Source organism: Anaerovibrio sp. RM50 (assembly GCF_000622005.1).
Classification (GTDB): Bacteria; Bacillota; Negativicutes; order Selenomonadales; family Selenomonadaceae; genus Anaerovibrio.
This window is the reverse complement of record NZ_JHWV01000013.1, coordinates 1-57,671: the sequence shown is the minus strand read 5'-3', so window position 1 is coordinate 57,671 and position 57,671 is coordinate 1. Positions and strand designations below refer to the sequence as shown.

Below are 57,671 nucleotides of genomic sequence, written 5' to 3'. Positions count from 1 at the left end.
TTTTTCTGGAACTTCTCCACCTGCTCGATTACCTTCAGGGCACTTTCCCTATCAAAACCCTTTAGCGGGTAGCGGTCCTGGCGAAACTTTGTCAGTCCCACGGGCACAATGGCCATGGACAGGGCATGGGGCTTTCTTGCCAGAATATCCCTTATGGAGCGGTCCAGCTCCTCACCGTCATTAAGATCACGGCAAAGAACAATCTGGGTATGGTATTCCACATCGGCTTCCTCCAGCTTGTCCAGCTGGCTCATAAGATTGCCGGCGGTTTTACAGCGCAAAATCTGGCATCTGAGCTCCGGATTGGTACACTGGACAGAAACAAACAACGGGGACAGATGATACTGCTTTATGCGCTTAAAATCATTGTCCACCATATTGGTCATTGTCACAAAATTACCATATAAAAAGGACAGCCGATAGTCGTCATCTTTTATATTTAAAGTCTCACGCATGCCGGGAGCCACCTGGTCCACAAAGCAGAAGTAGCAGTTGTTGGCACACTTGCGTATGCCGTCAAATACTGCGGATTCAAACTCAACCCCCAGCTCCTCGTCGTAATCCTTGTCGAATTCAAACATCTCCTGGTCGCCATTTTCATGCTCAACCAGCATATCTATTTCTTCATCGGCGAAGGCAAAGCTAAGGTCTATAATGTCCCGGAGCTTCATACCATTCACTTCGATTATTTTGTCTCCCGGAACCAGCTCCAGCTCTTCAGCCAGACTGCCCGGCTCCACGGACAGTATTTTACCGTAGCCCATACATTCTCCTGTATTTTTTATATATTATCTGTAATTTTATATTATCTGATTAAAGTGTAAATAGGGAGTGATGAAATCATCACTCCCCAATAAAATTCATTATACAGTTAAAGCCCAAGGCAATAATTCTGATAATTACTCAGCCTCGTTGGACTCGCCAGCCTGCTTGATGCTGAGAGAAATACGCTTTCTGTCAACATCGATGTTCAGGATCTTAACAGTAACCTTGTCGCCAACAGCAACTACTTCATCAGCACTCTTGATGCGTCTGTCAGCAAGCTCACCCATAGGAATGAGGCCATCCAGACCCTGCTCAATGCGCATGAAAGCACCGAAAGCCTTCAGACCAACAATCTCGCCAGAGATAACATCACCAGCATTGTACTTCTCAGCCTTTACTACCCATGGATCTGGCATGGTGTCCTTAACGCTCAGGGAAATACGAACCTTGCCATCCTCAGTCTCGGCAATGCTCTTAATCTTAACGTCAAGCTCCTGGCCCTCTTCCAGAACATCTGCTGGATCCTTAACGCGGTTCCAGGAGAGATCGGAAATGTGAACCAAACCATCGATACCACCGATATCAATGAATGCACCGTAGTTAACAAGTCTCTTAACAGTACCCTTAACTACATCGCCTTCCTTAACGTTCTCCAGCCAGGACTTGAGCTCAGTCTCAAGGAGCTGACGACGGGAGAGAACCAGACGCTGCTTGGCTGGATCCAGATCAATTGGAACAACCTTTACAGTCTGGCCAACATACTTGGAGAGATCCTTAACGAAGTTAAGCTCAATCTGGGAAGCAGGAATGAATGCACGAACGCCAAGAGCGCGGGCAACCAAACCACCCTTAACAACCTGAGTAATCTCAGCCTCGATTGGCTCAGCCTTCTCAACGATACCGTCAAGTTCCTTCCAGGATGCAAGGCGATCAGCCTTTACCTTGGAAACAGTGAGACCATTCTCGCCGCCCTTTGCAACAACGAGAACCTCAATTACATCGTCAACCTTAACGATGTCCTTGGCGGACTCAGGAGCAGGCTCAGCAAGCTCAAACTTGGAAATTGGCACATCATTCTTGTTGCCCTGGATGTTAACGATTGCTTCGCTATCATTTACTGCAACAACTGTAGCCTTGACTAAATCGCGCTCATGTATCTCCTTCATAGAATCTTCTGCTGCTAACCAAGCTTCCATTGAATTCATTTCTTCTGACACTTTTTATAAACCTCCTTGATAATCCAGTCCGGAGTAGAAGCCCCGGCTGTGATACCAATTTTTTTAATTTTATCAAACCAATCGTCACGAAGCTCATCTGCTGTTTCGATGTGGTAAGTTTTGCATTTATCACTGCAAAGCTGTGCAAGCCTTGTAGTGTTGGCGCTGTTCTTGCCGCCAATAACAATCATCAGGTCAACCTCAGCCGCCAGCTTCATGGCTGCTGACTGACGCTGGTCCGTAGCTGTACAGATAGTTCTCAGGATTTTCATGTCGTTTGACTTATCCAAAAGTCTATCAACAATATGTTTGAATTTCGGGGCAGAGAAGGTGGTCTGGGCTACAATCCCCAGCTTGCCGAACCTTGGCAAAGCTTCGGCTTCTTCCTCTGTCTCAACAGCAACGGCTCCTTCACCAGCCCATTCGATAATGCTCTTAACCTCCGGGTGGTGCTTTTCACCGATAATTACTACCTGATATCCTTCTTCAGCCAACACGCGGGCTGCCTTCTGCGCTTTACGAACATGGGGGCAGGTGGCATCCACCATATTAAGTCCCATGCCCTCAACACGGTCATACACATCAGGCCCAACACCATGGGATCTGATTATAATGGTTCCTCCCTTAACTTCATCCAGGGAATCCACCGTGCCTACGCCATTTTCCGCAAGCTTTGCAACCATCTGGGGATTATGGATAATTGGACCAAGGGTATTGGTCAACTGTCCGGGAGCCGCTGAGTCCTCTGCCAGCTGTATGGCTCTCTTGACACCGTAGCAAAAGCCCAGATTGTCTGCAAGGATTACTTCCATAACATATCACCTTGTATGCTGATTATTATTATTTGTCCAACATACCCGTCTAGTATATCATTATTTTTCATGCTTGGCTATTCATTTTTATTAAATTATCGATTTTCTCCATAATTTTTTTAGAAAAATCAGCCAGAGCTTCCTTATCATTGTGTTTTCCTTCAAAATACATTGGCTCTCCAAAAATAATTTGAAGCTGTGGCAGGAAGCCTCCATTCTGCATGATTTTATTTGTGCCAATAATTGCGGTTGGCACCACTGGAACCTTTCCCATGGCCGCCAAAAGGGCAACGCCGGATTCCGCCTTGTGGGTCTTGCCGTCCTTGCTGCGGGTTCCCTCCGGGAACACTCCCAGACACAGACCCTGCTTCAGGATTCCCAGGGCAGTTTTTATGGCCCCCCTGTCTGCAGTACCCCGCTTTACGGGGAAAGCGTACAAGCTGCTGATAATGGCCCCGGCAATGGCCGGCTTGAAAAGCTCCTCCTTTGCCATATAAGCAACAGGCCTTGGCATGTAGGTGCCCACAACGGGAGGATCCCAGTTGCTGAGGTGGTTGGCTGCCATAATCATGCCACCCTCCATGGGAACATTTTCCTTCCCCTGAACCTTTGGCCGGAACAAAATACCAAATAATATCTGAAGTATAACCTTTAATATGCTGTAAAACATCTTATCACCTGCATCTGTCAAGAATGGCCTGAACTACTTCCTCAATGCTCATATCGCTGGTATCAAGGAGCTCAGCATCCTCGGCCTGCACCAGTGGGGAAATTTCACGCTCGCTGTCGGCCTTGTCACGGGCAGCGATTTCCTCCTGCAGCTTTTTCAGATCCACATCATAGCCCTTTTCCTTCATTTCCTTGTAGCGGCGGTCAGCACGCTCCTCAATGGAGGCGGTGAGGAAAATTTTGATGTCGGCATTTGGCAGAACGTTGGTGGCAATATCACGGCCATCCATAATTACAGAGCCCTCTGTAGCCATCTTGCGCTGCAAATCAGTAAGTCTTTCACGTACTGGTCCAAGGGCTGCCACCTGGGATACAATGCCAGTAACCTCCGGGGTGCGTATTGCAGATGTAACCTCGGTGCCATCCACAAAAACCTTGGTTTTGCCCTCTTTATAATCGAGAACAATCTCTATGTCCTTTACTACCTCATTAATGAGATCATCTGTTACTTCCTTTCCCTGCTGCAGGGACTTCCATGCCACAGCCCTGTACATGGCACCTGTGTCAATATAGGTGAAACCAAGCTCCTTTGCTGCCATCTGGGCTACTGTGCTTTTGCCTGCTCCTGCAGGGCCATCAATTGCAACTACTAATTTCTTCATTTACAATTACCTCTTTTTTATAGATTTTATTTCTTTAATTCTTTATCACTTTAACATATTGTTATGTAAATCTATCCAAGTAATATATTAATTTGCTGATCTGGACAAGTAATACTTTAATTGCTGATCTGGCCAAATAAAATATTACTTTGTTAATCTATCCAGCTCTTCGTAAAAATTTGGATAGGAAATATCCACGCAATCAGGATTTTGTATTTCCACCCCTGCCCCGGCAATGCCCAGCACTGCCAGACACATGGCCATGCGATGGTCATCATAGCTGAAGCACTCTGCCATCTTAGGGGTACTGCCGCCGTGAATAATCAGGCCGTCTTCCTTGCCCTCAATATTTCCCCCCAGCTTTGTGAACTGGTCACAGATTGCCTCCAGCCTGTCTGTTTCCTTGACCCGAAGCTCTCCTGCCCCGGTAATAATTGTATCACCCTCGGCAAACATGGCCGCCACTGCAATAATTGGAATCTCATCCACCAGACGGGGAATTATGTCAGCCCCGAAGCTGGTGCCATGAAGCTTGGCATGCTTTACCAAAATATCCGCCACCAGCTCGCCACCGCTTCTGCGTTCATTTTGGATAGTGAGATCAGCACCCATGGCCTTCAGTACATCAATAATCCCAGTTCTGGTTTCATTTATGCCCACGTTTTTCAACAAAAGCTCACTGTCCGGAATAATGGAGGCAGCCACCAGCCAAAAGGCTGCGGAGCTGATATCCCCTGGAACAACAAGTTCCTTCGGGGCCACCAGCTTTTCAGGGGCTTTTATGGTAATGCTGGTGCCTTCATATTTTAGTTTAACACCAAAGGCCTCCAGCATAAGCTCAGTATGATTTCTGGAAGGGTATGGCTCCACCACTGTGGTTTCCCCTTCAGCAAAGAGCCCCGCCAGAAGCATGGCGGATTTCACCTGGGCACTGGCCACAGGCATATTGTATTTATAGCCCTTCAGCTTCCCCTCCACGGGAACAATGGCAATAGGCAGCTTGGTATTTTCCGCCCGACCCACTATATGGCCCCCCATCTGGCTGAGGGGTTTTATAACACGCCCCATGGGACGCTTATGAAGAGACGCATCTCCAGTAAATGCGGAGAAAAATTTCTGGGGAGCCAGCATACCCATCATAAGGCGAAGGGTTGTGCCGGAATTTCCCGCATCCAATATAGTATCCGGCTCCTTCAGCCCATGAAGGCCGTTGCCTTCTACTATAAGCTCTGTGTCACTTAAAATATCCACCTTGGCTCCCAAAGCCCTCATTACCCTTACGGTGGACAGGCAATCCGCCGAAGGAAGGAAATTGGTAATATGAACAGGAGTATCCCCCAAAGCGGAAAACATTACGCTTCTATGGGAAACTGACTTGTCCCCCGGAATTATAACTTCGCCTCGTAAAGCCTTTAAGGTCTTATTTATAACTCTATTTCCCACTTTCTTACTCCTCCTCGTCATTCCACACGGACCAGTTCCCTGCCGCCGCCCCCATGGAGAAGGCCGCCTGCAGATTATAGCCCCCGGTGTAGGCATCCACATCCACTACCTCACCGGCAAAATACAGATTCTTTATAAGCTTGGATTCCATAGTTTTGGGATTTATCTCCTTAACGTCAACCCCTCCGGCGGTAACAATGGCCTCCGCAATAGGTCTCGTTTGGGTTACAGTTACCAGCAGGCCCTTTAAAACGTTCACCAGACGGTGGCGCTCCTCCTTGGTAATGGAATTCACCATACGATCCAGCTCAATATATGCCCCGTCAAGAACTGGGGGAATAAGTCTCCCCGGCAGCAGATCCTTAAGGGCATTTTTCATTTCCTTACGCTGGTATTTTTCAAAGTCCCTTAAAACTCTGGCATCCAGCTGATCAAAGGAAAGGGCCGGCTTCAGATCTATCATCAGCTCCACAAAGCTGCCCTCCTCCAAAAGCTGGGCTGTTTTGCGGCTGAGGGACAAAATAATCGGACCGCTTACACCGAAGTGAGTGAAAAGCATTTCACCAAACATATCCATTATCTTCTTTTCATCGGCAAAGAGGGTAACCCGCACATTTTTCAGTGAAAGGCCCTGGAGCTCCTTCACCCATTCCTCCTCCAGTTCCAGGGGAACCAGGGCTGGAAGGGGAGTTACCACCCTATGACCAATTTTGCTGGCCATTTTATAGCCATCCCCCGTAGAACCGGTACCAGGATAGGAAGAGCCACCGGTGGCCAAAATTACCGCCTCTGCCTCAAAGACCTGTCCCTCCGCCGTTTTTACTCCCACGGCCTTGTTATTTTCTATTATTATTTCCGATACCCTTACATCGGTGTACAGCTTAACTCCCAGCTCATGGAGCTGCAGCACCATGGCATCCACCACATCGGCGGCCTTGTCGCTGACCGGGAACACCCGGCCTCCCCGCTCCACCTTGGTGGGCACCTCAATAGCATTGAAAAAATACTGCACATCATCGTTGTTAAAGGCACGGATACAGCTATTTAAAAATTTTCCGTTCCCCGGAATGTTTTTTATCAGCTCCGGGATTTCCGCCGCATTTGTTATATTGCAACGGCCCTTGCCAGTAATAAGCATCTTTTTGCCGGGGCGCTTCATCTTTTCCAGCAACACCACACTGGCGCCGTTTTCCGCCGCCTTTATGGCCGCCATCATGCCGGCGGGGCCTGCCCCCACCACAACAATTTTATCCATTATTTGCACCTTGCTTTCCCGCAATATGCTTTAGCATTGATAATTCGTCAGGAGTCAACTCACGATATTTGCCCCGGCTGACCCCATCCAAAGTAAGCCCCGCAAAGGCAATGCGCTTCAGTGCTGTCACCTCGTGGCCAATAGCACTGAACATGCGTCTCACCTGGCGATTCCGCCCCTCGTGAATTACCACCTTCACCTTGGACCAGCCGCCCCTTTCATTGTATTCCACCAGCTTGGCCTCTGCAGGGGCCGTCATGCCGTCCTCCAGCTTTATGCCGCTGCGGAATTTCTGGAGCTTTTCCGGGGTAACCATGCCCTTCACCCTGGCAAGATAGGTCTTCTTAACCTCATAGCGGGGATGCAGAAGGCCGTTCATCAGCTCCCCGTCATTTGTCAGCAGCAGAAGCCCCTCTGTGTCATAGTCCAGCCGTCCAATTGGATAAATGTACTCCTCCACCTCCGAGAGAAGCTCCACCACTGTTTTTCTGCCCCTGTCGTCCTTGACAGTGCTGAGATACCCCTTGGGTTTATTCAATAAAAAATACAGCTTGGCCTTTTCCTTGCCGATGGCCACGCCGTCTATAGCTATTTCATCATTCTCTTCGGCCTGGATGCCCAGTTCTGTTACCACCTGGCCATTGAGACTTACCCTGCCTTCTTTAATCAGCCGCTCTGCCTCACGGCGTGATACCGCCCCAGCCCGGCTGATAAGTTTTTGTATCCGTTCCATCTGTAGACACTCCTTCGTAATGATTAAAACATAAGCATCTATGTGTGTCTAGTTTTTTCTGCAAAGGACATAAGAAAAGGGACCGTTAACGCAGTCCCTTTATCTCACATATATTTGGAAATAGAATTAGAAGCTATAGTTCATGCCCACATTCCATACCCAGTTCCCCTGGGCAGCCTTGCTGCCGATGCCCAGGCGGCCGGCTTCAATATACCATTCCACTAGTCCGGACTGACGCTTGAAGCCAAGGGCCAGGTCCAGCCAAGTATCCTTAAAATCATTTTTTATGGAATTAGACAATCCCTTGGTCATGGTAGCCCGCACTCCTCCCGCAAAGTCGTGCATAAGGTCGGCCCTGGCGTAGAAGGTATTGCCCTTACTAAACTCCTGACCTACATTTATACCAATATTTCCAATGAAGGAATTGCTGGCATCTACGGAAACATTGGAACCGTCACTGAGGCTGTAGTTGTAGCCGTTTAAATGGGCCCATTGAAGTCCCACATGAGGCTCTATGTACCAGTTATCCTGCTTTTCCATACGCTGGCCGTAGGTGAAGCTAAGGGCCTGGCCGTATGTACTGTTATCCCCCTTGGATGCCTCATACTGTACAGGATCCTGTAAATCAAGATTGGAAGCGAGACGTCCGGCCCTGAGGGTAATTTCCGAGTATCTTCCCCCATTTCCCTGCCACAGGCCATAGGCGGTGATAATATCATCATGTGAATCCCCGCTGCCACAGGAATACCCCTCACTGCCGTATTTCAGGCCATAGGAAGCCCCCAGGGTCCAGTTGGCGTTCACCCTTCTGTCATAGCCAATATCCATACGGCTGTAGGTGGCAGATACATCATGGCCCAGATTGTCCAGTGAATTCTTCCCTCTGGTATAGTTAACCCAGAAATCATTCCCCACACTTGGGTCCCTTCGGAGCAGAGCCATGTGATTTATTATGGGAGCCCCAGCCTGCCGCCAGTATGCTGCCTTGGAGGAGGCATTGCCCAGCACACCGTACATTTGTTCACTTATACTATATATGGATACTCCGGTGATATTCCATGTAAGACCATTGTCCGGGCTTTCCAGGGTTGGGATAAAGGAATATCCCCCAATGGTGTTTGGAGCACCTACAAAGGTGGCAGTATTTGCCCTTCCCAAAGTGACAAAGGTTGCATTGGTGTTTTTCACCAAAGTACCAGTGGCCAGAGTAGGGTCATAGTTAATTAATATTCTGTTTGCTCTGGTGGCATTAGTGGCTGTGCCAATTGTAATGTGATCCGCCACATTATTGGCCAAATCCGTGTTTATATAGAAGCTGGCATAACCATCCATATTGTTGATAACAAGAGACTTGCCAGGAGCAGAGTAACCGTTTGAATCCCCAAGACCAAGTCGCACCGTATCTCCACGGGCATAAGCATTAGTTAGTGTAAAGGTCGTGCCAGACGGGGTAGTGAAATCTCCCAGCCATGCTTCAGCCAGGCCCGTAGCCAAAAGCTCCAGCTTGCCGCCGTTGGCAGATTTAAGCTGGGCTATGCCATAATCATCCACAGTGACGGTGCCACCATTGGTTAAAATAGTATTTTTACTACGGCCACCTGAGCCTACATGCTGAATACCACCATTATTAAAGGTAGTGTTGTCAGCCGTGCCACCCGAGTTTATGTTCTGAACGCCACCATTATTAAAGGTAGTGTTGTCAGCCGTGCCACCCGAGTTTATGTTCTGAACGCCACCATTATTAATGGTAGTGTTGTCAGTCGTTCCACCCGAGTTTATGTTCTGAACGCCCCCATTATTAATTGTAGTATTTTTAGCTGTGCCGCCTATACCGATGTTCTGGATACCGCCGGAATACACTTCGGTGTCATTGGCGATGCCCCCCGATACAACCAAGCCGTCTGCTGTGACATAGCCGTTATTCTGGACGCCGCCGGACTGTACAATGGTGCCGTTGGCCACGCCTCCCACTGAAATATACGTCTCGCTTTTGCCGGTATCCGGGTTTGTAATGATAACAACGTAGCCGAAGTTCTGAGTGCCGCCGGCACTGACAATGGTATTTTTGGCTGTGCCGCCCAGTACCACGATTTGGGTGCCACCGACACTGACGATGGTATTGCTGGTGATGCCCCCGTCAGCGACGGTCTGCTTGCCCAGTTCCTTGACAATGGTGTTCTGGGCTACGCCCCCCTCATCGAGAAACTGCTCTCCCCCGGACATGACAAGGGTGTCTATGGCCAGGGCGTTATTCCCAGAAACCAGCTGGGTAACATGCTCCCCAATAACGGTGACGCCCATAGCCGTGCCCCCATCGATGATGTTCTGTGCTCCATCCCGCGGTGTCATCGCTTCCTTTTCCACATCATATACCCAAACCCGTTTCAGGGTGCCCCCTGATACAGTGCCGTAAATTGAATTCTCCCCCCCGATGATGCCTCCCGCTTCGATAGTCTGGGTTGCCCCGGCTTCCACGGTGGTATCCAAGGCTGTGCCGCCTGAATGGACGGTCTGGGTAGTCCCAGAACCAACCTGCAAAGCCCTTGTCAAGCCGCCGTCGGCCACGGTCATGGTTCCATTGAGGCCGCTGACAATCATAAGGGTACCGCCGCTGGCGATGCCACCGCTCTCCACTATATGGCTGCCCCCCAGCACATTTTTACTACCATAATCAGCGTTCAAAGTACCGCCGGATTTGACGGTGGTATTCAGGACTGTGCCACCGCCGACGACCGATTGCTCTCCACCAGCACTGACGGTCATGTCCTTCGCCGTACCTTTGACGTTCTGATAGGCCTCCTTGCCCAAGATAGTGCCCCCCGAGGCTATGCCCGAATCATAGACAACCTGCGTTCCCCCCGCCAGGATGGTGGTATTTATCGCAGTACCTGATATGTACTGCGTGCCGCCAGAAGATATATGGGTTTCTATTGCTGTGCCGCTTGAATGGACGGTCTGGGAGCCATCTACGGTTTCATTGCTGACGGTTTGACCAGCTGTTACTGGATCAGTGTACGTCTGGGCGGCCTGGGCGGTGCCGTAAAACAAAGCATTTTGCCCTTCACCGATGGCTGTAATTTGCCCTCCGGTAGCGGGGATTTGCCCGGCCCAATTTACATAGGGCAGGGCCACTGGTGCCCCTGCATTTATGACGTTTACCACTGACATAGCTACCGCTAATTTTTGTTGAAATGAATTTTTCTTGCCCATAATAACCTTTTCCTCCTCAAAAAAAGTTCTGGGAAGCTTTTAATATCGGATAAAATTTTAAAGCTACTTATGTATTGTAAAAATATCATAAATATTCAAAAAATTCTATAATAAATCAAAAAAGTGTAAGGATTTTTCAAAAAGTGTGGTTTTTTTGGGGGTGGAATTTTTCCTTGTAATCCGAAAAACTTTATTATTTACCCAAAAATTGTTATACTTAGAGTTAGTGTGCAAAATTTCTATAATTAATAGAAACATTTCAATATAAAGGAGCAACATAAGATGATTTTAAACCGTAAATCAGTGGAATTACTGGCCCCTGCAGGCAACTGGGATGCCCTGGTTGCAGCTGTTGAAGCCGGTGCCGACGCTGTTTATCTCGGTGGCAAGCATTTCAACATGCGCATGCACCGCAATAAGGAGACAAATTTTGACGACGAAATGCTGAAAAAGGCCATTGAGTATACCCATGCCCATGATGTATGTCTTTACATCACCCTTAACAACCTTATCAGCGACGACGAAATTGAGCCTTTGAAGCAGTATCTTGCTTATCTTAACGAAATCCGTCCCGATGCAATTCTGGTTCAGGACTTTGCCGTTCTGGAAATTGCCAAGGAAATGGGCATCACCATTCCTTTCCATACCTCTGTTATGATGAACACCCATAACGAGCATGCCATCAAGAAGCTGAAGGAATATGGCATCACCCGTATCGTTGTGGGCCGTGAAATGACCCTTTCCGAAATGTCCCTTTTTAAGGAGAGAACCGGTCTTGAAATCGAGTATTTCATGCACGGTGATATGTGCATTGCCGAAAGCGGCCAGTGCATTCATTCCGGCGTTCTCTTTGGCCAGAGCGGTAACCGTGGCCGTTGTCTGAAGCCTTGCCGTTGGGCCTACAAGCTCATTGACGAGGAAACCGGGGAAATTCTTGATAAGGATGGTCAGCACGACTACAAGCTGGCCCTTAAGGATATGTGCATGTACAGAAACATCCCAGAGCTCATTCAGGCTGGTGTTTTCTCCTTCAAAATTGAGGGACGCATGCGCCCTGCTGATTTCGTACGCCGCATTGTGGCAACCTACAGAAAAGCTATTGATGCCTATATTGAGGATCCATATGGATACCAGATTGATGAAGAAGGCTGGCAGGATCTTTATAAGAACCGTGCCCGTGATTTCACCACCACTTTTGCTCTTGGACAGCCCGATGCCAGCGATATTGGCTTTGATGGCTCCCGTGAGCCTCGCTTCTTCAGTGATGCTGTAGAAGAGGCCGGCTTCCAGGATGAAATTTTAAAGGCTGAGCCTTCCATTAATAAGGAAAATAATGGTAAGCGTCAGCTGGCAGTTCAAGTTGCCGACATTGCTTCCGTAGAAGCTGCCTGCTCCAATGGTGCGGACATCGTTTACCTTTCCGGTGAAGCATACAAGCCAAAGAAGCCTTGGTCCCTTAAGAATGTGGCAAAGGCCATTGAAATTGGCAAGAAATACAATACAAAAATCGTTATTGGTACTCCACGCACCACCATGCGCCGTGAATGCGGAGAGCTTGAGCAATACCTAAAGGCTGTAAATGATTTGAAGCCGGCAGGAGTACTTGTAAGCAACCTTGGTTCCCTTAAGCTGGCCCAGGAATGTACCGACCTTCCCGTACAGGCGGATTTCTCCTTTAATCTCTTTAACCATAAGGCCGCCAGCTTTATGAAGAAGAACGGCATTTCCATGGGTACTGCTTCCCTTGAGCTTTCCTTCGCCCAGGTGAAGAATCTTGTGGAACAGTCTGAGCTTCCTATTGAAGTTATCGCTCACGGCTCCTATGAGTCCATGATCTGCGACCACAATTTTGCAGCCATGATTCTGCCATACAAGCACTTAGTTAACCCTGAGTTTGTAAATCGTCATTACGCACTTAAGGATACTGCAGGCGGTGTTCATCCACTTCGTATGGACCAGTTTGGCCGTAACCACATTCTCTTTACCAAGGATCTGTGCTACTACCCATATCTGGAAAAATTCAACGGTGTGGCTGCCTTCCGCATTGAAGCAAAGGACTATGAGCCTGAGCTGGTGGCAGAGCTTACCAAGGCATACCGCACTGCTCTTGATAATCTGGATGCCGGCAAGCCAGCCTTTGATGAAGAAACCTTCAAGAAGCTGCAGGAGTCCGGTCCTAGAAAGCTGGGTATTGGTGTATATCGTTTCCGCCAGTCCCAGGATTCACTCTAATCGACCTCATGCGAGCGCTACGCGCCCACCTTCCCTATAGGGGAAGGCTTTCAATTCCTAAATATTTTTTAATTTATAGGAGGTATTGATAATGTCCATGGAAAAGCCTATTGGTCCTGAGGCCATTTTGGAAAAAAAGAAGAAATACATCATGCCTTGTCTGGCCCACTTCTACAAGGAGCCACGCCAGTTTGTAAAGGGAGATATGCAGTTCCTTTATGACAGCGAAGGCCGCAAATACCTTGATATGTTTGCAGGTGTTTCCGTTATGAACTGCGGTCACTGCAATCCTGAAATCGCTGAAAATGTGGTTAAGCAGGTTCAGTCTCTGCAGCATGTCTGCAATATCTACCTTACTGAAAATTTTGTTAATCTGGCAGAAAAGCTGGCTGAGGTTACTCCAGGTGATTTGCAGAAAACCTTCTTCTGCTCCACAGGCACTGAGGCCAATGAGGGTGCCATGCTGCTGGCTTCCATTTACACCGGCAATGACGAGTTTATCAGCTTGAGAAACGGTCTACACGGCCGTACCAAGCTCACCATGAGTGTAACTGGTATTCAGATGTGGCGTACTGACCCACATCCATGCGGCGGTATCCACTTTGCTCCAAATGCCTATTGCTATCGCTGTCCGCTGGGCAAGAAGTATCCTGAATGTGATTTGGCCTGTGCCAACGCCGTTGAGGATCTTATTAAATATTCCACCAGTGGTCATCCTGCAGCCCTTATTGCCGAGCCTATTCAGGGCAATGCGGGTATTGTAACCCCTCCAAAGGGCTACTTTAAACGGGTGAAGGAGATTCTCGAAAAGTACAATGCTCTTCTCATCATTGACGAGGTTCAGACGGGCTTCGGCCGCACCGGCAAAATGTTTGCCATCGAAAACTTCGATGTGGTTCCGGATATTATGACCATGGCCAAGGCTCTGGGCAATGGTGCTCCGATTTCCGCCTTTACAGCCTCTGCCAAAATTGCTGACACCTACACCAAGCCAGGTGCCTCCACCCTTGGCGGCAACCCTGTATCCTCCATTGCGGGGCTTAGCGTAATTAACTACATTCAGAAGCATGACCTTATGAAGAATGCCCGTGAGCGTGGTCAGCAGCTTTATGACGGCCTTGTGGAGCTGCAGAAAAAGCACCCTATTATTGGTGACATCCGCGGTCTTGGCCTCATGCGTGGTGCCGAATTTGTTCATGCAGACAAGAGCCCTGCTCCTGATGAGCTGGATATGGTTCTTGAGGAAATGAAGAACCGCGGCTTTATCATTGGCAAGAACGGTATTGAGCGTAATGTAATGGCCTTCCAGCCACCATTGGTTGTTACAGAGGAGGACATCAACAACGTTCTCAATACCCTGGACGATGTTTTAACTGAGCTTATTAAGTAAACCCATATTCCCGAAAACCCGGCCCATAAAATGAAGAAGCCCTGTCAGAAAGGATTATTTCCTCCCCGGCAGGGCTCTTAATATGCCTATGTTTATTTAATTAAATAACGGTAACACAATTCTTGCCGCCCAAATTCTTTGATTTATACATGGCCGTATCAACTCTCTGGAAAAGGGTAAGCAGGGTATCATCCTTGGTGGCAGCCGTAATGCCGATGCTGACAGTTACATTGTCCACATTAAAGGATTCGGCCAGCCCCATAATCTTGCTTCTTATGCGCTCCGCCACATGCTCGGCCACCTTCACGTCCGAATTATTGAACACGATAATAAATTCATCGCCGCCCCAGCGTCCCGCCTTATCAGTAGCCCTTATGTTCTGTCTAATAAGATCAGCCACGCTCTTTAACACCTCATCGCCGGTATCATGGCCCAGGGTATCATTTATATGCTTAAAATTATCCAGATCCAGCATCATAACCGTCAATCGCTTATCACTGAGCTGACTGTCATAAAGGGAGTTGGCCATTTCTGATTCCAGCTCACCACGATTGAGAAGATTGGTGAGGAAATCGATTTTCGCAATATCCTGAAGACGCCTGTTGCTCTCCTCCAATTCATCGGAAACTGCCTGCACGAAATGCATCATGTGGCTGAGAACACTGTTCTGATGCTCCAGACGTATCGGCTGCAATATTTCATCCTGAGGAACCTCTGCCTCATGGCCCCCTTCCCTGACACCTATTATGGAAAGGCACATATTATTGAGGTAAATGTCCCCGCCTTTGGTTCTGATGTACTCCCCCAAAGCGTAAATGCCGGTGGAAGGAGCTGTTTTGCGGCAAGCCTCCAGTTCCTGATTAACATCCTTATGGAGCAAAACCTTTCTGGCCCAGCAGCTGACGACAAAAATTCCCTCCGGATTGAAATGAATCATATCCATTTGCAGATTGCGGGCCTCCTGAATAATAATGGTGGGATCACCATAACAAAGGCGGACCCTGTCCCCCACTGCAAAATCTGCGCCATAACTGGCACTGCCGTCCTTTTCCAGACGCCTTGGAAGCCTTGAAAGGGAGGTGCCGTTCCTTATTATGGAAAACGGGAATACAACGGATTCATTTAGAAAATCCTCATTCCAGCTGTTAATTCCAATATATTTTTCATAAATAGTCCTTACGGGCACATCGTCAATCTCACAGATAGTATGTGGATTGCTCAGTCGGGTAACGGTCATAATCTTACCCAAAGGCCGCCAACCGCTGCCATAGCCCACATTAACGTACAATGATTTGCCCTTGAATATCACCATCACATGACCGCGATAAATAACGTCTTCACCGGCAAACACAAAGCCCTGTCCCGCCGGGGTAGTACCATCATCCACTACCCCGCCAAAGAAAACAACCTCTGGCGGAAGGAGGGAAAGCTCCCTGAAAAATGGCATAGTATTGATGGCATAGCCGGAGGTAAGCATCTCCACAGCCGCCAAATTATCAGCCTCATTAAGCCTTTCCAGAGTCTCCGCACCGATTTCATGGCTCCTTGCATCATCCCACTCCAAAGGAAAAACTTCCACCTGGGCTTCCTCAAAAACGGAAAATGTAAGGGAAATACCACACAAATTTATAACCCCTGCTGTAATATTGGCAGAGGCCGTACCACCAGCTATTCTGGCTTCAGGCAAAGTCTCACGAACCTTTCGTATCAGCTCGGGAGCCTTTTCCTTCAGATGAATATCCAAAAAAATCGTAACCAACACACAGGAATACCTTCCCATATCAGCCAGCTCACGGGAAAACTCATCCACTCTATTGAAAAAATCCTTTTCATCTTCACATAAATATGGTATGTGCTTCATAGAGTTCACCTCAACCATTAGACCATAGCTCTATTGACAAAATTATACCATAATTCATTATACTGTCGCGAGAAATTATTTTTGATATTAGCATTACTTATTTTTACATTCTACCCAAAAAATTTTAAAAAATAATCAGCACTTTTGTTTGTAGAACACTTGCAATAGAACATATATATGATATACTATAGGTACAGAATTGTTAATGTAAGGAGTGTGACTAATGGGACGCAAACGCTGTGCTGATGAGCGCATGGACCAGATTTACAAGTATATCAAGGAATTTCTTTTGGCAAAGGGCTATCCACCTTCTGTTCGTGAAATAGGCAAGGCTGTTGGGCTGAAATCCAGCTCCACAGTACACGGCTATCTCAATCAGCTGGAGGACGCAGGCCTTATCCGCCGCGACCCAACCAAGCCACGAGCCATTGATCTTTTGGAGGACAAGCCTTGGGAGCGCACTGTGAACGTACCGCTGGTAGGTGCAGTAACTGCCGGCACCCCAATTTTGGCCCAGGAAAATATTGAGGAGGTTTTTGCTTTCCCTCAGAATCTTCTTGGCACCACCTCCGAAACCTTCATGCTAAAGGTGGACGGTGAGAGCATGATCAATGCCGGCATCTATGACGGCGACTATATCATGGTTAAGCAGCAAAGCACTGCCAACAACAGCGACATTGTAGTAGCTCTGGTGAACGGCGAGGCTGCCACCGTAAAACGCTTCTTCAAGGAGAAGGATTGCATTCGTCTCCAGCCGGAAAATGACTCCATGGAACCATTCTTCGAGAAGAATGTCACCATCCTTGGAAAAGTGATCGGCATCTACCGCCAGATGTAATTTATATAATTATCACATAACCCATATAAACGATAACATTTATAAACGAAGAGAGCAGCCTCCGGGCTGCTCTCTGTTTTTGTGTCAAAAAATAAATTTGCAATTTTTATTTATTTCTTTAAATCTTCTACAGCCTGGGCTGCCCCCATAATTCCAATAACTGCGTGCTCGAAGGTTACTCCCCCCTGAATGTATACATTATATGGGGCACGCATAGGGCCGTCAGCACTAAGCTCAATGGAAGCACCCTGAACAAAGGTGCCTGCCGCCATAATAATCTGGTCCTCATAGCCTGGCATATCCCATGGCTCAGGGGCTGCAAAGGAATCCACCGGGGAATACTTCTGAATGCCACCACAGAAGGCAATGAGATTTTCCGGAGTATCAAGCTGCACCGCCTGAATAATATCGCCGCGCACATCAGTAGGAAGTGGCAGGGTTTTATACCCCAATTTACTGAACATTCCCGCCGCAAATACTGCACCCTTTATAGCCTGGGCCACCACATGGGGAGCCATAAAGAAGCCTTGGAATATCATGCGGTTGTTGGCCAGAGATGCTCCCAGCTCATCACCCATGCCAGGGGAAGTCATTCTGTAGGAGGCCAGCTCCACCAGCTCGTCCCTGCCACAGATGTAACCCCCTGTAAGGGCAATACCGCCACCAGGATTCTTGATAAGTGAACCCGCCATAATATCAGCTCCCACCTGCACTGGCTCCCTGGTATCCACAAATTCGCCGTAGCAGTTGTCCACAAAGCACACGCAGTCAGGCTTAATGCGATGCACCTCAGCGCAGATAGTCTCAATATCATCAATGCTCAATGGGTCACGCATGGAATAACCACGGGAGCGCTGAATAAGCACCATCTTGGTGTCGGGAGTCATCTTCCCCTCAATGCCGGCCATATCCACCTTGCCCTCCACCATATCCAGTTCATCGTATTTAATGCCAAATTCCTTCAAGGAACCCTTGCTTTCAGAGGCGTAGCCGATAACTGTCTGCATGGTATCGTAGGGAGCACCGGTGATGGACAGCAGCTTATCTCCCGGACGGAGAATACCAAAGAGAACCGTGGCCAAAGTGTGGGTTCCGGATACGAACTGGGTACGCACCAAAGCCCTTTCTGCCCCAAATACCTTGGCAAAGAGTTCATCAGCCTTCATGCGGCCCACATCACTGTAAGCGTAACCAGAGGTGGTATTAAAATGGGCTTCCCCCACCTGACACTCCCGCATGGCATCCAACACCTTCAAAGTATTGGCCTCAGCAATGGCGTCAATGCGTTCAAACATGGGCTGGCTTTCAGCCAGCACCTGCTTTTTCAATTCAATTAATTTCTCAGAAAAAACCATTAGTAAAAATTACTCCCTAAATCAAATTTCATATTTTTTATATGCTTCAGCATCGGTTACTGGAAGCTCCACCTCCAGAACCGTACCCTTTTCGTCATAATCAGTATTGAGAACGTTGCCCTCTTCGTGGAGACGGGTAATTACGCTGCCCTCCGTGTAAGGAATACACAGCTTCATAACCACCTTCCCCTGATTAAAGAAGGAGGCCAGCTTATCCCGCAGTTTTTGCAAATCCCCCGGATTCTTTGCAGAAATTACCACACCTTCGCGGCCCTGCAGCATACGCTGGGCATCAAAATCCGTGCCCCCCTGTTCCATCAGCCTGTCGGCCTTGTTAAACACAAAAATGGCGGGCTTTTCCTTTGCCCCGATTTCATCCAGCACCTTAATAACCGCCTTTATTTGCAGCTCATAATTAGGGTCGCTGGCATCAACCACATGGACCAGCAAATCCGCCTCTGTGGTTTCCTCCAGGGTGGCCTGAAAGGCACTTACCAGGGTATGGGGCAGCTTCTGGATAAAACCTACGGTATCCGTAAGGAGAATCTGGAGCTTTTCATCAAGATCCACCAGACGGGTGGTTGGATCAAGGGTGGCAAAGAGCTTGTCCTCGGCCAAAACATCAGAATCTGACAAAGCATTAAGTATAGTTGACTTACCCGCATTGGTATAGCCCACCAATGCCGCAGACGCCAGTCTTGACTGCTTTCGCTGGTTACGGTGGAGCTTACGCTGATTCTTAAGCTTCTTAAGCTGCTCCTCCAAATCGTGGATACGGCCATGAATACGGCGTCTGTCCATTTCCAGCTTGGTTTCCCCGGGGCCTCTGGTGCCAATACCGCCCCCCAGTCTGGACATTACCAGCCCCTGCCCCCCCAAACGGGGCAGATTGTATTTCAGCTGGGCCAGCTCCACCTGCAATTTACCCGCACTGGAACGGGCCCGCTGGGCAAAAATGTCCAATATAAGGGCTGTACGGTCCACCACCCGCAGGCCGGTACTGAGCTCCAGATTTCTCTGCTGGGAAGGAGATATTTCATCATCTATAACCAGCAGGTCCGCCTCCACATTTTGGGCCAGCATGGCGATTTCCTCCACCTTGCCCTTGCCCAGAAAATAGGCGTTATCCGGCTTGTCCTTGTTCTGGATAACCTCACCCACTATGTCTGCCCCGGCAGTTTCCACCAGTCCACGAAGCTCCGCCAGTGAATCCTCCACCTGCCAGTCGTCCCTACGGAAGGTGAAGGCAACGCCTGCCAAAATGGCCTTTTCCGTATGCTCCTCCGTGTCCTTAAGGCGATTCTTCCCCAGTGCGTTATTTACCAGCACAATAAGCTGAACCAGATCTATATTGTTCAGCTCCTTTAAGGGCAGCTCCTTGGTACCGCTTACCACGTATCCCCCTTCTTCGGTCATTTCACCATTTAGGAAGGCCAGACTGCCATATATTTTATTGTCTTTTTTTAGCCCTATGGCCACCATGCAGTCAAAGCGCATACTCCTGAGGGAGGACAAATCCGGTGCCGACAGTCTTGTATCAGCACTTGGGTGGGTATGGACACACCTAATTCCCGAAAGGCGAATGGTACTCCTCTGCTTAATATCCGGCAGCTCCACAGTAGCGTCATCACCAACAGAAACCTGCACCACAGTGCCCTTGCGGTTAATGTACACCGCCACCTCACGGGCCAGAATCCCCGTAAGCTCCAGCATTTTTTCCGCCGCCTCACGGGTAATGATCTGACCCTGGGGAATTTCCAGCTCATAAAGGGACTCCAGCTCCTGGATAACCCCCGATTTTATGTTGTCCAGCTTGCCATTTACAACCATAAATCACCTTAAAATCATCTGTTAATGATGTTCTGGATATTTTTCAGGGTAATAGACATGGAGCCGTCCTCCTCCTTGAAAAATTCCACAAAATCCGTATTCTCAAAATAGTCTGTAGGAATAGTAATCTCAATACCCGTATCCGTACTGAGCTTATGCTTCTTCATCTTCTTGAGGGTGGCCTCCTGATTTACCTCCACAGGCTCAGCAAAGCCGGCAGTCTCAATGGCATGATTGTAGTCCGCTGCCATGGAAGGATTGTCCTGAAAAACCTCACGGCCCACAGCCACAGGATCCAGCACAGCCTCCTTCTCCATATTTTCAGCAATGAAGTTCTTTACGGCTGTAACTGCCGCCACCTCATCCTGGCAATAGGCCTCAGTGACCTTCTTTACTGCCTTGTTGATTTCCTTTATGGTTTCAGCAGGAGACGGGTTCTGGGCACATTCCAAAAACAGCTCGGGAATAAGGAAAATGCTGTTGCCGTCCACATTATATTTCCGGGACTTGGAAAGAATATCCATGGTCTCACAGTTAATAAATACAAATTCGTCGATTTTCTGGGACAGACCCGGAAGAATGGCGTAATTATTCACCAGCTCGGTGGCCACCTTGCCATTTTCGTCCACGTTGATCTGATGTACATAGCCCTGATGGTTGTTGCACTTGAAAATAACCAGATATCTGGTTTCATCGATGTGGGCATCACAGATAAGCAAATCTGTGGAGGCCACGGCCTCTGCTGTGGTCAGTACCTTGTAAAGAGCCCCTGCCGCCTGACGGGAAAAGTCCACAAACTCCATTTCCCCGGCAAGATACCCCTCCAGCATAACCTTAAATTCGCTGTTGCCGTAGAAGCTGCCCTTCTTGGCATCCTGGCTGGAAATGGTCTTTTCCACGTGCTTAATGAGGAATTCTGCCGTAGCTTCATTCATTTCCAGCAGCTCGTCGGAAAATACCTCGTTTGATTCGTTTACATCTAAAATATGAAGAATAGCCTTTTCAATTACTACCATTTCTGTCACCTCAAAAAAGAAGCTGCTGTATTTCACAGCAGCACCAAAATAGCTATATTATTTTATCACGCCATCCATATATAAGCAATATTATTAAAATGATAATACTGGTCCCTGTCAGCATATATGATGACTTTTTCCCTGTTATGATATGAACACAAATAAAACTACATTTTTATTGACAAACTATCAGAAAGTTATATAATAAAATCTAAATTATATAACCTATAAGTTTAGTAGGCGATATGGGAGGGGTTTTATATGAATATTTCGCCGATTAATCAACAAAGATGGACGACACGGGAAATGTGCCTTGTGGCAGTTATGTCATCGGTGGTATTTTTAGCCACCTTTGTGCCTAAGATTCCAATTCCTCTGGGATATGCTCATTTGGGTGATGCGGCAATTTTTCTCATAGTATTGCTGGCAGGCCGCCGGCAGGGAATATGGGCAGGCTGTATCGGTTCCGCCTTTGCGGATCTGTTGGGAGGCTTCCCATTGTGGATAGGACCTACTATACTGATAAAATTTCTCATGGCCCTGTCCTTCGCCCTCATTGTGGAAAATGTAGGGGAAAAACATGTGCTTAAATCCACCCGCACTTTCATAGCCCTGGTTTCAGCTTCCCTGATAATGACAGCAGGCTACACCATCTTCGGAGCTATTCTATACGACAGCATAGAGGCAGGATTATCCTCGGCCCCGGGACTATTGATAAAATCCGCAGTAAACATTGTGGCCTTTTACTTCGCTGCAGTAATGCTCAAGGACAGGGTAACTATTAGCAGATAATTTTAAAAGCTGGGATTACGGTCTTTTACCGGTAATCTCAGCTTTTTCCGCTTTCCTTTAAAAATTAAGGATAATTTTAGAAAAATGGGTTATAATGTCATTAATAATTCAATACTTGGATACGACGTTTCAAATAGTCACCATAATGGTGCTTCATTCAGATATTGTTAAGGAGGAATATACTATGAACAAGAAAGCAATCTTGGCGGTTGTAGTTGCTCTTTTAGTTGGAATTGGCGGCACCATGGCCTATTTTTATATCCACTCCCTGTATGTGGCCAATACGGCGCCCCCAATAACAGCTGCACCGGCAGCTCCGGCTCCTAATAATGCGGCCATTCCGGCTGCCAATAACAATCAGTCCAATATTCCGCCAGCAGGGCTTGGACAGGTTCCCCCAGCCCAGGGTACCACTGCAGGCACTCTTACCGATGACCAGCTGGTTTTGGGACAGATATCTTATGGTGCCTCCATTGATGCGGTTCGTCAGCGTCATGGAGAGCCCCATGAAATCGACCGCAAAGGAACCGCTGTTGAATACGAATACAAGCACATCTTTGATTTGTATGTGACAAATGGTATAGTTACCAAGATCAAGGTGGACGACCATAACGGTCTGGGAACTGCCAAGGGAATAAAGGTTGGCTCCTCTGCAGATGAAGTAATCGCCGCCTATGGCCAGCCAAATGCAGTGCTGGGAGATCACATGATTTACCGCTCCGCCAACAACCCGGCCCTGGGATTGGACTTTGAACTGGAATTAAACCACGTTGAAAAGATTGAATGTGGTATGCTGCAATAAAATAATAAACCACAAAAAGCACCTTGCCCATGAGACGACCTTTAATGGCGTTTCTCCACAAGGTGCTTTTGTATTTTAGTTATTTTAACAACAATTAACTATATTAGATACTGTCTTAGTGCTAAAATAGTGATAGTTGTAAGTTTTCGGGGAGTGATGTCTTATTTTTGCTGTTATTGTAAACACCGTTGCCATTATTATCGGCTGCCTCATGGGCTTATTGCTGAGAAAGGGTATTCCTCAAAGAATCTCTGATGCCATTATGGAAGCCCTTGGGCTGTGTACCGTGGTTATTGGTATTCAGGGCACCATTGTGGAAAAAAATATTTTGCTGCTGATTGTATCGGTGGTAATAGGCGTGTTTATTGGTAAATTATGTGATCTTGATGGCCGGATAAACCGCGGAGCTGCCCGCCTGACCTCCCATTTTGCCGGTGCGGGGGAAGCGGCCAGAATGGCCAATGCCTTTGTGACTTCCTGCCTGATTATGAATGTGGGTGCCATGGTTATTGTGGGCTCATTAAATGCCGGCCTGCGGGCTGATTTTGCCATGCTGTACACCAAATCCCTGCTGGATTTTGTATCGGGGATTATGTTTACCGCCACCATGGGAATAGGCGTAATGGGCTCAGCAGTATTCACCTTTTTCTTTCAGGGGGGAATTGTGCTGCTGGCAGAATATATTGCACCACTCTTGTCCGATGAGATAATTGCTGAAATTTCCTCCACAGGCTGTCTGCTTATACTGGCTATCGGCCTTAATATGCTTAATCTGACAAAAATAAAGGTTCTGGATTATTTGCCGGCCCTGTTGGTAACCCCGGTCCTCTACTGGATAATCCAATATTTCATGTAATCAAAAATCAGACTGCGTCAACCAGTCCAATTCCCTTTATTAAAAAAGCAGAGTCCGTTACGGCTCTGCTTTTCTTAATGCAATAAATTCAATCGGCACGGGCAAATTTCACAGCCGCCTTGGCCAGTTCATCGGTGGAATCAATAAATATCCCTTCCAGATTGTACATGGTCACAGCCACCGGCACCTCAGTACAGCCCAAAATAAAGGCCTCTGCCCCCTGCTCCTTCATTTCCTTCAGCAAATTTCTAACGACTGTGGTGTCATAATTTTCATTATTGGCCTTCACCCCGTCATAAATCATGTCATCCACAAAATGCTGTTTCTCCGCAGCTGGGGTAATGCATTTAATGCCATTGTCCTCCAGAGCCCTCTGATACAGCTTTGTGCTGATGGTACCGCTGGTAGCCAGAAGCCCAACGCTCTTATAGCCCTTTTCTTTTATGCTGGCCACTGCCACATCAATAATGGAAACCACAGGAATATTAATATGCGGCAAAATCTCCGGCAGGAAATAATGTGCCGTGTTGCAGGCCATGATAAGAAAATCCGCTCCACCCGCCACGAGCCTTTTCGCACTTTTCATCATCTCCGGCACCGGAGATGGGCCCATCCCCTTAATGGCTTTTGTGCGGTCCGGAACCATGCAGTTATTGTCCACCAGCATGGGAATGTGCTCCTGATCACAGGAAGCCGGTGTTGCCAAGATAATCTTCTTCATCAGATCCACTGTTGCCATGGGCCCCATACCACCAATAATGCCAATTGTTTTCACCATATTCACTCCTTTATAGCACCAATATTTATTTTCCCAAAGTTAAAACCTGTCCGTCAAGCCCTTAATTACCAATCAACCCCTCAGACAATCAGCCAACCAGCTCATAACCAGCGTCGGTAATTACCTTGGCAAATTCATTCTGGGGAATATCCCTGTCAGCAGTTACAGTTGCAGTGCCAGCCTCCAGATTTACCTCCACACCAGTAACCCCTGCCATCTTGGACAAAGCATCATTAACATGCTTTTGGCAATGGGCACACATCATACCTTCGATTTTAAGTTCCTTCTGCATAAACATTTCTTCCTTTCTGACAGTCTCCTGTCCATCCTTTTTCTTTTCATTATCTGAAGCCAAAGTCCCCTCTTTATGAGTTTTAAAGGAACGGAGCCTTAGGGCGTTCATAACTACACATACACTGGACAAGCTCATGGCCGCCGCCCCTATCATAGGAGACAGCTTTATACCAAAGGCAGGATATAAAAGCCCCGCAGCCAGTGGAATACCAATAATATTGTAAATAAAGGCCCAGAAAAGATTCTCCTTTATTTTGCGGATTACAGCTCTGGACAGCCTGATGGCACTTACCGCATCCAGCAGATCACTTCTGATAAGCACAGCGTCAGCACTTTCCATGGCCACATCAGTGCCGGCCCCGATGGCAATTCCCAGATCTGCCCTGGTTAAGGCAGGGGCGTCATTAATGCCGTCCCCAATCATGGCCACCCTATGGCCCTGAGACTGCAAAGCAGAAATCTGCTTCTCCTTCATGTCCGGAAGTACTCCTGCTATAAATTTGCTGATTCCCAGGAGACGGGCCACAGCTTCTGCCGTGCGCTCATTGTCACCGGTAAGCATTATTACATCCAGCCCCATGGTTCTCAGTTCTTTAACAGCCTCCAGACTGGAGGTCTTTTCTTTATCCGCCACTGCAATACAGCCCAAAAGCTTTTTGCCGTCAGCAAAGAGCAGCACAGTTTTGCCTTCCTTTGACAGGCGAATTAAATCCTGTGAATACCCGGATATATCCATTCCCTGCTCTTCCATAAAGGCCTCATTGCCGGCCAAATATGATTCTCCATTAATAATTCCCCGAACCCCACGGCCAATTACCGCCTGAAAATCCTCTGCTTCAACAGCAGTAATTCCCTTGGCTTCCGCGTAATTTACCACAGCCTCCGCAAGGGGGTGCTCACTGTTTTTTTCCAAGGCTGCCGCCAGGGATAACAGCTCACCTTCCGTCATATTAATTGCCAGCACATCGGTAACCTGGGGTTTCCCCTCAGTAATAGTACCAGTTTTATCCATTACTACAGTATCGATGGCCTGGGCAGTCTCCAGTGCTTCCCCTGATTTAATGAGAATACCGTTTTCTGCCCCCTTCCCTGTTCCCACCATAATAGCCACAGGAGTAGCCAGCCCCAAAGCACAGGGACAGGATATAACCAAAATGGATATGGCTATGGAAAAGGCAAACTCAAGGCTTTCCCCAAGTGCCAGCCATATACCCCCTGCCAAAAGGGCAATTATAATAACTGCTGGCACAAATACGCCCGCAATGCGGTCTGCCAGCCTTGCCATAGGAGCCTTGCTGGCACTGGCTTCGTCCACCAGCCGGATTATCTGGCTGATGGCAGTATCCCCTCCCACCTTGTCGGCGCGGAAATGGATCGCTCCCACCTTGTTCAATGTGGCGGAGGTTACCTTGTCTCCGGGCTGTTTAAATACTGGGAGACTTTCTCCCGTAATGGCAGATTCATCAATGCTTGTCTGTCCGGAAATCACTGTTCCATCAGCAGGAAGACGTTCTCCTGGACGGACGATAATTTCATCTCCTACCACCAGCTCCTCCACTGCCAGGGAAACCTCCTGTCCCCCACGTACAACAGTGGCCTTTTGGGGTGCCAGCTCCATAAGCCTTGCCAAAGCCTCTCCAGTTTTTCCCTTGGCCCTGGCCTCCAAATATTTCCCCACAGTAATCAGGGTAACAATCATACCCGCCGACTCAAAATAGAGGTTGCGGCTGTATTCCTCCACCAGAGGCAAGTCGCCATGGCCAAGGCCCCAGCCCATGCGGAACACGGCAAAGGCCCCAAAAAGTGCCGCCGCCATGGAGCCCATACCCACCAGACTGTCCATATTGGGTGCACCATTAAAAAGGTTGCGGAACCCATTTATGTAATACTTGCGATTAAGATACATAATAGGAAGTACCAGCAAAAACTGGGAAAATGAAAAGGTAATGGCATTTTGCGGTCCTTCAAAAAGCTCCCTCATAATCTCCGGCACCGGCAATCCCACCAGTGCATATATCATGCGGTGCATGGCAATGAACATGAGGGGCAGAAGAAATACCACTGACCACAAGAGCCGTTTTTTCATGGCATCTGCTTCATTGCCTGGTATTGCTTCACCAGCATCATAAGACAGGCGGGAACCATCTGTCTTTTTTCCTTTAATACTTGCTCCATAACCCGCCTGCTCCACCGCCTGAATAATCCGTTCAGGCTTTATTATTTCTTCATCATAGGAAAGCTGCATGGAATTTGTCAGGAGATTTACACTTACCTCACTTGTTCCCTCCAGCTTCGTTACGGCCCTTTCCACCCTTGCTGAGCAGGCAGAGCAGGTCATTCCCGTGATATCAAATCTTTCTTTCTTCATTAAATTACCTCATCAGTCAGGGCACCATTTTTGACAAAAGCTTCACCAGTTCATCCACCACCTCGTCATCCCCCTGACGAATATCGTGAACCACACAGCTTTTGATGTGTTGTGCCAAAAGCTCTTTGTTAAATGCCCCCAGTGCTGCCTGAATGGCACTTACCTGGGTCATTATGTCCACACAGTAACGGTCATCCTCCACCATCCGTTGAATGCCCCGGACCTGACCCTCAATACGGTTAAGACGTGAAACCAGACTTTTATATTCCTTTCCCTCCTTGTCCCGGTGTTTGTGCTTAACATCCCCACAGCCACAGGAACACTGCTTGTTATTTTCTTCCATAGATGCCTCCTTGCCAAAAAATATACCCTATGTGGGTATATAATATACCCCCATAAGGTATATGTCAATGCTGGTTTCTCTACTTAATTCTGAACTTCTCCAGAGTGGACATAAGCACCTCCACATTTATCGGCTTGCCAATATGGGCATTCATGCCTGCCTCCCTGGATTTTTGAATATCCTCTGCAAAGGTATTGGCAGTCATGGCGATAATCGGTATGCTCTGGGCATCAGATTTATTTGCCTTCCTTATCTGTACAGTGGCCTCATAGCCGTTCCACTCCGGCATCATAATATCCATCAAAATGGCATCAAAGGTACCAGATGGCTTTTCCATGAAAATGTCATAGGCCTCCCGACCATTTCCTGCCTTCGTCAATATGGCTCCTGCATCCTCCAATATCATGGTGACAATTTCCATATTCAGCTCATTGTCTTCTACCACCAGAATCCGCATCCCCTCAACAGACTTGTCGGATTTCTCTGTCTCCTCATGTTCTTCTGAAACATGATGGTTAATCTTAAATGGCAAGGTCACGCCAAAGGTAGTACCATGTCCCACCAGGCTGTCCACCACAATCTTGCCCTGCATCTTATCCACCAAAGCCTTAACAATGGCCATACCCATACCAGTACCCTGATAACGGCTGCGGGCATCGTCCTTTTCCTGGGTAAATGGCTCAAAGATGTGACGCAAAAACTCCTCGCTTATGCCAATACCGGTATCCTCTACAAAAATATCATAGGTCACCGTATCCTCATCCTCAAAGCCAAGCTGAGCTGAAATATCAATGCTGCCATTAGGTTTATTATACTTGATGGCATTATTTATTAAATTCATCATTATTTGCTTGAAATGCAATGGACTGCCAATAACATCAGGATATTTCATGCCACCATTGTCATTATACTTGATGGTAATTCCATTCTCTCGTGCTCTTATACTGCAAATAGCGATTACTTCTGACATAAGCTCTTCAATATTGAATGGATCTTCAGCCAATTCAACATTGTCACTTTCCAGCTTGCTCATATCAAGGACATCGTTAATGAGGCTCAACAAATGGTTGGCCGCCACCTTGGCCTTAACTCTGTTGGCAATTAACAGCTCCACATCATCAGGATGGCGATCAGCAATTTCCATAAGCCCAATAATACCATTTAAAGGCGTCCGTATATCGTGGGACATACGGGATAGGAATTCGGATTTTGCCTTGCTGGCTCTTTCTGCCTTTTCCAGAGCCCTTTCCAAATCACGATGCTGTTTTTTCTCAGTCTTTACAAGCTCTTCATTGCGTTTAAGCTGTATATCCACTTCTGCCTTGGCCCGCTTCAGTCCAGTAAGGTATGCGTACAATCCGCACAAAAACAGAATGAAAAACAAACCGCCACTAAATATGAATATAACACTATTATCTCTGATAAAATCCTCAAATGTATACTTGGCATTGGACTGAATATATCTAAAAACATAATCAGAAACCACAGATTTATCAATCAGAGCAATTCCTCTGTTAAGTATTGAAAACAGCTCCGAATGATTTCTTGGCACACAGATACAGTAGGACAGGCTGGTGCCTAAAGGCATGGTCTTTATATTGTGGTACTTATAATCATTCAGCCGGTCCTGCAGGAACAATGAGGACATAATCGTACAGGTAGCATCCCCGGACAGTATGGCATCAAAACACTGTTCCACACTGTCATAATGCTTAATTTCACTATCCTTATATGGCTTCAAGACCTTTTTTATTGGATTATGGTACAAGCCAATCGTGGCGAAGGTTTTATCCGAATATTCCCCTCTGTACGCCACATTCATAGGAACGCTCAGGATTTCTGAGGTATGGCTGAATTGATTATCCTCGCTGTAACGCACATCTCCAAAGGCGGGGAAGGACATATCAATCTCATTGCGGGCAAAGCCCTGCATCATATCCCCTAGGGAATCGTACGCCACATACTCTATGGTTACCTTATCTTCAATATTGAGATTTTTCAATATCATATTAAATACGTCTGTGATTACACCGGTCGGGGAACCATCGCTTTCCTGCCCACAAAACGGCATATAGTCCTTAAAATACCCCCCCCGCCATAGCTTATGATTACTGAGCCACTTGCTCTCCTCATCGGAAAGGGTACTATTAATCAGGGTAGCGCCATAATTATTAAGCTGCAATTTCTTTATAAAGAATGGATCAGCCCTGTCAATATCAGTCAAAGCATAATTCAACTCATACAGCAAATCCGGTTTATTTTTATTGACAGCCAAATAGAACGGTTCCTGTCCCACCTTAACCACAGGTGCATAACCGGCATCAACCTTAATATTATTATCTGCTGCTACCACGCCATCAATAAGGCCGGCTGCAAAATCCTTATCCCTTTCATTAAAACCATCATAATAAATAATATCTAAATCGACATGATTCCTCGCCGCCCACAGCTCCAAAAAATAAGTCATTCGATTATTCTTGATACCACCTATTTTTTTACCATTCATAGTGGAAAAATCATAGGCGTTCATGGTTTGGTTACTGTCATGCTGAAAAACCCAATAATTATCTGTACCCATAGGATAGTCTGGAAACAGCATAGACTTTTTGCGTTCTTCGGTAACAGATACACCAGCCATCAGGTCTATTTCGCCATTTTGCAGCTTTTCAATAAGCTCCGGCCATTCGCCATCGACAAATTCATAGTCCCAGTTGGTATAATTAGCCACTCTGAAGAGGTACTCATAACAATAGCCACTTCTTACCCCATCACTATCCGTTTCCTGGAATCCATAGCTATCGTACCAGCCTACCTTCACTACCTTTGTATGCATATTCCCGGCGGAATAGGCCGTCAGCGGAAAGCCTATAACCAGAACATAAAAGGCGCTCATTATGGCAGCCAATATTCTGATTACTCCTTTATTAAATCTATTTATCATTAAGTATCACCCCATAAAGCAACATCGGACAAAGCTATACTTATCTGGTAGATAATTCGACAAAGCATTATTTTTGTCCTGCTTTTACAAGGCAATAAAAAAGCAAATCCCTGAAAGCTGCCATAATCTTTCAGAGATTTGCCAATTATTTTTTATTCAGTTGCCCGCTTACGGATTTCCCGCAAGCGATCCACCATGTGAGCCCTCAACTTTTCCTCCAGCTCCTCCAGATTTTTGGAGTCAAAGGTGTAATTCATTTCCGGAATATTTTTGATACGGGCCTCACCAAAGAATTCACTGCGGAATTCATTATAATAAATGATGAAGTTGCTCTCAATATCAAAATCCGAATAATCAAATACTATATAGGAGCCATTTAGTACCCGAACCATTTGTGTGGGATTAATAAACAGCTTATAGCCCTCCAGCTCCTCCGGCAAAATATCCTTATAGTCCCATTCAGTAATATTAAGAGCCTTGGTCACATAGCTTATGGAATCAGGATTATATATAGCCAGATCATGAACAGCGGATTCCAGGTAATTTTTCAGATGCTGCTCAAATTCACTGAAGGAAGCGGTAATAAACTGCATCAGACAAAACTCTGTGAGCCCCCGTCGAATTTTCAGTTTATATTCCTTTGTTTCCTGATGATAATACGCCACAAGGCCCAGATGCTTCTCCTCATTTACATAGGAAAAGAGCTCAAAGGTATCCCCTACCTCCTCATAGCGTTTAGTATAGACCAGGTCATACATTTCCTTAGGCAGCTCATCAAGAAACGCCCAATCAGCAGTTTCCTGCTGTATTTTTTCCAAAACATCAGGCTTCATAAGTATAACCTCTACAGCTTAATTAAAGTACACAATAGTGTCTTCAGGCTTCTTTTCTTCAGTGAAGGCCTCCACCTTCATCTTAAGATTGTCGATTTCACCATTGCTGTCATACTTCACATGTATAACGCCAGTTACCTTGCCCCACTTACGCTCATTCTTTCTATGATTAAGCTGTTTGAAGGGCGCACCGGTACCGGATATTCCCAAAAACATCATATCATCGGCACAGCAGGCCATACCTACACGACCTACACCATAATGAATGACCCCATCCTTTTGGGCAGAACAGAGATAGCCGTCAAAAATGATACGCTTCTTGTCATAGTGATCAGGGTGGTCCTGCATATCTACAAACCAAGCGCCATAGTCATCCAGCTCCAGTTCAATCTCATCCTTGTCAATGGAAAATGGCAGCTCTGGCTCCTCCTCCACAAAATCCTCCAGATCAGATTCAAAAATAACCTGTGCACGGCGATTTACCACCCGGACATTACGACGAATGTCCTGCTGACGGGTTTCGTGGTCACAACGGTTGAATATAATCAGCTCGCAATAACGGAACAAATCCACAAAGCGATCCTTCATATTCTTTTGGTAAACCTCGAAGGTCTCTGCATTAACCATGCCGATATTCTGGAAATCAAACCATTCCTCCGGAAGGGGAATGTTCATATAATCTCCCGCATTCCACATACCATTGGCCTCAATTAAGACGCTGGAAGGCTTGTATTTTTTCTGAAGCTCCTGATAAAACTCAGTGGAAAGCTCCTCCACATCCTCTACCACAATAATCTTGGAATGACTTTCCTGTAGAAGCTCCTCGTCAATTTCTTCCTCGCCTTCCTCACCTAAGATAATTAGGTTACACTCGGCTTTGGCGAACTGATTATTCTGTAAAAAGTCCTTGATTACACTGGTCTTGCCACTTTCCAACAGACCCATAAAGTAATACACAGGAACATTTGGTTTTTCTTTGCTCATTATTTATCTCCCAATTAAGATATATTACTCACCAAGGAAAAGCTCCTTCAAGCTGCCTTCCTGCAGCTTGCTGCCAATAACGCAGAAACGGCCGGTATAATCAGCCGCACCGGTTACTACGCTGCTCTCTCCCGGTACATAGTTAAAATGGAGCCACTCCCCATCGTTGGCGGACATAACAATACCCTTTGCCCTGAGGATAACACCATACTCGTCAGCATTAACCAGCTCTGCCAAAATATCCTTAAGCTCCTGGGCGGTGAACTTCTTGGTGGTTTCCTGGCCCCAGCTGCCGAATACATCATCAGCATGGTGATGATGGTGATCATGGTCATGATGGTCGTGGTCATGACAGCTGCAGTTAGGATCATGGCACTCATGGTCATGGTCATGATCGTGGTCATGGTGATGATGCTCATGGTCATGGTCGTGGTGATGATGCTCATGATCGTGGTCATGGTCATGATGGTGACAATCGCACTCCGGATCATCACACTCATGGTCGTGATGCTCATGGTGATGATGGGCCTCGGCCACCTCATCCACGTTCAGCAGCTCGCTGTGGTGCAGGGCATCCAAAATCTGTCCCCCGGAAATCTTGTCCCACGGAGTTGTTACAATAGGAGCCTTTGGATTATGCTCGCGGATAATATCAATGGTCTCCTGAAGCTTCTTTTCAGTTACGTCTTGGCTGCGGCTGAGAACGATGCAGTCAGCGTGGGCAATCTGGTCAATGAAAAACTCGCCATAGTTTCTGGCATACATCTTGCACTTCTTGGCATGGACTACGGCGATGCTGCCATCTATAACCACATCATCATTGCACACCTTGGACACAGCCACCTTTACATCAGACAGCTTGCCCACACCAGATGGCTCAATAATAATGCGGTCAGGGTTATAAGTCTCCATAACCTGCTTCAGGGACTCCTCAAAGTCACCTACCAAGGAGCAGCAGATACAGCCGGAATTTATTTCCTTCACCTGAACCCCCGCGTCCTTCATAAAGCCGCCATCAATGGCAATCTCACCAAACTCATTCTCGATAAGGCAGATCTTATCGTTAAACCCCTCGTTAATGAGCTTCTGAATCAGAGTTGTCTTGCCGGCACCCAAAAAGCCGGAAAATATGTTAATTTTAGTCATTCTGTAAAACCTCCATTACATCAGGAAAAACTAAAGGAAGTCTTTGCGTCACCGCAAAAACAACCTGTAATATTATACATCATTTGATAAGTTTTTTCCATGAAGTATAAAAATCGAAGCCTACAAAAAAATGGACTGGGGTGCCCAGGCCGATTCCCTTGAAGAAAAAAGGAGCCAGCATATTGCTGACTCCTTCATCATTAGCATTCAATTATCATTGCTCATTGCTGCGAAGAACCTTTGTGGTAAACAGAATGACACATACAACAGCAAAGGCAATACCAACAGGATAGCTTATTTCAGTACCAAGCTGCAGACCTTCCTTGGCCTGAAGAATGTAGGTACATGTTACAGCTGACATAAAGGTGGCTGGTATGGCTGCCATGAGCCATGCCTTGCTGCCCTTCTTGGTTCTGAACAAATAGGTAGCACCAGTCCACAGAACAATCATGGCCAAGGTCTGGTTGGTCCAGGAGAAATATCTCCAGATAATATCAAAGTTCATCTGGGACAAAATACCGCCCACTGCCAGAAGCGGAACTGCAAACATCAGACGCTTAACAGCCTTGGACTGGGAAACCCCAAACCAGTCAGCCAGGGTAAGACGGGCACTGCGGAATGCTGTATCACCGGAGGTAATAGGACATGCAATTACACCAAGCATAGCAAGGGTTGCACCGATGTAACCGGTCATACTGCCATCGCCGCCCATAAAGCCAACGCAAATATCATATACTACGGTACCAGCACCGCCAGCCTTCATGGCAGCGGCCAAACCGCCAGTGCTGTCATAGAAGGTTACACCTGCTGCTGCCCAAATAAGGGCAATGATACCCTCAGAGACCATGGCTCCATAGAATACAGGACGGCCAAGGCGCTCAGTGGTAAGACAGCGGGACATGATTGGTGACTGGGTAGAATGGAAACCGGAAATAGCACCACATGCTACAGTGATGAACATCAATGGCCAGATAGGCATTGCATCACCCTGTGGGTGCAGATTTGCCAGCTGCATCTCCGGCATGGTGTGACCACCTACGCCCATGAGCATACCAGCCATAATGCCCAATGCCATAATAATAAGGCAGGCACCAAACAGCGGATAGAAACGGGCAATCAAGGCATCAATTGGCAGCAGGGTTGCCAGGAAATAATACAGCAGTACACATGGCAATACAATAGTTACTGCAACTCCTGTCAACTTTGCCAAAAGGCCAGCTGGTCCTGTCATAAATACAGTACCAACCAATACCAGAAGAACTACGGAGAACACGCGCATAATAAACAGCATCGTGCCTCCCATGTGATGTCCTACTACCTCGGAAATGCTCTTGCCATCCTCACGCAAGGAGATCATTCCTGACAGATAATCGTGAACACCACCTGCAAAGATAGTACCTAATACTATCCAAAAATAAACGGAAGGTCCCCAAAGCGCACCACCAAGAGCACCAAATATTGGGCCAAGGCCGGCAATATTCAACAGCTGAATCATGAATACCTTCCAGGTTGGCAGCGGAATATAATCCACCCCATCATTGTGAATCGTTGCCGGTGTAGGGTTATCAGTTGGGCCAAAAATATTGTCCACAATCTTGCCATAAATGACATAACCCAAAATCAGTGCCGCCAACGCGCACAAAAAAGTAACCATATACTCTCCCCCTCTTTCCCGATTACTTTTTACCTGCTAATTATTTATTTGCAGGCACAGGTTAATTATTACACAAAATTCAGAATATTTAAATATTTTTTTGAAAATTTGTAACAATTTTTATAACGCCATTGTTCAAATTTTTCTTCTTTAGAAGAAAAATCTTCCAATTAGCGTTTCAACGAGCTGGGAGATATTCTCACCAGCTGTTGTAGTTTGTTTTCCCCCACCTAAAGAGGAAGGGGACATCTTAAAGCTCGTTATAAGCAAAAGTAAAAATGGTATTTTGTCCTACAAAAAAGGACTGCCGAAGCAGTCCCAATTTTATGTTTCCTCAACTGGTTTCAGTGACCATTTTTCAGTTTTCTGCAATCGCCATAACAGGACGCTGGCACAGGCCGCCCGCATAGACTGATCCAAAGCCAGGGCTATCCAGGCTCCTATCAGGCCCAAATCCAAATAATACAGAAAAAAAGCCGTGATTATAGGCCGCATCACAGTAATACTGGCAAAAGAATATATGGCCACATGGGCGGATTTGCCGCTGCCCCGAAGAATCCCGGCACAAACCATCTGCTGGGCTTCAGGAAAACTCACCAGGGCCACTATAAACATTATAACGCTTCCCAGAGGAAGCAAGCTCACATCTGCCGTATAAAGAGAGAATATTTCCTCCCGGAAAAATGCTGTGAGCCCAAAGGATACCACAGAAAAAAGTGTACTCCATTTAATGCTTACAGCAAGGGAGCTTTTCCATTCAGCCATATCCTTTCGTCCCTTGGCATGGGCCGCCATAACTGTACTGCCTTTCCCCAGTCCTCCCGCAAAGCAATAATAAAAATCGCAGAAGTTCATACAGATTGCATGGATAGCGTAAGGAATCATTCCTAGCTCTGCCACCATACGGGTATAAATTACCATACCAATACGTTCAAAGCCCTGCTCGGAAAAAACACTGCCAAACAAGGGCAGAAAATAGCGGAAATATATTCTGTCGGGCATAAACCCGCCAGCTTTCAATATTCCCGCCTTCCAAAGCTTCCAGACAGTATAGCTTAAGGTATATACCGTCCCCACCACAGTTCCGATGGCCGCTCCCTTTACTCCCATGGCAGGGAAAGGGCCCAAACCAAAAATCAGCAGGGCATTTACAATAACATTAATTACATTACCCTGAAGATTTGTTTTCAGAACAATGGAGGTTTCGCCAAACCCCAGCTGAATTGCCTGCAGAATGGCGGTAATGGAGGTAAGATAAACTGCCCCCAAAGCTATCCAGGCATAATCAAGGGCCAACTGAAGATAATGCTGCTCTGCCCCCATCCACAGCAACAGCTGGGGAAGATAGGCAAAAAATATTATGTGAAACACCAACATAATAACAGCCCCTAAAAACAGGGACTGGCGTAATACACGCCCTGCCCGCAGCAATCTTCCGCCACCAAAATATTCTGCCGTCAGTAAAGTAACTGCCGCAGCCAGTGATCTGGCCACAGTAAGCAGCATCATTCGGGGCTGAGTAAATATACTGACAGCGGCAATGGCTGATGCTCCCAGCACGCCAACCATAATCAGGTCCACGTTGCTCAGGAGTATCATAAATACCCCCTCCATAGCCGCCGGCAGTGATATTTTAAGGTATTTACGATCCATTGAGGATGAAAAATATCTTTGAAGCATATAAAACTCGCTGAAAATCCTATACTAGCTTATTGGAATCAGTGAACAGAGAAAACAGCATTCAGCAAATCCCGGGTATATGGATGAGTGGACTCCGCCAATTTATCGCCGTCCAACTGCTCCATTACTGTTCCCTTTTGCATAACTACTACCTTATGGCTAAACAGACTAACCAGGGCCAAATCATGGCAGATGAAAATATAGGTAATCCCCTTTTCCTGCTGTAATTTTACCAGTAGCTTAATGATGCTGTCCTGAACAGAAACATCCAAGGCACTTGTGGCCTCGTCACAAACAATTACTTCAGGCTCCAAAGCCAATGCACGGGCTATGGCCACACGCTGACGCTGACCACCACTCATACTATGTGGATAACGGTTTACAAACTCCACAGGCAAATCCACCTGACGTAACAGCTCCTTAGCCCGTTCCTCCACTTCCCCCTTACTGATAATGCCAAAGCTTCTGAGGGGTTCACATATAAGGTCCTTTACCTTCATTTTCGGATTAAAGGCCGTAGCCGGATCCTGAAAAACCATTTGAATATGACGATAATTCTGGCGTTTTTCCTTATTGCTAAGTTTAGTAATATCCTGGCCATGGAACATTACACGACCGGAAGTAGGTTCATGGATGCCCATGATTGTCTTAACCAGCGTGGACTTTCCACACCCTGACTCGCCTACAATAGCTGTTGTTTTCCCCTTTGGAATATCAATACAGATATCATTGCAGGCCCGCAGTACATTACCATCAGACAGCTTGAACTCCTTGGTAATATGTTCAATGCTCATGAGACAATCATTAGTATTATTCTGCTCAGACATAACGCTTGCCTCCAATCGTTGGCACTGAAGCCAGCAAAGTTTTCGTATAGTTGCTCTGAGGATTTGTAAGTATATCCTTGGCGTTGCCGTATTCCAGCACCCGGCCGCCGGCCATAACCATAAGCTTGTCCGACATATAGGATGCCACACCGAGATTATGGGTCACCATAATCATAGCAGTGCCAGACTCCTTTACCACCTGCATCAGTTCCTTTACTATCTGGGCCTGGGTGGTTACATCAAGAGCCGAGGTAGGCTCATCCGCCAGCAAAAGCTGGGGATGAAAGGTTATTGCCATGGCAATACCTACCCTCTGGCGCATACCACCAGATAGCTCGAAGGCATAGGAGGAAAGTATATTTTCAGCATTGGGAAGATGCATCCGCTTAAGTATCTCAACGGCCTTGGCATCTGCTTCCGAATCGCTCATATCACTATGAAGCTGAATATACTCTCTAAACTGATGACCTATAGTTTGAACGGGGTTCAGCATATTGCCTGAATCCTGGAAAATCATGGAAATATCCTTGCCTCGCAGTTCACGCCACTCCTTAAGGGAAAGGTCCTTTAAATCCCTTCCCTTAAAGCTGAGGGTTCCCTTGCTCACATGTCCATCTCCAGATAGCAGCCCCAGGATTGAACGGATAACTGTTGTTTTACCGCTGCCGGATTCACCAACAATAGTCAGAATTTCACCTTCATTTAAAGATAATTTTACATTTTCTACTGTCGGAGTATTGTCTCCATAGGTGATATCCAGGTCATTTATTTCTAGTAACATGGATTGCTCCTTACTTGGATGCTGGCTTAATCAGACTGGTAATCCAATAATAATCGGAAGGGAACATCTTTACACCAGACAACGCATTGTTAAAGATAATGTTGGTCTGAGGGTAACCCAGGAACAGAGCTGCACCATCATCCATGATCATCTGCTGAATCTCAATGATGAGCTGACGACGCTTCTGCTTATCAAACTCTACAGACAAAGCATTGAACTTGGCATCAAGAGCAGGATTGCTGTAGCCGGAACCATTCTGAGGATTCTCCCCGTTAAAGTTGGACTTCCAATACCAGGTGAGATAAATTTCCGGATCACCGGTGTTGGCAGTAGTGATGTTGGAAATAAGCAGGTCATACTCACCCTTGATACCCATCTGATCAACAAGATTGTAGTCAACGCTCTTAATGTTAATATCAAAGCCCAGCTTCTTCAGATCAGCCTGTACAGCCTCAGCATAAAGAGGCAGCTCTGCACGACTGTTATATACTACGAAATCAAGCTTAAGTGGCTGGCCATCCTTGTCACGGATACCATCACCATTGGTGTCCTTCCAGCCTGCTTCATCCAGAAGCTTTGCTGCACGTTCAGGATTATAAGCATTAGGATCCTTTAACTGATCAAAGCCATAATCCATGGATGGTGGTACTGGTGCCTTACCTGGGAGGAAGGTACCCTTTAACAATACCTTATTATAGGTTTCACGATCGCAGCCACAAATCAAAGCAGCACGAACCTTAGGATCCTTCAAAATACCCTTCTGGTTCAGACGGGCCAAAACGGTACGCAGGGAAGAAATCTCATCAATTGTAAAGCTGCTATTACCACGGAATGAATCCATATCACCAGCTGCAATATTTACAGCCATATCCACGTCACCAGACTGGAGAGCCATAGCACGGGTGTTAGGATCATCAATGGATGGAATCTCAACGGTATCAAATGGAACCTCGCCGCCCCAATAATTAGGGTTCTTCTTCATTACGGATTTTTCCTTTACGAAGGATTCAACCATATATGGACCGGTGCAGATTGGACCCTCCTTGGAGAAATTACGGCTGCTCTCTGCAGTTGTATCAACAATGATAAACAAAGGATCAGCCAGAAAGCCAGCCATATTAGGGGTTGGCTTATCAGTGGTAATAATAAGGTTCTGACCTTCTGCCTTAATGGAAGTATACTTAAAGAAGGTAGCGGCACGGCTATTCTTGGCAAATGCACGCTCGATGGAAGCCTTTACAGCCTCAGCTGTCAAAGGATTGCCATTGGAGAACTTTACACCATCACGAATTTTAAAGGTCCAGGTCAGCTTATCGTCACTAACCTTCCACTCCTCAGCCAACCAAGGCTGAACATTCATCTTTTCATCAAACTTGGCGAGACACTCACCTAAGCCATAACGCATAACAACCCAACCAAAGAAGTTCTCAGTTGGCTCCAGGGTATCAGCAAAGTTGGTTACACCAACCTTCAAAACGCCCTTATTAACGGCATCACTACCGGCAGAACCACCGCAACCAGCGATTACTACTGCAGCCATAGCAGTACACAATCCCACACTGATGGCTTTCCAGATTTTCTTTGTCCTGAAAAAATTCATTTTTTTCATCCTTTCCATTTTCATATAACATAATATGAATCAAGTCTGACGTGGATCTAAAATATCCCGCAAACTATCTCCCCAAAGATTAAAGATGGCTACCACAATAAATATAGCCATACCAGGATACACCATGAGCCAAGGGGCTGTCTGGATATACTGGCGACCTTCATTGAGCATCAGGCCCCACTCAGGAGTTGGTGGCTGAGCACCAAAGCCCAGGAATGAAAGTCCGGCTATTTCCATCATCATGGTACCAATATCCATGGCAGCGGTAATAACTACCATTGGCAATGTATTAGGCAAAATATGCTGCCAAATTATCATCTTGGTACTGGTACCACACAGCTGAGCAGCAGTAATAAAATCCTGATTGCGGATTTTCAATACCAAGCTGCGCACCAATCGGGCATATTTAGCCCAGCTTACCACGCACAGAGCCAATATTGTATTAATAACACTTCCACCCATGATACCGGCTATAGCAATGGCCAAAACGATACCTGGGAAGGACAGCATCATGTCAGTAAACCGCATGAGCACCATTTCAATCTTGCCGCCGAAGTAGCCAGCCATGGTTCCCACAAAGGTACCTACAACAGCTACCAGCACCACCAAACAGATAGTCATAAATAATGAGGTTTGGGTACCACAAATAATTCTGGATAGGGTATCACGGCCCATCTTATCGGTTCCCAACAGATGCTCAGCGGAAGGCGTCTGCAACGCATTCTTCATTTCCCCCACCAGTGGGTCCTGAGGAGCAAGCCAAGGTGCAAAAATAGCTACCAATATAATCAATACTACCAAGGCAGAATATATCGAAAACTGTTTATTGGCTTTAATTCGGGACATTAAATTACTATCAACATCCATATTAATGTCCATATTGACATTACTAACCCCATGTCCATGGGAAAAAGTCTTAGTATGAGCCATTATCTTGCCTCCTTTTTGAGTCGAGGATCAAGCCATGAATATGACATATCTACCAATAAATTTATCACCATATAAACAATGGCAATCCATAGTACAAAGCCTTCAATCAGAGGATAATCACGCATGGAAATAGCCCGCACTGCCATATTTCCAATTCCTGGCCAGGAGAAGACCATCTCAATAACGGCCACACCACCTAAAAGCCATCCAATGGACATGCCCAACAGAGTAATTAGAGGTAAAATTGCATTTGGCAGCACATGCTTCCATAAAATTGTGGTTTCTGAAAGGCCTCGTGCTCTGGCCCCTACCACATAATCATGATTTAACTCCTCTAAGATTACGGTACGTACCTGACGCATGTATTTTGAAGACATATAAATCGCCAGGGTAAGAGCAGGCAGGACAATTCCCGCTGCTGTTACTTCAGACTGAGCAATTGGGAACAAGCGTAGCTTTAATCCAAAGAAATAAAGCAGCAGCAAGCCTATCCAAAAGCTAGGCATGGACACCCCAATAAAGGAAAGACCTCTGACGATATAGTCAGGCAGCTTATTACGCTTTACTGCCGACCATATACCAAGTGGCAAGGATATAATAAGCACAAATATAATCGTGACTACAGCCAACAGCAGGGTCCCGGCAAATCCCTCCAGCAGCTTATCCACCACTGGCTTTTTCGCTGAATAGGACATGCCCATATCTCCATGTAGCACACCACCGGCCCAATTAACATACTGCACCAAAAAAGGCTGATCCAAGCCTAAATCATGGCGGGTCTGTTCCACCAGCTCAGCCGATACTACGGTATCTGCTGTCTCCAGCAGCATGGAAACAGGGTCCCCGGGGGCCAGCCATGTCAAACAAAATGTCAAAAAGCTGACACCTATCAGAGTGCCCAGCATCTGCATCAGTCTTCCAATAATTCTTTTCAAAAACAATCCTCTCCTTAGTTTAATGCAATAAAAAAACCTGTCTGCAACGGCAAACAGGCAAAGAAATTCAAGGCATAGCAATACAACACACAGAAACCCCTGAAAATCCAGCCTCCCTGTCGCTCGCAGGTACAAAAGGCGAATGTTAATCAGGCAGTTCTCCTGGCTTCAGGTCATCATGATAGCTGTGCCTTCCCAAAGGAGCTTTGCCTCCTTCAGTGACTGGAATATGTAATACAAATTTATTCCTAACAGTATCACTCTCTGTTACAGTGGCGGGACCGCTCCGGCTTGTACCGGCTTCTCTATTAAGTCTTACGACACCTGATTCTCTATATGTTTTTAAATGTGAAACATTGGTAGTATATCATTTTTAATCATTATTTGTCAAACGATTATTATCTTTTTTTATAAGCTCATAGTCCTAAAATAATTATATACTTTATGTATTGATAACCTTTTTCATAATAAAAAGCCCTGTGGTATAACCACAGGGCATTGTTTCGATAATCTGAAATTATCTCTTGGAGAACTGGGATGCCTTACGTGCCTTCTTGAGACCGTACTTACGACGCTCTTTCTCTCTAGGATCACGGGTTACGAAACCAGCCTTCTTCAGTGCTGGACGAAGATCCTCATCGAGAACAATCAGTGCACGGGTGATGCCGTGACGGATAGCGCCTGCCTGACCGGAAGCACCGCCGCCCTTTACATCAGCGATTACATCATACTTATCAACAGTCTCAGTCAGCTCCAGAGGCTGTCTTACGATCAGCTCAAGAGTCTTGAGACCAAAATACTCATCCATTGCGCGACCATTGATGGTCACCTTGCCTTCACCTGGAACAAGACGAACTCTTGCAATGGAAGACTTTCTGCGGCCTGTGCCGTAGTAGCTAGCTAATGCCATTTTAAATGTTCCTCCTTCCAAGTATTAGCGAATGTTCAGCTTGAGCTCTTCTGGCTGCTGTGCAGCATGAGGATGCTCGGAACCAGCGTATACATTCAGCTTTCTATACATCTGCTCACCAAGACGGTTGTGTGGAAGCATGCCACGGATAGCCTTCTCAACAACGCGAGTTGGGAACTTCTCCATCATCTGGCCAGCAGGGGTGAAAGTAGTTCCACCAGTGTAACCGGAATGACGGAAATAAATCTTATCAGTTAACTTCTTACCAGTGAATACAACCTTCTCTGCATTGATAACGATAACAAAATCACCACAATCAACATGTGGGGTGAAGGTTGGTTTATGTTTACCGCGAAGAACTTTTGCAACTTCAGCAGCTAATCTACCTACAGTCTGACCTGCAGCGTCTACAACATACCACTTACGCTCTACGTTCTGAGCGTTTGCCATAAACGTTGTCTTCATGCGATGTATCCCTCCCATAAAATTTTAATTATTATTTTTTCTAAAATTGGGTTGTGAAGTGCAGTTGGCCTCCGGGGCTAATGGAAGCGGCTCTACAAAGCCTCACTTGAACTATTTTACTCAAAACGCCATAGGAAGTCAAGCATTTTCTTCCTAATTGGATAAGCAACCGGATAAAAATGCTTACTCTGTTATCCACAGGAATTCTGTGAATAAAATAGCTTATGCCCGAATATAATACAATATTTCCCAGTACCATTTCAACTACTTTTTTAAAGTTTTGTGATTTTTGTCTTTGTGATTATATCTGCTTCCCCCATATTATATACCTCATCAAACAGCTTTATATGGAAGGAGCCGGGACCATCACTTTTTTTCGCTGCCATCTCTCCTGCGATTCCAAAAGTTGCAGTGGCCAGAAGGGCCGCCCCCAAGGGATTGCCAGCTGGCAGATAGGCCGCTACAAGAGAGTTCAGCATACAGCCGGTGCCTGTTATATTTCCCATCATGGAAACACCGTTGGAAAGCAAATAGGTATCCCTGCCATCCGTTATTAAATCCTTTGGTCCGCTCACCAGCAATACCACATTGTGCTCTGTAGCCCATTTTCCCAATATATCGCCATATTCCCGGGCATTGTCCCCCGTTACCAGCTGCCCCCTGTTGGCCTCCACCCCGGAGCTTTTGCACTCTATGCCACAGGTGGAAAGAATCTCTGTAATATTCCCCTTTATAACTGTTGGCTTAAACTTTGGGATAAAATCCTCCAAATACCTTTTCCGCATACTGCTGCAGGCGGCTCCCACCAGATCAATAACCATAGGAATATTATTCTCCCTGGCTATGGCCGCGGATATGCCCATGGCCTCCAGCCGGTCCCTTGTAATGGAGCCCAGATTTAGGCAAAGAGCATTGGCCATGGCAGTGATCTCCCCCACCTCATCAGGGTGTTCTGCCATTATGGGACGGCTTCCTGCCGCCAGCACCATGTTGGCACAATCATTTATGGATATAGGATTTGTAATGCAGTGAATTAAAGGGCTGGAGGCTTTTACGCTTCTTCTGATGTCCAATAAGCCTGCAGCAAAATCATGTCTAATCATAAGTTCTGGCTCCCAGCTTCTTCTGAATTTCAGTCAGGGTATTATTACGCTTAAGTGCAGTGAGGAAAATAAAGGCTATGGTGCCTCCTATAAGAGTACCCATAATAAAGGACGGCACATAGAACATCCATGTCAGGCCCGTTCTTCCCACCAAAAAAGCCATTACAGGATAGGATACAATGGCACCTATTATTCCGGTGCCGATTATTTCTCCCACCACAGCCCCTATGAGCTTCCCCCTTGTAACTCTATATAGCAGTCCGGACAAAGTGGCTCCAAATATGGCTCCAGTCAGTGCCAATGGTGGAATACCCATCACCACCATTCTGATAATACCTATTATAAAAGCACATGTAAAGGCTTCCAAGGGCCCCAGCATAACGGCACACACAATATTGATAAGGTGCGCCATGGGGCACATGCCCTCAACCCTTAAAATAGGCGAAATAACTACACCCAAACCAATCATCATGGCCATAAAGACCATCCTTAAAATTTTCTGATGACCTGACATAAAAAAACTTCACTCCTTTAGCTAAATTCCCCGGGATTTCAGCTGCAGCCAGTGAAGTAAATATTTACAGACGCAAATAGACAGTCATACAGCCAAAATCTGCCAAGGCAGGCGGTCGAAGCTCACTAGCTTCCTCTCAACCCGAAACACGGGCTCCCTCGCTATACATCTGTCTGTCAAAAAATCGAAGGCGCTCCCCTACGATTCATTAATATTAACGACATTTTAAGTTTAAATTTATAGGATTATTTTGTCAACGAAAAATAATTATAACCTCTATACCAACAAAAAACTCCCGCCATAAGGCGGGAGTTATTGTTACAGTATTACCCTTCAGGCTTCTTATAATTGAACACCAGCTCATCAATCAAACCAATCAGCTGATTAATCTCAGGCTTGCTGATCTGTCCATTGGCACCAAGCTGCTCACCCTTACGGCGCATTTCCTCACTAATGAGGGAGGAGAACAGAATGAACGGAATATTGGCATATCTCTGATCCTCACGAACCAGCTTCAGGAGTCTATGACCATCCATCTGCGGCATCTCAATATCGGAGATAATAATCCGAACCTGATCCTCAATAGGCGCACTCTTGTCAATGCCATCAGAGAGATACTTCCAGGCGTCGGCACCATTGTTGAAATCACGTACGTATCTGTAGCCGGATTCATGGAGAGTGGATACCAACAGCTCACGCAACAATGGAGAATCCTCTGCGCAAACAACATGTACATTGTTTCTTCTGGCCTTAACATCGACAGTTGCATCATCAAAGGTAGTCAGCTTCTGATTAATTTCAGGATTAATCTCGGCAATGATAGTCTCGAAATCCAACAGGAGAATAATCTTGCCTTCCATCTTAATGATACCAACTACACGGGACTGATCGCCAACCTCCGGAGATGGCTCCATATTCTTCCAGGAAATGCGGTGAATACGGGATACACTGTCTACCAGGAAGCCAATGTTATAATTGTTAATTTCAGTAACAATTATGTTCTTAGGCTCATCAGGAGTCTGGACGTTAAGACACCTTGGAAGATTTACCAGCGGTATAGCCTTACCACGCAGGGTAAACAGACCATCCACATAAGGATGGGCCTGAGGCATTTCAGTAACAGGAGTGCGGGTAATAACCTCACGCACCTTTGCTACGTTAATACCGTAGTTTACGTCACCAATATTGAACTCAACAATCTCAAACTCATTAGTACCGGTCTCTAAAAGAATACCCTTCTTCTCTTCTGCTGCCATTCAATCGCCCCCATAATATCAATTTTCCCCCAGCACAACTGCGAGAAACAATCACTTTCCAAACCTAAGGAATCAGTTAAACTGATACGCAGACTTACTATATACTGTAATATTCGTTATTCATAAACTAATTCCTGCTAAATAAACAGAAAATCTTTTTTATTTCAAAAAAGTCCAGCCGTCCCTCTCTTCCACCAGGCCATCCTTCATCAGTCGGCCCAGTGCTCTCTTAAATGCAGCCTTGCTTATATTAAATTTTCCCTTAATAAGTTCCGGTGAGCTTTCATCGGAATACGGCATTTTTCCCTCATGATTCTGAAGAAACATCAGCAGCTTGTCAGAATCAGAATTCATAGCCTTCTCCTTTGCCTCTCTGAGGGAGGCATTCAGTCTGCCATCCTGGCGGATATAAATCACTCTGGCGGTAATTTCCTCACCCACCCTTGGACGATATGGTGCCTCCTGATGAGGAATAAATGCAATATAACGTTCCTTTGTCAGCATGAAAATACCACTGTCAGTAATATTATATATCGAACCGGTGATTTCCTGCCCCTTGTGAACACTTTTATCAGCCTTAACGGAAGCCCGGCGGATTTCATCCTCCACCTTCATGGTTACTGCCAGACGGCCGGACTTATCAGTATAAAGCTTCGCCCATACCACCTCACCGACCTGAAGATTTCCCCGCATGCCGGCAAAGGGCATAAATATACCGCGCTCTGCTCCCACATCCAAAAAAGCTCCGTCCTTTGATACGTTAATTACCTTCAGTCGGGCAATCTGCCCCTCACGCATCTTTGGAACCCTCATACTGGCAGTGAGACGACGCTTGGGATCAAGGTAGAGAAATACCTTGACCTCATCTCCCACCTTAACCTCTGAGGTCTGTTGGGTCTTGTGGAGAAGAATATCATCATTGGTATTGCCGGTCTCCGCATCCAAAAATACGCCCATTTCGGATTCACGGACTGCCTTAAGAGTTACTACTGTACTGGGTCCGTATTTCTTCCGTGGTTTTTCCCGTTCCATATCAGTCCTCATATACTGTCAGCTCTGCATCGCCCCAAAGGCTTTCCAGAGAATAATATTCACGGCTCTCCTGAAGGAAGATGTGGGCCACACAATCGCCATAATCCAGGAGTACCCATTCAGCCTCCCTGTATCCTTCACGATGCAGCATATCATGTCCTGCCTCGTGGAGCTGTTCCTCAATATTATCAGAAATAGCCTTTACCTGGGTGGTACTATTGGCTGAACATACCACAAAATAGTCAGTTGCGGGGCTAAGCTCCGTCATATTCATCAACACCACATCACGGGCTTTTTTGTCATCGGCTGCCTTTGCAATTGCATTGGCCAATTCTAATGAAGTTTTGTACAAATCAATTCCTCCTTGCATCTATCACTCATCTTTCCCAGTCTGTTCCTGAGGAAAGAGTTCATCTATCAATTCACTGGTTTTCTGCGGATTGGCAACCCAGCTGCCATCCTTCTGTAATTCTCCCGGCAAAATAGTCACCATCGGCTTGGTGCCCTGCATATTGGTCAAAAGCTGAGCAAAATGTCCGGAATCAAAGGCCTCAATACTGGATTTTATGCGTCTGTCACATATATCCACCAGCTCCGGTATCTTGGCAAGGCTGTCCGGCTCCATAAGCTTATCAAAGAAGGCTTTTAGGAATTTTTGCTGACGCATGCTGCGGCCGTAGGCTCCCAGATCATCACTGGCAAATCGCAGATACTTCTGGGCCATATCCCCTTCCATGTGCTGTATCCCCTTTGGAATATGAATGTACAGCTCACCCTCGGGATCATCATAATTCAGGTCATTATCAACATAAATGTCTATGCCGCCCATTACATCCACTATTTCAGCCAGAGCCTCAGTATCAATGGCCACATAATGGTGAATGGTAACCCCCAAATTCTTGGATACAGTCTGCTCCATCAGGGGAATACCACCATAATAGTAGGCATTATTCAAAGGCTCCGGGGTGTTTCGCCCCTGGATATTCATCATGGTATAACGGGGAATGGTAACAAACCTTACCTCTCCCGTATCGTGCCTGAAGCTAAGCAGAATAATGGAGTCTGCAGACTGTCCGCTGTCTTCCTTGCCCGGGTCAAGTCCCAGCAACAAAACGTTGGTATATCCGTCAAACCTTGGATCAAAGCTGGCTGCCCGCAAATCCTTTCTCTGCTTGTAGCCATCATATATTTCCATATATACCGCCATCCGCTGGCTGCCCCACTCATATACCTGCATGGAAACCCAGCCAACACCTGTCAGCACCACCATAATAATCAGGCAGGCCATAAAAACCCTTGCCGCCTTTACATTACGCTTCCGACGTTTTTGGGCTTGTTTCTGTTTTATTCTTTCTCTTGTCTCACTATATGGCTTTTTGCTCATATTTTATGCTCATTTCTTGAGTTTTAAAAGAATCTCGTTTCTGGCAATAACTGTATCCGGATGGATTAGATGATTTTTCTTCAATACAAAATCAATGGACTGGGAAAGTCCCGCCAAAACCATTTCGTCAAGGCTTGCGGTTTTGGAAAGCTCCCTGAGCTGCCCCACTGCAGGATAATCCCTGGCAGGCTCAATCATATCGGCAAAATAAATGATTTTATCCAGGTCTGTCATGGCTGCTCCCCCCACAGTATGGCGGTAAATGGCCTGGGCAATTTCCCTGTCCTCCACGCCGTATTCTTCCCGAATAAGCTCAGCTCCGATATAGCCGTGCAATAAAAGGGGCATGGATTTTTCCACATCGCCATAAACAATATGGCGCTTATCTGCTTCACTTATAAGCTGCTCGTTGGGATATTGGCGGGCACAGTCGTGAAGAAGGCCAGCAATTCTGGCCTTTTCAGCATCCACACAAAAACGCTCTGCCAAATACACTGCCGTCCCGGCCACTCCAACGGAATGAACAAACCGGGTGTGTTTCAGCCTGCTTTGCAGCTTGTCCTTCATCTCATCATAAGTCATATCAAATATATACCTGCTTACACCACAAAAAGGACACCGCAAAACGATATCCCATTTTATGGTCTTTAATCTTTATATAAGCCTTCCTTATAAATATACTGCTCCACACAGGTTGGCACAATATATTTGATGGAATAACCTTTTTTTATACGTTTTCTTATATCCGTGGAGGATATTTCCAGCTCAGGGGTCTCAAGGCGGTGAATTTTCCTCTTCCCCAGTTCCCCAAAGGACTCCTTGATCTGATTTACGTCAGGAATACAGCCCTGGCGGGAAGCGCCAATAAAATGGCACAGCTCCAAAAGCTCATCAATACGGTCCCAGGTGTGAATCTCCTGAATGGCATCAGCACCGGTTATAAAATAAAACTCCGTTCCCTTGCCATACTGGGTTATAAGCTGGGAAATGGTATCAATGGTATAGGAGGGACCAGGACGGTTCATCTCTATGTCCGATACCTCGAAATTAGGATTGGAGCAGGTAGCCAGCACCGTCATAACATATCTGTGCTTGGCCATGGTAACATTCTGCTGCTGCTTATGAGGCGGCATGGCAGCAGGAATAAAGATAACCTTGTCAAGATTATACTCATCACGCACTGCTTCGGCAGTCATAAGATGCCCCACATGAATCGGATCAAAGGTACCTCCCATGATGCCCAAACGCTTCTTCTTGCCCATAATACGCTCCTATAACAAACTTAACAAAAAAACTGCCACAATACAAACAAAAATTATAATAGCAATCCCCCGGGCATAATCAAGTATATCATGTCTGCCCTTTTTTGTATCGTAATACTGACCTATTGTTTTTAAGTAGCCTTTAATTAATCTAATCAACGGATTTGTCCATCTCCATTAATAAGATACTTGGTGCTGGTCAGTGCCACCAGTCCCATAGGGCCACGGGCATGGAGCTTCTGGGTACTTATGCCGATTTCAGCCCCAAAGCCGAACTCACATCCGTCAGTAAATCTGGTGGAAGCATTGACATAAACTGAGGAAGCATTTACCCGACGCTGGAACAGACGGGAATTGGTGAGATTTTCGGTAACAATAGTCTCAGAATGACCTGTATTGTACTTGTTAATGTGCTCAATAGCTTCATTAACATCCTCAACAACCTTCACGGAGAGAATCAAATCCCCATACTCAGTATGCCAGTCCTCCTCGGTGGCAGGCACCATATCGGGTACAATGGCCAAAGCCGCCCCGCACCCCCGAAGCTCGGTGTTCTTCTCCTTCATTGCCTTTGACAGCATAGGCAGGAACCTTTCAGCCTCATCCTTGTGTACCAAAAGGGTTTCCATGGCATTGCACACAGAAGGGCGGGAAGTCTTGGCATTTATGGCAATCCTAAGGGCCATATCCAGATCAGCACCCTTGTCTACATAAGTATGACACACTCCGGTGCCAGTTTCAATAACCGGCACAGTGCTGTTCTCCACCACTGTCTTAATAAGCCCCGCACCGCCTCTTGGAATTATAACATCCAGGTATTTGTTGAGCTTCAGCATAATATTAACGGCTTCACGGTCCACCACATCCACAAACTGGATTGCCCCTTTCGGGATACCGGCTCCATAAGCAGCCTTCTGCAAAAGCTCAATAATGGCAATATTGGAATTTATTGCCTCAGAACCGCCGCGGAGAATAACCGCATTGCCGGATTTAAGGCAAAGTCCGGCCGCATCAGAGGTTACATTTGGACGGGCCTCATAAATCATGCCAACTACTCCGAGAGGAACACGCACCCGGCGTATTTCAAGGCCGTTAGGGCGAATGGTGGAATAATCCCCCTCCCCTACAGGGTCTGGCAATGCAGCAGCCTGGCGAAGGCCATCTGCCATGCCCGCAATTCGTTCATTGGTGAGAAGCAATCTGTCCAGATATGATTTCTTTACGCCCTTTTCCTCCGCCAGAAGCATATCCTTTTTATTTGCCTCAATAATTACATCAGCATGCTTCTCCAGCACATCCGCCATGGCCAGAAGAGCCTTGTTCTTCGTGTCCGTTGAAACCAATGTCATAGCATCAGCAGCCTTCATGGCCGCCTCAGCCTTGGTAATCATAATATCCTGCAAATTCACTGCCATTACCTCCCTGCAAACTGAAATGGTTGGGAAATATTATATCATAATAACCATATTGTCACGGTGAATAACCTCATCATGTTCACTGTCCGGCAGGAGCTTTTTAAACTCCTCGGTTTTAAGTCCCTTAATTTTCTCCAGATCTTCCCAGTCAAAATTAATGACTCCCCGGGCAATCTCCTGAAAATCCTCAGTCAACACACGCACTGTGTCTCCAACAGTATATTCTCCCTCAGACTGCTTAATACCTGCCGCCAGAAGGCTGGAACCGGATTTTAGGGCCTTTACACAGCCTGCGTCCACCACCAGATCACCGCTGATGCGCTTTCCAAAGGCCAGCCAGCCCTTTCTTGCCTTCAGATGGGATTCCTTTGGTGGGAATACAGTTCCCACCATTTCACCATCAATAATACGGCGAATTATCCCCTTTTCACTGCCCGAGGCAATACACATGGTAACCCCGGAGGCTGTAGCAATCTTGGCAGCCTCAATCTTTGTGGACATACCGCCGGTTCCCATGGCAGATCCGGCTCCCCCGGCAATCTGCTCAATATGGGGAGTAATTTCATCTATCTGGTGAATAAGGGTTGCTGATGGATCCTTGGAAGGATTTCCCGTATATACCCCGTCAATATCAGACAGAATTATAAGCAAATCTGCATCCACCAGGGCAGCCACCATGGCTGAAAGATTATCGTTATCGCCGATTTTGACCTCATCCACTGCCACCGCATCATTTTCATTGATAATAGGCACCACGCCCATTTTCAGCATGGTGAGAAGGGTATTGCGGGAGTTATTGTACTGCTTGTGCTGCACGTAGTTATCACGGGTCAAAAGCACCTGCCCTGCCACCTGGCCATATTCAGCAAAGAGCTTGTCATAAATATGCATGAGCATACCCTGTCCCACTGCAGCCAGCGCCTGCTTCTCCTTAACTCCGGAGGGACGTTCACTCAGGCCCATACGAACCACACCAGCGCCTATGGCACCAGAGGAAACCAGAATAACATCCTTGCCCTGGCTGGAAAGATCTGCCAGCTCACGGACCAGCTGCTCAATTCTATAAAGGTTAAGCTTGCCGTTATCGTAAAGAAGAGTGCTTGTCCCCACCTTCACAACAATACGGCTGGCGCTTTTAATGTGCTCACGAGTCTCCATAACCCAAACCTCACTTCATTATGGCAGTCAAACATTTTGTCAGTCAACTTTTTATAGTTAACTTATTTTGGCAGTTCAATCTTAGGGGAGTCGAAATTGCGCTTAAACAAAAGACCATTATGTCCAATAATCTGAACCAGATCTGAATTGGTACGTTCTGCAAGCATGGTAATGGCAGATTCAGGATCCTCCATGCAATTCTGAAGAACACGCACCTTCACCAGCTCACGCTTCTTGATAGCCTCTGCTGCAGACTGAACCACAGTAGGGCTTACCCCTTCCTTGCCAATCATAACAACCGGATCCATGGTTATGCCCATGGAACGCAGAAATCTCTTCTGCTTGCCGGTCAGTGTATTCTTTATCATATATAGTTATCTCCTTAATCCCGATACTCGAATTCCATTTCGCCGATTCTTACAGTATTACCTTCCTTAATACCGCGCTCAATAAGCTTCTTGTCAATGCCCTTGATGCGCCAGATGTACTGGAAGCGTCTGATGGCCTCGTCGTTGCCGAAGTTGGTCATGGCCACCAGCTTATTAAGGGACTTGGAACTTACAATGAAGTCACCGGCGTCATTACGGGTAATGGTAACCTTATCAGGATCCTCTTCCTTGGCGTCATAAACCTTAACGCCCTCTTCCACATCCGGCTCCTCCACGTATTCGTCCAGAACCTGGGCCACACGCTGGATAAGCTCCTTGGTGCCCTGACGGGTAGCTGCAGAAATAGGGAATATTTCAATGCCTTCCTTCTCCGCCAGTTCCTTAAGGCGTTCAAAGTTTTCCTGGGCTCCCGGCAAATCCATCTTGTTTGCCGCCAAAATCTGTGGACGGCGGGCAATCTTCTCGCTGTAAATCTTCAGCTCTTTATTAATCTTGTAATAGTCCTCAACAGGATCACGCCCTTCCACACCGGAGGCGTCCACAATGTGAACAATAACCTTGGTACGCTCCACGTGACGGAGAAAATCATGACCAAGGCCCACGCCCTCGGAAGCACCGTCAATAAGACCAGGAATATCAGCCATTACAAAGGTGCGCTCGTCGTCAATATCACCAACGCTTACCACACCCAGTACAGGAGTTATGGTAGTAAAGTGATATTCGGCAATCTCAGGACGGGCAGCGGACACAGCAGCCACCAAACTGGACTTGCCTACACTTGGATAACCCACCAGGCCCACATCAGCCAGCAGCTTCAGCTCCAAAATGAGATTACGGCTTTCCCCTGGCTCTCCTAATTCAGCAAATGTAGGAGCACGATTGGCACTGTTGGCAAACTTGGCATTGCCGCGGCCCCCACGGCCGCCCTTGGCAATTACAGCCTCCTGGCCTATTTCAGTCAGATCAGCCAGAATCTCCCCAGTATCAGCGTCCTTAACCAAAGTACCCTGAGGCACCTTAACAATACAAGGTGGTGCATTATGGCCATACTGATTCTTAATATCGCCATTTTCACCATTCTTGCCCTGGAATTTTCTGTGATAACGGAAATCCAGCAGAGTATTCATATTATTATCAACAACAAATACAATATCAGCACCACGGCCACCGTCACCACCGGAAGGACCGCCCTTGGCTACAAATTTCTCACGCCGAAAAGCTGACTTGCCATTACCGCCATTGCCGGCAGTAACCTTTATGGTAGTTCTGTCTATAAACTGCATAAGCTCCTCCAATAACTATCCAGAAGCCTTCCCCTCTGGGAGAAGGTGCCTGTCTATGACAGGCGGATGAGGTCATATTCAAGTGATGTATAAAAAGCTGGTATTGTATACCAATGCCAGCTTTTTATACATTACTCAATTTAATCCATTAAATAATAAAATATACCTGCGCCTATGTGAAGACGCAGGTATTTTCTACTAATTACATAGCAGCTTCGTCAACTGCATAAACGCTAACCTGACGGTTATAACGACCCTTGCGCTCGAAAGCTACACGGCCATCAATCTTGGCGAACAGGGTATCGTCCTTACCAATACCAACGTTGGTACCTGGGTGGAAATGAGTTCCACGCTGACGAACCAGAATGCTGCCTGCAGTTACAACGGTGCCAGCCTGCTCCTTAACACCAAGGCGCTTTGCCTCAGAGTCACGGCCATTACGGGTGCTGGACACACCTTTCTTATGTGCGAAAAGCTGTAAATCAAAAGTGAACATTAACATTACACCTCCTGATCCTGTTGAATCTCAAAAATGTGCACCCCGTCGAGATCATTCTCTCGGATTCGTTCATCATAGATGTCATAAAGTCCAATAAGCATTGTCTCTAATAGTGCATCAGTTATATCATCGAGGTCAGTAGTAAGCCTTACCTGTAAGTCACCTGGCGCCACCTTATATTTAATATAAGAAGATAATTCCTCCGGATTGCTCACGGAAAGATTATGAAGCCGCATGAGGTGCTCACCCAAGCCCTTTAGTGTGGTCTGTGCCAACACGGAAACGCCGGCACATACGATGCTGTTCCCCCGCTGGCCATAATGACCAGCAACGGTGTAGCCGAAAATTCTGCCCTCTTTATTACGGTAAACGGTAATGTCGATACCACCGTCCACCTTCTGTCTGTCTCGTCTCATAGGAAATACCAACAACAATAAATACCATACAACGACCAACAGAACTAAAAGTCATTGCTTACGATTAAGCCTCGATCTTCTCGATAACAACCTTGGTGAATGGCTGACGATGGCCCTGACGCTTGCGGTAGTTGGACTTAGCCTTGTACTTGAATACCAGGATCTTCTTATCCTTGCCCTGAGCTTCTACCTTAGCAGTAACCTTCGCACCTTCAACAACTGGCTTGCCAACAACAACCTCGTTATCCTTCACAACAGTCAGAACCTGATCAAAGGTAACAGCCTCGCCCTCAGCAGCCTCAATCTTCTCAACAGTGATAACATCGCCTTCAGCAACCTTATACTGCTTGCCACCAGTCTTGATAATTGCGTACATTCATTTACACCTCCCTATAATTTACTCGCCAATTACGGTACAGCCTAAGCTGTTTACAAGAACCTCACTGTGCGGTTTGGGAAAGCGCAGACCTATTGCGCTTACGTTTAGATATATTATCATAAAGGCCTGTCTTAGTCAACAAAAAATAAAATAAAAATAGCATGAAAATCACCAAAATTTCCATGCTATTTCATAATCAGATAATGAAGCTGTTATGTATAGAACATTTGTTCTTATACATAAATGTACTTCAAAATGAAGATAACAGCCAAAATGTACATTACAGGGCTAATGGATTTCTTTCTGAAATCTCCGGACAATACGTTAATTACCACATAAGAAATGAAGCCCATAGCAATACCCTCGGAAATTGAGTACATAAATACCATGGTTACAGTGGCAATATATGCAGGGAATGCCTCGGTAAGATCAGTGAAATCAATCTTTGTAAGGGAGCTTACCATAAGGAAACCTACAACAATCAAAGCAGGTGCAGTGGCAAATGCAGGGATTGTAAGGAACAATGGTGCCAGCAGCAAGCTCAGAATAAAGAGGCCAGCCACAGTCCACGCAGTAAGGCCAGTACGGCCACCAGCACTTACACCGGCGGAGCTCTCTACATAGGTGGATACAGTGGAAGTACCAAGCATTGCACCAATAGAGGTAGCCAGGGAATCTGCCAGAAGGGCACCCTTAATATTAGGAAGACGGCCTTCCTCATCCAGCATATCAGCCTTGGAAGCAACGCCAATGAGCGTTCCAAGGGTATCAAAAAGGTCTACAAACATGAAGGCCAAAATAACAGTAAAGAAATTGAAGCTCCAGATACCAGAAAAATCAACCTGCATAAGGGTTGGGGCAAGGTCTGGAATGCTGATTCCCTTGGAAAAATCAGGAATCGTAGAGAACATGCCCAGCTCAGGATTTGGAATATAAAGGCCTGTAACCTCACAAATCATACCAAGGATCCAAGTAAAGAGAATACCCCAAAGTATATCGCCCGGAACCTTCTTATGAATGAGAACAGCAATAACCAAAATACCAATTAAAGCAAGAACAGCACCCATACCTGTGGTATAGAAGGTACCATCTGCCAAAGAAGACTTAAAAGGAAAAATAGAAACCAGGGTTGGGCTATCAACCACCAGCTTAGCACTCTGCATACCGATAAAAGCGATGAAAAGACCTATACCGGCAGTAACACCCATTTTAAGTGAGGTAGGCACACAGTTGAAGATTGCCTCTCTGACCTTTGTAAGGGATAATACAAGGAAAATAAGGCCCTCAATAAATACTGCGGCCAAAGCCACCTGCCAGGAATAGCCCATAGCACCACATACAGTAAATGCAAAGAAGGCATTCAGGCCCATACCAGGTGCCAGTGCAAAAGGATAGTTGGCAAAAACTGCCATAAAGATAGTACCAATGGCAGAACCAATAGCTGTAGCAACAAACACAGCGCCGGCATCCATACCAGTGGTGGAAAGAATACCAGGATTAACTGCCAAGATGTAAGCCATTGTCATGAAGGTAGTGAGACCAGCAACCATCTCAGTGCGGACGGTGGTTCCATTTTCCTTCAGATGAAACAGCTTCTCGAGAGTTTCACTCATTTTTCATCCTCCTAAAATAATGTAAAAAAAAACATATATATTATACCCTAAGCCATGACTAAAAAGCTATATCTCTTATCAATTTTCTTTATAAAAAAACACAAAAAAAGAACTCTCAGATTTATCTGAAAGTTCAAATATACAATGGCGGAGCAGAGAGGATTCGAACCTCCGCAGCCTTGCGACCCTAACGATTTAGCAAACCGTCCTCTTCAGCCTCTTGAGTACTGCTCCAAATCATATTAAAAACAAAAATGGCAGGGGCAGTAAGAATCGAACTCACAACCTACGGTTTTGGAGACCGTTGCTCTACCAATTGAGCTATACCCCTGTAATATGGGGCGATCGGTGGGGATCGAACCCACGCATGCTGGAGCCACAATCCAGTGTGTTAACCACTTCACCACGACCGCCATGTAAACCGGCAATTTCCTATCCTCCCAGGCCGTCTCCAGCCAAGTACTTTCGGCGTTTATGTGCTTAACTACTGTGTTCGGAATGGGAACAGGTGGGACCACATAGCCATCATCACCGGATATACAATTTGAAAATACATTTGCATGTACTCTCAAAACTATACAGAAACAAGAATCATCTTAGAGTGCTTTTTAAGTTAAGCCCTCGACTTATTAGTACTGGTCAGCTTCACATGTCACCACGCTTCCACTTCCAGCCTATCAACCTTATCGTCTATAAGGAGTCTTACCAGATTACTCTGTGAGAGATCTCATCTCAAGGCGGGTTTCACGCTT

51 protein-coding genes, 3 tRNA genes, 2 rRNA genes and 1 riboswitch (1 of these 57 running past the window's edge) are annotated in these 57,671 nt (G+C 46.4%); of the genes, 6 read left to right on the top strand and 50 right to left on the bottom strand.

The genetic code is table 11. The features are described 5' to 3' along the window. The 9 genes from T525_RS0108100 to T525_RS0108055 form a co-directional block, all read right to left on the bottom strand. Positions 1–764, bottom strand: the 5' portion of a protein-coding gene (locus T525_RS0108100; protein WP_027406793.1) for a DUF512 domain-containing protein. It extends 640 nt beyond the left edge of the window; 764 of the gene's 1,404 nt are visible here — the first part of the coding sequence; it begins with the start codon at positions 762–764; the stop codon falls past the left edge of the window. A gap of 135 nt (positions 765–899) precedes the next feature. Continuing rightward, positions 900–1,982: a 30S ribosomal protein S1 gene (locus T525_RS14745; RefSeq protein ID WP_369751941.1), complete on the bottom strand. Its 1,083-nt coding sequence runs from the start codon at positions 1,980–1,982 to the stop codon at positions 900–902. Next, positions 1,967–2,794, bottom strand: coding sequence for a 4-hydroxy-3-methylbut-2-enyl diphosphate reductase (gene ispH, locus T525_RS0108090; RefSeq protein WP_027406792.1), 828 nt, complete (start codon positions 2,792–2,794; stop codon positions 1,967–1,969). Before ispH ends, T525_RS14745 begins: the two co-directional genes overlap by 16 nt. Before the next feature lie 67 nt (positions 2,795–2,861). Continuing rightward, positions 2,862–3,464, bottom strand: a complete 603-nt coding sequence (locus tag T525_RS0108080) for a 1-acyl-sn-glycerol-3-phosphate acyltransferase (RefSeq protein WP_027406791.1) — start codon at positions 3,462–3,464, stop codon at positions 2,862–2,864. 4 nt (positions 3,465–3,468) lie between these two features. Further along, a complete protein-coding gene (gene cmk, locus T525_RS0108075; RefSeq protein WP_027406790.1) occupies positions 3,469–4,125 on the bottom strand; it encodes a (d)CMP kinase in 657 nt (218 codons plus the stop codon). A gap of 144 nt (positions 4,126–4,269) precedes the next feature. After that, positions 4,270–5,589 (bottom strand): 3-phosphoshikimate 1-carboxyvinyltransferase, encoded by a 1,320-nt coding sequence (aroA, locus tag T525_RS0108070; protein ID WP_051533499.1) that lies wholly within the window; start codon positions 5,587–5,589, stop codon positions 4,270–4,272. Continuing rightward, positions 5,573–6,823, bottom strand: a complete 1,251-nt coding sequence (locus tag T525_RS0108065; protein ID WP_027406788.1) for an NAD(P)/FAD-dependent oxidoreductase — start codon at positions 6,821–6,823, stop codon at positions 5,573–5,575. The genes aroA and T525_RS0108065 overlap by 17 nt, the downstream gene beginning before the upstream one ends. Next, positions 6,816–7,556: a pseudouridine synthase gene (locus T525_RS0108060; protein WP_027406787.1), complete on the bottom strand. Its 741-nt coding sequence runs from the start codon at positions 7,554–7,556 to the stop codon at positions 6,816–6,818. The genes T525_RS0108065 and T525_RS0108060 overlap by 8 nt, the downstream gene beginning before the upstream one ends. A 126-nt stretch (positions 7,557–7,682) precedes the next feature. Then, a complete protein-coding gene (locus T525_RS0108055; RefSeq protein ID WP_027406786.1) occupies positions 7,683–10,766 on the bottom strand; it encodes an autotransporter outer membrane beta-barrel domain-containing protein in 3,084 nt (1,027 codons plus the stop codon). 282 nt (positions 10,767–11,048) lie between these two features. Here T525_RS0108055 and T525_RS0108050 point away from each other — a divergent pair, with 282 nt between their 5' ends. Both T525_RS0108050 and T525_RS0108045 read left to right on the top strand, forming a co-directional pair. After that, complete coding sequence (locus T525_RS0108050) at positions 11,049–12,998, top strand: peptidase U32 family protein (RefSeq protein ID WP_027406785.1); 1,950 nt, start codon at positions 11,049–11,051, stop codon at positions 12,996–12,998. Between the two features lie 97 nt (positions 12,999–13,095). Continuing rightward, on the top strand, positions 13,096–14,388 hold the full coding sequence (locus T525_RS0108045) for an aspartate aminotransferase family protein (RefSeq protein ID WP_027406784.1): 1,293 nt from the start codon (positions 13,096–13,098) through the stop codon (positions 14,386–14,388). Positions 14,389–14,488: 100 nt separating this feature from the next. On the opposite strand, the gene T525_RS0108040 is transcribed toward T525_RS0108045, so the two are convergent. After that, entirely contained in the window at positions 14,489–16,249 is a 1,761-nt protein-coding gene (locus T525_RS0108040) for a GGDEF domain-containing protein (RefSeq protein ID WP_027406783.1), read from the bottom strand. 223 nt (positions 16,250–16,472) lie between these two features. Between T525_RS0108040 and lexA the strand changes: the two genes are divergently transcribed. Then, entirely contained in the window at positions 16,473–17,087 is a 615-nt protein-coding gene (gene lexA, locus T525_RS0108035) for a transcriptional repressor LexA (protein ID WP_027406782.1), read from the top strand. A gap of 110 nt (positions 17,088–17,197) precedes the next feature. On the opposite strand, the gene T525_RS0108030 is transcribed toward lexA, so the two are convergent. From T525_RS0108030 to T525_RS0108020, 3 genes are read right to left on the bottom strand one after another with little or no spacing between them, the layout of a single operon-like run. Beyond that, a complete protein-coding gene (locus tag T525_RS0108030) occupies positions 17,198–18,442 on the bottom strand; it encodes a methionine gamma-lyase family protein (protein ID WP_027406781.1) in 1,245 nt (414 codons plus the stop codon). A gap of 21 nt (positions 18,443–18,463) precedes the next feature. Further along, on the bottom strand, positions 18,464–20,272 hold the full coding sequence (hflX, locus tag T525_RS0108025; protein WP_027406780.1) for a GTPase HflX: 1,809 nt from the start codon (positions 20,270–20,272) through the stop codon (positions 18,464–18,466). A gap of 14 nt (positions 20,273–20,286) precedes the next feature. Further along, complete coding sequence (locus T525_RS0108020; RefSeq protein WP_027406779.1) at positions 20,287–21,288, bottom strand: nucleoid-associated protein; 1,002 nt, start codon at positions 21,286–21,288, stop codon at positions 20,287–20,289. A gap of 261 nt (positions 21,289–21,549) precedes the next feature. Between T525_RS0108020 and T525_RS0108015 the strand changes: the two genes are divergently transcribed. The 3 genes from T525_RS0108015 to T525_RS0108005 all read left to right on the top strand — a co-directional run bounded on the left by T525_RS0108015 (position 21,550) and on the right by T525_RS0108005 (position 23,738). Then, the gene (locus T525_RS0108015) at positions 21,550–22,080 is read left to right on the top strand and encodes an ECF transporter S component (protein ID WP_027406778.1); all 531 of its coding nucleotides are present in this window, start codon (positions 21,550–21,552) and stop codon (positions 22,078–22,080) included. A 184-nt stretch (positions 22,081–22,264) separates the two neighbouring features. Then, complete coding sequence (locus T525_RS16040; RefSeq protein WP_051533498.1) at positions 22,265–22,882, top strand: hypothetical protein; 618 nt, start codon at positions 22,265–22,267, stop codon at positions 22,880–22,882. Between the two features lie 163 nt (positions 22,883–23,045). After that, positions 23,046–23,738, top strand: a complete 693-nt coding sequence (locus tag T525_RS0108005) for a DUF554 domain-containing protein (protein WP_027406777.1) — start codon at positions 23,046–23,048, stop codon at positions 23,736–23,738. Positions 23,739–23,826: 88 nt separating this feature from the next. Here the strand turns inward: T525_RS0108005 and T525_RS0108000 are convergent, their stop codons facing one another. The 37 genes from T525_RS0108000 to T525_RS0107810 form a co-directional block, all read right to left on the bottom strand. Then, a complete protein-coding gene (locus tag T525_RS0108000) occupies positions 23,827–24,516 on the bottom strand; it encodes an aspartate/glutamate racemase family protein (RefSeq protein ID WP_027406776.1) in 690 nt (229 codons plus the stop codon). Positions 24,517–24,604: 88 nt separating this feature from the next. Then, positions 24,605–27,178, bottom strand: a complete 2,574-nt coding sequence (locus T525_RS0107995) for a heavy metal translocating P-type ATPase (protein WP_027406775.1) — start codon at positions 27,176–27,178, stop codon at positions 24,605–24,607. Between the two features lie 16 nt (positions 27,179–27,194). Further along, positions 27,195–27,521 carry a metal-sensing transcriptional repressor gene (locus T525_RS0107990; RefSeq protein ID WP_027406774.1) on the bottom strand — a complete coding sequence of 109 codons (327 nt, stop codon included), beginning with the start codon at positions 27,519–27,521 and terminating at the stop codon, positions 27,195–27,197. Between the two features lie 79 nt (positions 27,522–27,600). Further along, positions 27,601–30,462 (bottom strand): transporter substrate-binding domain-containing protein, encoded by a 2,862-nt coding sequence (locus tag T525_RS0107985; protein WP_027406773.1) that lies wholly within the window; start codon positions 30,460–30,462, stop codon positions 27,601–27,603. 152 nt (positions 30,463–30,614) lie between these two features. Further along, entirely contained in the window at positions 30,615–31,295 is a 681-nt protein-coding gene (locus T525_RS0107980; RefSeq protein WP_027406772.1) for a hypothetical protein, read from the bottom strand. Positions 31,296–31,313: 18 nt separating this feature from the next. Continuing rightward, complete coding sequence (locus tag T525_RS14735; RefSeq protein WP_051533496.1) at positions 31,314–32,279, bottom strand: GTP-binding protein; 966 nt, start codon at positions 32,277–32,279, stop codon at positions 31,314–31,316. A 24-nt stretch (positions 32,280–32,303) separates the two neighbouring features. Continuing rightward, on the bottom strand, positions 32,304–33,425 hold the full coding sequence (locus T525_RS16745; protein ID WP_027406771.1) for a CobW family GTP-binding protein: 1,122 nt from the start codon (positions 33,423–33,425) through the stop codon (positions 32,304–32,306). A 214-nt stretch (positions 33,426–33,639) separates the two neighbouring features. After that, positions 33,640–35,079, bottom strand: a complete 1,440-nt coding sequence (locus T525_RS0107960) for a carbon starvation protein A (protein ID WP_027406770.1) — start codon at positions 35,077–35,079, stop codon at positions 33,640–33,642. Between the two features lie 324 nt (positions 35,080–35,403). Continuing rightward, on the bottom strand, positions 35,404–36,693 hold the full coding sequence (locus T525_RS0107955; protein WP_369751942.1) for an MATE family efflux transporter: 1,290 nt from the start codon (positions 36,691–36,693) through the stop codon (positions 35,404–35,406). 104 nt (positions 36,694–36,797) lie between these two features. Then, on the bottom strand, positions 36,798–37,586 hold the full coding sequence (locus tag T525_RS0107950) for an ABC transporter ATP-binding protein (protein WP_027396219.1): 789 nt from the start codon (positions 37,584–37,586) through the stop codon (positions 36,798–36,800). Further along, on the bottom strand, positions 37,579–38,367 hold the full coding sequence (locus tag T525_RS0107945; protein WP_027406768.1) for an ABC transporter ATP-binding protein: 789 nt from the start codon (positions 38,365–38,367) through the stop codon (positions 37,579–37,581). The genes T525_RS0107950 and T525_RS0107945 overlap by 8 nt, the downstream gene beginning before the upstream one ends. Before the next feature lie 10 nt (positions 38,368–38,377). Beyond that, positions 38,378–39,967, bottom strand: coding sequence for an ABC transporter substrate-binding protein (locus T525_RS0107940; RefSeq protein WP_027406767.1), 1,590 nt, complete (start codon positions 39,965–39,967; stop codon positions 38,378–38,380). A gap of 39 nt (positions 39,968–40,006) precedes the next feature. Then, positions 40,007–40,822 (bottom strand): nickel transporter permease, encoded by an 816-nt coding sequence (nikC, locus tag T525_RS0107935; RefSeq protein ID WP_027396222.1) that lies wholly within the window; start codon positions 40,820–40,822, stop codon positions 40,007–40,009. A gap of 83 nt (positions 40,823–40,905) precedes the next feature. After that, positions 40,906–41,841 carry a nickel ABC transporter permease gene (gene nikB, locus T525_RS0107930; RefSeq protein ID WP_027406766.1) on the bottom strand — a complete coding sequence of 312 codons (936 nt, stop codon included), beginning with the start codon at positions 41,839–41,841 and terminating at the stop codon, positions 40,906–40,908. A 134-nt stretch (positions 41,842–41,975) separates the two neighbouring features. Beyond that, positions 41,976–42,184, bottom strand: a riboswitch (cobalamin riboswitch). A gap of 174 nt (positions 42,185–42,358) precedes the next feature. Further along, on the bottom strand, positions 42,359–42,751 hold the full coding sequence (gene rpsI, locus T525_RS0107925) for a 30S ribosomal protein S9 (RefSeq protein WP_027406765.1): 393 nt from the start codon (positions 42,749–42,751) through the stop codon (positions 42,359–42,361). 24 nt (positions 42,752–42,775) lie between these two features. Then, positions 42,776–43,216: a 50S ribosomal protein L13 gene (gene rplM / locus T525_RS0107920; protein ID WP_027406764.1), complete on the bottom strand. Its 441-nt coding sequence runs from the start codon at positions 43,214–43,216 to the stop codon at positions 42,776–42,778. 272 nt (positions 43,217–43,488) lie between these two features. After that, on the bottom strand, positions 43,489–44,319 hold the full coding sequence (gene thiM, locus T525_RS0107915; protein ID WP_027406763.1) for a hydroxyethylthiazole kinase: 831 nt from the start codon (positions 44,317–44,319) through the stop codon (positions 43,489–43,491). Further along, the gene (thiW, locus tag T525_RS14730) at positions 44,312–44,833 is read right to left on the bottom strand and encodes an energy coupling factor transporter S component ThiW (protein WP_037325494.1); all 522 of its coding nucleotides are present in this window, start codon (positions 44,831–44,833) and stop codon (positions 44,312–44,314) included. Before thiW ends, thiM begins: the two co-directional genes overlap by 8 nt. A gap of 326 nt (positions 44,834–45,159) precedes the next feature. Continuing rightward, positions 45,160–46,089 (bottom strand): chemotaxis protein, encoded by a 930-nt coding sequence (locus T525_RS0107905; protein WP_027406762.1) that lies wholly within the window; start codon positions 46,087–46,089, stop codon positions 45,160–45,162. A gap of 159 nt (positions 46,090–46,248) precedes the next feature. Beyond that, positions 46,249–47,121 (bottom strand): S1 RNA-binding domain-containing protein, encoded by an 873-nt coding sequence (locus T525_RS0107900; RefSeq protein WP_027406761.1) that lies wholly within the window; start codon positions 47,119–47,121, stop codon positions 46,249–46,251. Position 47,122: 1 nt separating this feature from the next. After that, the gene (gene rsfS / locus T525_RS0107895) at positions 47,123–47,491 is read right to left on the bottom strand and encodes a ribosome silencing factor (RefSeq protein WP_051533495.1); all 369 of its coding nucleotides are present in this window, start codon (positions 47,489–47,491) and stop codon (positions 47,123–47,125) included. A gap of 3 nt (positions 47,492–47,494) precedes the next feature. Then, a complete protein-coding gene (locus T525_RS0107890) occupies positions 47,495–48,505 on the bottom strand; it encodes an LCP family protein (protein ID WP_027406759.1) in 1,011 nt (336 codons plus the stop codon). 9 nt (positions 48,506–48,514) lie between these two features. Next, positions 48,515–49,087 carry a bis(5'-nucleosyl)-tetraphosphatase (symmetrical) YqeK gene (gene yqeK, locus T525_RS0107885; RefSeq protein WP_027406758.1) on the bottom strand — a complete coding sequence of 191 codons (573 nt, stop codon included), beginning with the start codon at positions 49,085–49,087 and terminating at the stop codon, positions 48,515–48,517. A gap of 65 nt (positions 49,088–49,152) precedes the next feature. Further along, entirely contained in the window at positions 49,153–49,767 is a 615-nt protein-coding gene (gene nadD / locus T525_RS0107880; protein ID WP_027406757.1) for a nicotinate-nucleotide adenylyltransferase, read from the bottom strand. 155 nt (positions 49,768–49,922) lie between these two features. Further along, on the bottom strand, positions 49,923–51,176 hold the full coding sequence (locus T525_RS0107875) for a glutamate-5-semialdehyde dehydrogenase (RefSeq protein ID WP_027406756.1): 1,254 nt from the start codon (positions 51,174–51,176) through the stop codon (positions 49,923–49,925). A 39-nt stretch (positions 51,177–51,215) separates the two neighbouring features. Then, the gene (gene proB / locus T525_RS0107870; protein ID WP_027406755.1) at positions 51,216–52,340 is read right to left on the bottom strand and encodes a glutamate 5-kinase; all 1,125 of its coding nucleotides are present in this window, start codon (positions 52,338–52,340) and stop codon (positions 51,216–51,218) included. Between the two features lie 62 nt (positions 52,341–52,402). Then, positions 52,403–52,708 carry a ribosome assembly RNA-binding protein YhbY gene (yhbY, locus tag T525_RS0107865; RefSeq protein ID WP_027406754.1) on the bottom strand — a complete coding sequence of 102 codons (306 nt, stop codon included), beginning with the start codon at positions 52,706–52,708 and terminating at the stop codon, positions 52,403–52,405. 14 nt (positions 52,709–52,722) lie between these two features. Continuing rightward, a complete protein-coding gene (gene obgE, locus T525_RS0107860) occupies positions 52,723–54,012 on the bottom strand; it encodes a GTPase ObgE (RefSeq protein ID WP_027406753.1) in 1,290 nt (429 codons plus the stop codon). 202 nt (positions 54,013–54,214) lie between these two features. Further along, positions 54,215–54,508, bottom strand: a complete 294-nt coding sequence (gene rpmA, locus T525_RS0107850; RefSeq protein ID WP_027396236.1) for a 50S ribosomal protein L27 — start codon at positions 54,506–54,508, stop codon at positions 54,215–54,217. A gap of 5 nt (positions 54,509–54,513) precedes the next feature. Next, the gene (locus T525_RS0107845) at positions 54,514–54,927 is read right to left on the bottom strand and encodes a ribosomal-processing cysteine protease Prp (protein WP_027406752.1); all 414 of its coding nucleotides are present in this window, start codon (positions 54,925–54,927) and stop codon (positions 54,514–54,516) included. A gap of 64 nt (positions 54,928–54,991) precedes the next feature. Beyond that, positions 54,992–55,303 (bottom strand): 50S ribosomal protein L21, encoded by a 312-nt coding sequence (rplU, locus tag T525_RS0107840; RefSeq protein WP_027396237.1) that lies wholly within the window; start codon positions 55,301–55,303, stop codon positions 54,992–54,994. Positions 55,304–55,539: 236 nt separating this feature from the next. Beyond that, complete coding sequence (locus tag T525_RS0107835; RefSeq protein ID WP_027406751.1) at positions 55,540–56,919, bottom strand: NCS2 family permease; 1,380 nt, start codon at positions 56,917–56,919, stop codon at positions 55,540–55,542. A gap of 145 nt (positions 56,920–57,064) precedes the next feature. Continuing rightward, positions 57,065–57,153: transfer RNA gene (locus T525_RS0107830), tRNA-Ser, on the bottom strand. A 21-nt stretch (positions 57,154–57,174) separates the two neighbouring features. Next, positions 57,175–57,250 (bottom strand) — tRNA-Trp (locus tag T525_RS0107825). Between the two features lie 6 nt (positions 57,251–57,256). After that, positions 57,257–57,332: transfer RNA gene (locus T525_RS0107820), tRNA-His, on the bottom strand. A gap of 6 nt (positions 57,333–57,338) precedes the next feature. After that, positions 57,339–57,455 (bottom strand): 5S ribosomal RNA (gene rrf / locus T525_RS0107815). A gap of 73 nt (positions 57,456–57,528) precedes the next feature. Beyond that, positions 57,529–57,671, bottom strand: a 23S ribosomal RNA gene (locus tag T525_RS0107810); the annotation flags it as partial.

What these genes read in the sequence shown, in the direction of transcription:
- ispH (WP_027406792.1), bottom strand. Translation starts at nt 2,794, where the DNA reads ATGGAAGTAATCCTTGCAGACAATCTGGGCTTTTGCTACGGTGTCAAG.
- T525_RS0108080 (WP_027406791.1), bottom strand. Translation starts at nt 3,464, where the DNA reads ATGTTTTACAGCATATTAAAGGTTATACTTCAGATATTATTTGGTATT.
- cmk (WP_027406790.1), bottom strand. Translation starts at nt 4,125, where the DNA reads ATGAAGAAATTAGTAGTTGCAATTGATGGCCCTGCAGGAGCAGGCAAA.
- aroA (WP_051533499.1), bottom strand. Translation starts at nt 5,589, where the DNA reads ATGACGAGGAGGAGTAAGAAAGTGGGAAATAGAGTTATAAATAAGACC.
- T525_RS0108065 (WP_027406788.1), bottom strand. Translation starts at nt 6,823, where the DNA reads ATGGATAAAATTGTTGTGGTGGGGGCAGGCCCCGCCGGCATGATGGCG.
- T525_RS0108060 (WP_027406787.1), bottom strand. Translation starts at nt 7,556, where the DNA reads ATGGAACGGATACAAAAACTTATCAGCCGGGCTGGGGCGGTATCACGC.
- T525_RS0108055 (WP_027406786.1), bottom strand. Translation starts at nt 10,766, where the DNA reads ATGGGCAAGAAAAATTCATTTCAACAAAAATTAGCGGTAGCTATGTCA.
- T525_RS0108050 (WP_027406785.1), top strand. Translation starts at nt 11,049, where the DNA reads ATGATTTTAAACCGTAAATCAGTGGAATTACTGGCCCCTGCAGGCAAC.
- T525_RS0108045 (WP_027406784.1), top strand. Translation starts at nt 13,096, where the DNA reads ATGGAAAAGCCTATTGGTCCTGAGGCCATTTTGGAAAAAAAGAAGAAA.
- T525_RS0108040 (WP_027406783.1), bottom strand. Translation starts at nt 16,249, where the DNA reads ATGAAGCACATACCATATTTATGTGAAGATGAAAAGGATTTTTTCAAT.
- lexA (WP_027406782.1), top strand. Translation starts at nt 16,473, where the DNA reads ATGGGACGCAAACGCTGTGCTGATGAGCGCATGGACCAGATTTACAAG.
- T525_RS0108030 (WP_027406781.1), bottom strand. Translation starts at nt 18,442, where the DNA reads ATGGTTTTTTCTGAGAAATTAATTGAATTGAAAAAGCAGGTGCTGGCT.
- hflX (WP_027406780.1), bottom strand. Translation starts at nt 20,272, where the DNA reads ATGGTTGTAAATGGCAAGCTGGACAACATAAAATCGGGGGTTATCCAG.
- T525_RS0108020 (WP_027406779.1), bottom strand. Translation starts at nt 21,288, where the DNA reads ATGGTAGTAATTGAAAAGGCTATTCTTCATATTTTAGATGTAAACGAA.
- T525_RS0108015 (WP_027406778.1), top strand. Translation starts at nt 21,550, where the DNA reads ATGAATATTTCGCCGATTAATCAACAAAGATGGACGACACGGGAAATG.
- T525_RS16040 (WP_051533498.1), top strand. Translation starts at nt 22,265, where the DNA reads ATGAACAAGAAAGCAATCTTGGCGGTTGTAGTTGCTCTTTTAGTTGGA.
- T525_RS0108000 (WP_027406776.1), bottom strand. Translation starts at nt 24,516, where the DNA reads ATGGTGAAAACAATTGGCATTATTGGTGGTATGGGGCCCATGGCAACA.
- T525_RS0107995 (WP_027406775.1), bottom strand. Translation starts at nt 27,178, where the DNA reads ATGAAGAAAGAAAGATTTGATATCACGGGAATGACCTGCTCTGCCTGC.
- T525_RS0107990 (WP_027406774.1), bottom strand. Translation starts at nt 27,521, where the DNA reads ATGGAAGAAAATAACAAGCAGTGTTCCTGTGGCTGTGGGGATGTTAAG.
- T525_RS0107985 (WP_027406773.1), bottom strand. Translation starts at nt 30,462, where the DNA reads ATGATAAATAGATTTAATAAAGGAGTAATCAGAATATTGGCTGCCATA.
- T525_RS0107980 (WP_027406772.1), bottom strand. Translation starts at nt 31,295, where the DNA reads ATGAAGCCTGATGTTTTGGAAAAAATACAGCAGGAAACTGCTGATTGG.
- T525_RS14735 (WP_051533496.1), bottom strand. Translation starts at nt 32,279, where the DNA reads ATGAGCAAAGAAAAACCAAATGTTCCTGTGTATTACTTTATGGGTCTG.
- T525_RS16745 (WP_027406771.1), bottom strand. Translation starts at nt 33,425, where the DNA reads ATGACTAAAATTAACATATTTTCCGGCTTTTTGGGTGCCGGCAAGACA.
- T525_RS0107960 (WP_027406770.1), bottom strand. Translation starts at nt 35,079, where the DNA reads ATGGTTACTTTTTTGTGCGCGTTGGCGGCACTGATTTTGGGTTATGTC.
- T525_RS0107955 (WP_369751942.1), bottom strand. Translation starts at nt 36,693, where the DNA reads ATGGAGGGGGTATTTATGATACTCCTGAGCAACGTGGACCTGATTATG.
- T525_RS0107950 (WP_027396219.1), bottom strand. Translation starts at nt 37,586, where the DNA reads ATGTCTGAGCAGAATAATACTAATGATTGTCTCATGAGCATTGAACAT.
- T525_RS0107945 (WP_027406768.1), bottom strand. Translation starts at nt 38,367, where the DNA reads ATGTTACTAGAAATAAATGACCTGGATATCACCTATGGAGACAATACT.
- T525_RS0107940 (WP_027406767.1), bottom strand. Translation starts at nt 39,967, where the DNA reads ATGAATTTTTTCAGGACAAAGAAAATCTGGAAAGCCATCAGTGTGGGA.
- nikC (WP_027396222.1), bottom strand. Translation starts at nt 40,822, where the DNA reads ATGTCCCGAATTAAAGCCAATAAACAGTTTTCGATATATTCTGCCTTG.
- rpsI (WP_027406765.1), bottom strand. Translation starts at nt 42,751, where the DNA reads ATGGCATTAGCTAGCTACTACGGCACAGGCCGCAGAAAGTCTTCCATT.
- rplM (WP_027406764.1), bottom strand. Translation starts at nt 43,216, where the DNA reads ATGAAGACAACGTTTATGGCAAACGCTCAGAACGTAGAGCGTAAGTGG.
- thiM (WP_027406763.1), bottom strand. Translation starts at nt 44,319, where the DNA reads ATGATTAGACATGATTTTGCTGCAGGCTTATTGGACATCAGAAGAAGC.
- thiW (WP_037325494.1), bottom strand. Translation starts at nt 44,833, where the DNA reads ATGTCAGGTCATCAGAAAATTTTAAGGATGGTCTTTATGGCCATGATG.
- T525_RS0107905 (WP_027406762.1), bottom strand. Translation starts at nt 46,089, where the DNA reads ATGGCAGCAGAAGAGAAGAAGGGTATTCTTTTAGAGACCGGTACTAAT.
- T525_RS0107900 (WP_027406761.1), bottom strand. Translation starts at nt 47,121, where the DNA reads ATGGAACGGGAAAAACCACGGAAGAAATACGGACCCAGTACAGTAGTA.
- rsfS (WP_051533495.1), bottom strand. Translation starts at nt 47,491, where the DNA reads ATGCAAGGAGGAATTGATTTGTACAAAACTTCATTAGAATTGGCCAAT.
- T525_RS0107890 (WP_027406759.1), bottom strand. Translation starts at nt 48,505, where the DNA reads ATGAGCAAAAAGCCATATAGTGAGACAAGAGAAAGAATAAAACAGAAA.
- yqeK (WP_027406758.1), bottom strand. Translation starts at nt 49,087, where the DNA reads ATGACTTATGATGAGATGAAGGACAAGCTGCAAAGCAGGCTGAAACAC.
- nadD (WP_027406757.1), bottom strand. Translation starts at nt 49,767, where the DNA reads ATGGGCAAGAAGAAGCGTTTGGGCATCATGGGAGGTACCTTTGATCCG.
- proB (WP_027406755.1), bottom strand. Translation starts at nt 52,340, where the DNA reads ATGGAGACTCGTGAGCACATTAAAAGCGCCAGCCGTATTGTTGTGAAG.
- yhbY (WP_027406754.1), bottom strand. Translation starts at nt 52,708, where the DNA reads ATGATAAAGAATACACTGACCGGCAAGCAGAAGAGATTTCTGCGTTCC.
- obgE (WP_027406753.1), bottom strand. Translation starts at nt 54,012, where the DNA reads ATGCAGTTTATAGACAGAACTACCATAAAGGTTACTGCCGGCAATGGC.
- rpmA (WP_027396236.1), bottom strand. Translation starts at nt 54,508, where the DNA reads ATGTTCACTTTTGATTTACAGCTTTTCGCACATAAGAAAGGTGTGTCC.
- T525_RS0107845 (WP_027406752.1), bottom strand. Translation starts at nt 54,927, where the DNA reads ATGAGACGAGACAGACAGAAGGTGGACGGTGGTATCGACATTACCGTT.
- rplU (WP_027396237.1), bottom strand. Translation starts at nt 55,303, where the DNA reads ATGTACGCAATTATCAAGACTGGTGGCAAGCAGTATAAGGTTGCTGAA.
- T525_RS0107835 (WP_027406751.1), bottom strand. Translation starts at nt 56,919, where the DNA reads ATGAGTGAAACTCTCGAGAAGCTGTTTCATCTGAAGGAAAATGGAACC.